The organism is Telluria sp. LT1R51-2 (assembly GCF_059685775.1).
The window spans coordinates 113,585-170,206 of record NZ_JCASIM010000002.1; the positions used below are offsets into that span (position 1 = coordinate 113,585).

52 protein-coding genes (2 of these 52 only partly in view) are annotated in these 56,622 nt (G+C 66.0%); 17 read left to right on the forward strand and 35 right to left on the reverse strand.

The window, feature by feature from the left end; translation table 11 throughout:
* Positions 1-67, forward strand: partial view of an autotransporter assembly complex protein TamA gene (locus tag AC56LH_RS18700; RefSeq protein WP_499648717.1) — the final stretch only. Its footprint begins 1,751 nt before the window's first position; only the last 67 of its 1,818 coding nucleotides appear in the window; its start codon lies off the left edge, out of view; it ends in the stop codon at positions 65-67.
* Positions 67-4,518: a translocation/assembly module TamB domain-containing protein gene (locus AC56LH_RS18705; RefSeq protein ID WP_499648719.1), complete on the forward strand. Its 4,452-nt coding sequence runs from the start codon at positions 67-69 to the stop codon at positions 4,516-4,518. Before AC56LH_RS18700 ends, AC56LH_RS18705 begins: the two co-directional genes overlap by 1 nt.
* Positions 4,519-4,629: 111 nt before the next feature.
* Here AC56LH_RS18705 and AC56LH_RS18710 read toward each other — a convergent pair whose 3' ends face one another.
* Both AC56LH_RS18710 and AC56LH_RS18715 read right to left on the reverse strand, forming a co-directional pair.
* Positions 4,630-5,718 carry a S41 family peptidase gene (locus tag AC56LH_RS18710; RefSeq protein WP_499648721.1) on the reverse strand — a complete coding sequence of 363 codons (1,089 nt, stop codon included), beginning with the start codon at positions 5,716-5,718 and terminating at the stop codon, positions 4,630-4,632.
* Between the two features lie 155 nt (positions 5,719-5,873).
* Positions 5,874-6,389 (reverse strand): DUF6622 family protein, encoded by a 516-nt coding sequence (locus AC56LH_RS18715; RefSeq protein ID WP_499648723.1) that lies wholly within the window; start codon positions 6,387-6,389, stop codon positions 5,874-5,876.
* 145 nt (positions 6,390-6,534) lie between these two features.
* Between AC56LH_RS18715 and AC56LH_RS18720 the strand changes: the two genes are divergently transcribed.
* Positions 6,535-6,855, forward strand: a complete 321-nt coding sequence (locus AC56LH_RS18720) for a hypothetical protein (RefSeq protein ID WP_183553958.1) — start codon at positions 6,535-6,537, stop codon at positions 6,853-6,855.
* A gap of 6 nt (positions 6,856-6,861) precedes the next feature.
* Positions 6,862-7,755: a LysR family transcriptional regulator gene (locus AC56LH_RS18725; RefSeq protein ID WP_499648725.1), complete on the forward strand. Its 894-nt coding sequence runs from the start codon at positions 6,862-6,864 to the stop codon at positions 7,753-7,755.
* Here the strand turns inward: AC56LH_RS18725 and AC56LH_RS18730 are convergent.
* Positions 7,743-8,945, reverse strand: a complete 1,203-nt coding sequence (locus tag AC56LH_RS18730) for an MFS transporter (RefSeq protein WP_499648727.1) — start codon at positions 8,943-8,945, stop codon at positions 7,743-7,745. The two genes, AC56LH_RS18725 and AC56LH_RS18730, sit on opposite strands and share 13 nt — an antisense overlap.
* Before the next feature lie 92 nt (positions 8,946-9,037).
* Positions 9,038-10,087, reverse strand: coding sequence for an NAD(P)-dependent alcohol dehydrogenase (locus AC56LH_RS18735; protein ID WP_183553964.1), 1,050 nt, complete (start codon positions 10,085-10,087; stop codon positions 9,038-9,040).
* A 315-nt stretch (positions 10,088-10,402) separates the two neighbouring features.
* Between AC56LH_RS18735 and AC56LH_RS18740 the strand changes: the two genes are divergently transcribed.
* Positions 10,403-12,016, forward strand: a complete 1,614-nt coding sequence (locus tag AC56LH_RS18740; protein WP_499648729.1) for a GGDEF domain-containing protein — start codon at positions 10,403-10,405, stop codon at positions 12,014-12,016.
* Here AC56LH_RS18740 and AC56LH_RS18745 read toward each other — a convergent pair.
* Positions 11,990-12,691, reverse strand: a complete 702-nt coding sequence (locus tag AC56LH_RS18745) for a YjjG family noncanonical pyrimidine nucleotidase (protein ID WP_499648731.1) — start codon at positions 12,689-12,691, stop codon at positions 11,990-11,992. The genes AC56LH_RS18740 and AC56LH_RS18745 overlap by 27 nt on opposite strands.
* 55 nt (positions 12,692-12,746) lie before the next feature.
* Positions 12,747-12,932 (reverse strand): hypothetical protein, encoded by a 186-nt coding sequence (locus AC56LH_RS18750; RefSeq protein ID WP_499560709.1) that lies wholly within the window; start codon positions 12,930-12,932, stop codon positions 12,747-12,749.
* A 118-nt stretch (positions 12,933-13,050) separates the two neighbouring features.
* Between AC56LH_RS18750 and AC56LH_RS18755 the strand changes: the two genes are divergently transcribed.
* Positions 13,051-13,569 carry a CcdC protein domain-containing protein gene (locus AC56LH_RS18755; protein WP_499648733.1) on the forward strand — a complete coding sequence of 173 codons (519 nt, stop codon included), beginning with the start codon at positions 13,051-13,053 and terminating at the stop codon, positions 13,567-13,569.
* Between the two features lie 33 nt (positions 13,570-13,602).
* Here AC56LH_RS18755 and AC56LH_RS18760 read toward each other — a convergent pair whose 3' ends face one another.
* The 6 genes from AC56LH_RS18760 to AC56LH_RS18785 all read right to left on the reverse strand — a co-directional run bounded on the left by AC56LH_RS18760 (position 13,603) and on the right by AC56LH_RS18785 (position 21,444).
* A complete protein-coding gene (locus AC56LH_RS18760; protein ID WP_499648735.1) occupies positions 13,603-16,425 on the reverse strand; it encodes an ATP-binding protein in 2,823 nt (940 codons plus the stop codon).
* Between the two features lie 8 nt (positions 16,426-16,433).
* Positions 16,434-17,159 (reverse strand): hypothetical protein, encoded by a 726-nt coding sequence (locus AC56LH_RS18765; protein ID WP_183553974.1) that lies wholly within the window; start codon positions 17,157-17,159, stop codon positions 16,434-16,436.
* Entirely contained in the window at positions 17,156-18,535 is a 1,380-nt protein-coding gene (locus AC56LH_RS18770) for a hypothetical protein (RefSeq protein ID WP_258837296.1), read from the reverse strand. Before AC56LH_RS18770 ends, AC56LH_RS18765 begins: the two co-directional genes overlap by 4 nt.
* Positions 18,536-18,704: 169 nt before the next feature.
* The gene (locus tag AC56LH_RS18775; RefSeq protein WP_499648737.1) at positions 18,705-19,451 is read right to left on the reverse strand and encodes a DUF3108 domain-containing protein; all 747 of its coding nucleotides are present in this window, start codon (positions 19,449-19,451) and stop codon (positions 18,705-18,707) included.
* A gap of 7 nt (positions 19,452-19,458) precedes the next feature.
* Entirely contained in the window at positions 19,459-20,586 is a 1,128-nt protein-coding gene (locus AC56LH_RS18780) for a DUF3108 domain-containing protein (protein ID WP_499648739.1), read from the reverse strand.
* 45 nt (positions 20,587-20,631) lie between these two features.
* Positions 20,632-21,444, reverse strand: coding sequence for an IclR family transcriptional regulator domain-containing protein (locus tag AC56LH_RS18785; RefSeq protein WP_499648741.1), 813 nt, complete (start codon positions 21,442-21,444; stop codon positions 20,632-20,634).
* 175 nt (positions 21,445-21,619) lie between these two features.
* On the opposite strand from AC56LH_RS18785, the gene AC56LH_RS18790 reads away from it, so the two are divergent.
* The 6 genes from AC56LH_RS18790 to AC56LH_RS18815 all read left to right on the forward strand — a co-directional run bounded on the left by AC56LH_RS18790 (position 21,620) and on the right by AC56LH_RS18815 (position 28,893).
* Positions 21,620-22,297 (forward strand): 3-oxoacid CoA-transferase subunit A, encoded by a 678-nt coding sequence (locus AC56LH_RS18790; RefSeq protein WP_499648743.1) that lies wholly within the window; start codon positions 21,620-21,622, stop codon positions 22,295-22,297.
* Complete coding sequence (locus AC56LH_RS18795; protein ID WP_499648745.1) at positions 22,285-22,968, forward strand: 3-oxoacid CoA-transferase subunit B; 684 nt, start codon at positions 22,285-22,287, stop codon at positions 22,966-22,968. Before AC56LH_RS18790 ends, AC56LH_RS18795 begins: the two co-directional genes overlap by 13 nt.
* Positions 22,969-23,057: 89 nt before the next feature.
* Complete coding sequence (locus AC56LH_RS18800; protein WP_499648747.1) at positions 23,058-23,786, forward strand: SDR family NAD(P)-dependent oxidoreductase; 729 nt, start codon at positions 23,058-23,060, stop codon at positions 23,784-23,786.
* Between the two features lie 85 nt (positions 23,787-23,871).
* Positions 23,872-24,870 carry a Bug family tripartite tricarboxylate transporter substrate binding protein gene (locus AC56LH_RS18805; RefSeq protein WP_499648749.1) on the forward strand — a complete coding sequence of 333 codons (999 nt, stop codon included), beginning with the start codon at positions 23,872-23,874 and terminating at the stop codon, positions 24,868-24,870.
* Between the two features lie 76 nt (positions 24,871-24,946).
* Entirely contained in the window at positions 24,947-25,630 is a 684-nt protein-coding gene (locus AC56LH_RS18810) for a PhaM family polyhydroxyalkanoate granule multifunctional regulatory protein (protein ID WP_499648751.1), read from the forward strand.
* Positions 25,631-25,740: 110 nt separating this feature from the next.
* A complete protein-coding gene (locus AC56LH_RS18815; RefSeq protein ID WP_499648752.1) occupies positions 25,741-28,893 on the forward strand; it encodes a patatin-like phospholipase family protein in 3,153 nt (1,050 codons plus the stop codon).
* Here AC56LH_RS18815 and AC56LH_RS18820 read toward each other — a convergent pair.
* The 8 genes from AC56LH_RS18820 to pdxR all read right to left on the reverse strand — a co-directional run bounded on the left by AC56LH_RS18820 (position 28,890) and on the right by pdxR (position 36,967).
* Positions 28,890-30,704, reverse strand: a complete 1,815-nt coding sequence (locus AC56LH_RS18820; RefSeq protein WP_499648754.1) for a tetratricopeptide repeat protein — start codon at positions 30,702-30,704, stop codon at positions 28,890-28,892. The two genes, AC56LH_RS18815 and AC56LH_RS18820, sit on opposite strands and share 4 nt — an antisense overlap.
* Positions 30,701-31,402 (reverse strand): sensor histidine kinase, encoded by a 702-nt coding sequence (locus AC56LH_RS18825; protein ID WP_499648756.1) that lies wholly within the window; start codon positions 31,400-31,402, stop codon positions 30,701-30,703. The genes AC56LH_RS18820 and AC56LH_RS18825 overlap by 4 nt, the downstream gene beginning before the upstream one ends.
* Positions 31,403-31,518: 116 nt before the next feature.
* A complete protein-coding gene (gene mnmC1 / locus AC56LH_RS18830) occupies positions 31,519-33,213 on the reverse strand; it encodes an FAD-dependent 5-carboxymethylaminomethyl-2-thiouridine(34) oxidoreductase MnmC1 (RefSeq protein WP_499648758.1) in 1,695 nt (564 codons plus the stop codon).
* Positions 33,179-33,763: a DNA-3-methyladenine glycosylase I gene (locus AC56LH_RS18835; RefSeq protein ID WP_499648760.1), complete on the reverse strand. Its 585-nt coding sequence runs from the start codon at positions 33,761-33,763 to the stop codon at positions 33,179-33,181. The genes mnmC1 and AC56LH_RS18835 overlap by 35 nt, the downstream gene beginning before the upstream one ends.
* A gap of 14 nt (positions 33,764-33,777) precedes the next feature.
* Entirely contained in the window at positions 33,778-34,281 is a 504-nt protein-coding gene (locus AC56LH_RS18840) for a GNAT family N-acetyltransferase (RefSeq protein WP_499648762.1), read from the reverse strand.
* Positions 34,281-34,544 (reverse strand): antitoxin Xre/MbcA/ParS toxin-binding domain-containing protein, encoded by a 264-nt coding sequence (locus tag AC56LH_RS18845; RefSeq protein ID WP_499648764.1) that lies wholly within the window; start codon positions 34,542-34,544, stop codon positions 34,281-34,283. The genes AC56LH_RS18840 and AC56LH_RS18845 overlap by 1 nt, the downstream gene beginning before the upstream one ends.
* Positions 34,545-34,640: 96 nt before the next feature.
* Positions 34,641-35,285 (reverse strand): hypothetical protein, encoded by a 645-nt coding sequence (locus tag AC56LH_RS18850; RefSeq protein ID WP_499648766.1) that lies wholly within the window; start codon positions 35,283-35,285, stop codon positions 34,641-34,643.
* A gap of 182 nt (positions 35,286-35,467) precedes the next feature.
* Positions 35,468-36,967 carry a MocR-like pyridoxine biosynthesis transcription factor PdxR gene (gene pdxR / locus AC56LH_RS18855; protein ID WP_499648768.1) on the reverse strand — a complete coding sequence of 500 codons (1,500 nt, stop codon included), beginning with the start codon at positions 36,965-36,967 and terminating at the stop codon, positions 35,468-35,470.
* Between the two features lie 102 nt (positions 36,968-37,069).
* Between pdxR and AC56LH_RS18860 the strand changes: the two genes are divergently transcribed.
* Positions 37,070-37,639 carry an FMN-binding negative transcriptional regulator gene (locus AC56LH_RS18860; protein WP_499648770.1) on the forward strand — a complete coding sequence of 190 codons (570 nt, stop codon included), beginning with the start codon at positions 37,070-37,072 and terminating at the stop codon, positions 37,637-37,639.
* Here AC56LH_RS18860 and AC56LH_RS18865 read toward each other — a convergent pair.
* The 3 genes from AC56LH_RS18865 to AC56LH_RS18875 form a co-directional block, all read right to left on the reverse strand.
* Positions 37,636-38,265, reverse strand: coding sequence for a DUF4142 domain-containing protein (locus AC56LH_RS18865; RefSeq protein ID WP_499648772.1), 630 nt, complete (start codon positions 38,263-38,265; stop codon positions 37,636-37,638). The two genes, AC56LH_RS18860 and AC56LH_RS18865, sit on opposite strands and share 4 nt — an antisense overlap.
* Positions 38,266-38,460: 195 nt before the next feature.
* A complete protein-coding gene (locus tag AC56LH_RS18870; RefSeq protein WP_499648774.1) occupies positions 38,461-40,131 on the reverse strand; it encodes an acid phosphatase in 1,671 nt (556 codons plus the stop codon).
* Positions 40,132-40,413: 282 nt separating this feature from the next.
* On the reverse strand, positions 40,414-40,884 hold the full coding sequence (locus AC56LH_RS18875; protein WP_499648776.1) for a GyrI-like domain-containing protein: 471 nt from the start codon (positions 40,882-40,884) through the stop codon (positions 40,414-40,416).
* A 106-nt stretch (positions 40,885-40,990) separates the two neighbouring features.
* Between AC56LH_RS18875 and AC56LH_RS18880 the strand changes: the two genes are divergently transcribed.
* Complete coding sequence (locus AC56LH_RS18880; protein ID WP_499648778.1) at positions 40,991-41,575, forward strand: O-methyltransferase; 585 nt, start codon at positions 40,991-40,993, stop codon at positions 41,573-41,575.
* A gap of 110 nt (positions 41,576-41,685) precedes the next feature.
* Positions 41,686-42,315 (forward strand): head GIN domain-containing protein, encoded by a 630-nt coding sequence (locus AC56LH_RS18885; RefSeq protein WP_499648780.1) that lies wholly within the window; start codon positions 41,686-41,688, stop codon positions 42,313-42,315.
* Between the two features lie 3 nt (positions 42,316-42,318).
* Here AC56LH_RS18885 and AC56LH_RS18890 read toward each other — a convergent pair whose 3' ends face one another.
* From AC56LH_RS18890 to cydD, 7 genes are all read right to left on the reverse strand, one after another.
* A complete protein-coding gene (locus AC56LH_RS18890; RefSeq protein ID WP_183554014.1) occupies positions 42,319-42,657 on the reverse strand; it encodes a DUF4326 domain-containing protein in 339 nt (112 codons plus the stop codon).
* Between the two features lie 45 nt (positions 42,658-42,702).
* Positions 42,703-43,023 (reverse strand): ArsR/SmtB family transcription factor, encoded by a 321-nt coding sequence (locus AC56LH_RS18895; protein WP_183554016.1) that lies wholly within the window; start codon positions 43,021-43,023, stop codon positions 42,703-42,705.
* A 138-nt stretch (positions 43,024-43,161) separates the two neighbouring features.
* Complete coding sequence (gene cydX, locus AC56LH_RS18900) at positions 43,162-43,269, reverse strand: cytochrome bd-I oxidase subunit CydX (RefSeq protein ID WP_183554018.1); 108 nt, start codon at positions 43,267-43,269, stop codon at positions 43,162-43,164.
* Between the two features lie 34 nt (positions 43,270-43,303).
* Complete coding sequence (cydB, locus tag AC56LH_RS18905) at positions 43,304-44,461, reverse strand: cytochrome d ubiquinol oxidase subunit II (RefSeq protein ID WP_499648782.1); 1,158 nt, start codon at positions 44,459-44,461, stop codon at positions 43,304-43,306.
* A 6-nt stretch (positions 44,462-44,467) separates the two neighbouring features.
* Complete coding sequence (locus tag AC56LH_RS18910; protein ID WP_499648784.1) at positions 44,468-46,078, reverse strand: cytochrome ubiquinol oxidase subunit I; 1,611 nt, start codon at positions 46,076-46,078, stop codon at positions 44,468-44,470.
* A 42-nt stretch (positions 46,079-46,120) separates the two neighbouring features.
* Positions 46,121-47,929, reverse strand: coding sequence for an ATP-binding cassette domain-containing protein (locus AC56LH_RS18915; RefSeq protein ID WP_499648786.1), 1,809 nt, complete (start codon positions 47,927-47,929; stop codon positions 46,121-46,123).
* Between the two features lie 32 nt (positions 47,930-47,961).
* Positions 47,962-49,647, reverse strand: coding sequence for a thiol reductant ABC exporter subunit CydD (gene cydD, locus AC56LH_RS18920; RefSeq protein WP_499648788.1), 1,686 nt, complete (start codon positions 49,645-49,647; stop codon positions 47,962-47,964).
* Positions 49,648-49,935: 288 nt separating this feature from the next.
* Between cydD and AC56LH_RS18925 the strand changes: the two genes are divergently transcribed.
* Both AC56LH_RS18925 and AC56LH_RS18930 read left to right on the forward strand, forming a co-directional pair.
* On the forward strand, positions 49,936-50,508 hold the full coding sequence (locus AC56LH_RS18925) for a GbsR/MarR family transcriptional regulator (protein ID WP_499648790.1): 573 nt from the start codon (positions 49,936-49,938) through the stop codon (positions 50,506-50,508).
* An 81-nt stretch (positions 50,509-50,589) separates the two neighbouring features.
* The gene (locus AC56LH_RS18930) at positions 50,590-51,162 is read left to right on the forward strand and encodes a hypothetical protein (RefSeq protein WP_499648792.1); all 573 of its coding nucleotides are present in this window, start codon (positions 50,590-50,592) and stop codon (positions 51,160-51,162) included.
* On the opposite strand, the gene AC56LH_RS18935 is transcribed toward AC56LH_RS18930, so the two are convergent.
* The 5 genes from AC56LH_RS18935 to AC56LH_RS18955 form a co-directional block, all read right to left on the reverse strand.
* Entirely contained in the window at positions 51,101-52,129 is a 1,029-nt protein-coding gene (locus AC56LH_RS18935; RefSeq protein WP_499648794.1) for an alpha/beta hydrolase, read from the reverse strand. The two genes, AC56LH_RS18930 and AC56LH_RS18935, sit on opposite strands and share 62 nt — an antisense overlap.
* Positions 52,130-52,153: 24 nt before the next feature.
* Positions 52,154-53,674 (reverse strand): ATP-binding protein, encoded by a 1,521-nt coding sequence (locus AC56LH_RS18940; RefSeq protein ID WP_499648796.1) that lies wholly within the window; start codon positions 53,672-53,674, stop codon positions 52,154-52,156.
* On the reverse strand, positions 53,637-54,344 hold the full coding sequence (locus AC56LH_RS18945) for a response regulator (RefSeq protein ID WP_499648798.1): 708 nt from the start codon (positions 54,342-54,344) through the stop codon (positions 53,637-53,639). The genes AC56LH_RS18940 and AC56LH_RS18945 overlap by 38 nt, the downstream gene beginning before the upstream one ends.
* Positions 54,316-55,716 (reverse strand): ABC transporter substrate-binding protein, encoded by a 1,401-nt coding sequence (locus tag AC56LH_RS18950; protein ID WP_499648800.1) that lies wholly within the window; start codon positions 55,714-55,716, stop codon positions 54,316-54,318. Before AC56LH_RS18950 ends, AC56LH_RS18945 begins: the two co-directional genes overlap by 29 nt.
* Positions 55,717-55,786: 70 nt before the next feature.
* On the reverse strand, positions 55,787-56,622 hold the end of the coding sequence (locus AC56LH_RS18955; protein ID WP_499648802.1) for a family 20 glycosylhydrolase. The gene runs 1,741 nt beyond the window's last position; only the last 836 of its 2,577 coding nucleotides appear in the window; its start codon lies beyond the right edge, outside the window; its stop codon occupies positions 55,787-55,789.

Consider the following 56,622-nt stretch of genomic DNA (forward strand, 5'->3'; position numbering starts at 1 on the left):
CGACCTGGCCTACGGCCACGCGGTGCGCAAGGCGCGCCTGCACTTCTCACTCGGATTCACGTTCTGATGGATACACCTGAAAACACCCCGGCGCCGACGCCTGATCAATCCCAGACCAACCAACGCCGCTGGCCACGCCGCGTCGCAATCGGCCTCGTTGCTACCGGCGTCATCGTCGGCGGCACGCTCTGGTACCTGGGCCGCGAAACCACCCTGCAGATGATTGCCCAGCGCGTTGCCAGCGCCACAGGCGGCAAGCTCACGCTGACGGGCGTGAGCGGCACCTTGTACGGCAAGATGCACATCGAACGCCTGATCTGGCGCACTGACGAGCAGGTCATCACCGCCAACAAGATCGACATCGACTGGTCACCGGGCCAGGTACTGTCGGGCGGTATCCTGATCGACCAGCTGTGGGCCGCCAGCGTGCGCATGCAGACACTGAAGGAAACCGACGAGCCGTCCGTGCTCCCAACCAGCCTGGCCCCGCCGTTCCGCATCGAAGTCGACGACGCTCGCCTCGCCAATATGACGATGGTGAACATCGGCGGCGCTGAAACGCGCATTGACAATATCCGCGTGCGCGCCAAGGGCGACAAGCGCAGCTGGGTCGTGCAGAACGCGACGGCTGCCACGCCATGGGGCCAGGTCGCCGCCAATGCCACCGTCGGCGCGGCGCGGCCCTTCAAGATCGACGCAGCGGGCAGCCTGACGCAATCGCAGGCCAGCGCCGGCGCGCGCGCCGCACAATTGAAGATCAAGGTCGGCGGCGACATTCAAAACGCCACGCAGATCGATGCCACCGGCAGCGCCGGGCGCGCCATCGGTGACGCCCACTTCACGCTCGCGCCGTACGCCGAGATCCCGCTGCGCGCACTGCGCATCAATGGCCGCAACGTCGATCCGGGCTTCTTCAACCCTGCCCTGCCAACGGCCGATCTCACCTTCGCGGTGGCCGGCAAGCTGGACGAACAACGCAATATCAGCGGCAGCGTCGATATCACGAATACGGGGCCGGAAGGCACGATCGACCAGCAACGCCTGCCGCTGCGCGCGGCGCGCGGCCAGCTGGGCGGCAACCTGTCAGCACTGAACGTCTCGAACGTGCTGCTGGACTTCGGCGCGGCCGGCACATTCACCGGCACCGGCGGCGTGCAGCGCACCAAGGACGAAGAAGGCATCGGCACCGCGCGCTTTGCGCTGCACACCGACCGCTTCAACCTGCGCGAAGTGCATTCGGCCATGAAGCCGACGGCGATCAAGGGCGATATCGCGGTCACCAACGAAGCGACGCGCCAGACGCTCGAGGCGAACCTGATCGACGCCGGCCTGCGCCTCACGGCGCTGGCCACACTGGAAAACAATGTGGCCACGCTGCGTGAAGCGACGCTGCGCGCCGGACGCGGCAGCGTCACGGCCAGCGGCACCATGAACCTTGAAGGCGACCAGGCCTTCAAGGCCACGGCCAATGCAAGCCGCTTCGACCCGTCCGAATTCGGCGACCTGCCGGCAGCCGACATCAACGCCACGGTCAATGCCGCCGGCGTTCTCACGCCCGCATGGAAGGTCGACGCCGACTTCGCCGTGCGCCAGAGCCGCCTGATGAACCAGCCGCTCAGCGGCAAAGGCAAACTCACGGCCGACGCCAAGCGCTTTGCCGGCATCGACGCCAACCTGGCGCTGGGCCAGAACACGGTCGACCTGAAAGGCGCGTTCGGCGGCGCGGGCGACCGCCTGCAGTGGCGCCTGGACGGCCGCCAGCTCGCCGCCGTGCGCGCCGACCTGTATGGCGCGGTCGTTGCCAATGGCGTCGTTACCGGCACCATGGCGGCGCCGCGCACGACGTTCGACGTCAACGCGCGCAACCTGGGCTGGGTCGACGCCCAGCGCAAGAACAACAGCGGCATCGTACGTGCCCAGGGCGAAGCCTGGCTGGGCGGGCCAGAAGACGCGCGCGTGGTCGAAGTCAAAGCCACCGGCGCGACCGAACGCTTCAATCCGGCTGCCTTCGGTTCGCCGCTCGCCGGCAATATCAACTCGACCTTTACCGGCAGTGGCCGCGCCGGCGCCGACTGGCGCGGCGCGCTCGACCTCAAGGTGGTGGATTCGACGCTGGCCAATTCGCCGTTCTGGGGCCATGCGCGCCTGGCGGCCGACCGCCGTCACGTGTCCGACGCCAACGTCGATCTGCACGTCGGGCCGAACGTCATCGCTGCTACCGGCAGCTTCGGCGCCGCGCGTGATGCGCTCAACTGGCGTATCGATGCGCCGCAGCTGGCCGCGTTCGGTCCCGAATACGGCGGCGTGCTGCGCGGCTCGGGCGTCCTGTCCGGCACCGCCGACACGCCATCGCTCACGGCAACCATCGCGGGCCAGAACCTGCGCGCCATGGGCACGCACACGGTGCGCTCGCTCAAAGCCAGCGCCAACCTCGGTTCCGGCCGCGGCGCCAGCGACCCGTTGGTGACCGATGTCGAGGTGCTCGACTACGTCAACGGCGACACCCGCGTGGCATCCGTACGCCTGAAAACCGACGGCACCCGCGGCGCACACACGCTGCGCCTGTCGGCGCTGGGCGATGCGTTCGATGCCAATGCCGAACTGCGTGGCGCCTTCTCGAAGGACACCTGGAGCGGCACGCTGGCTGTGCTGCAGAACCGTGGCCGCTATGCGATGAACCTGCAAAAGCCGGTGCCGTTGACCGTCAGCGGCGCACCAGGCGGCGGTCTTGCCGGCCTGGCCAGCCCGGAGCGCATCGCCTTCAACGGCGCCGTGATCGCCCTGCCGAACGGCAGCATCACGGTCGACGCGCTGACCAAGGACGGCCCGCGCTGGGCCAGCCGCGGCCATGCCGACAATGTGCCGCTAACGTACCTGGCCCAATTCTCGCCAGCGCTGGCCGACAATGCGCGTGGCGACCTGACGCTGGGCGCGGCCTGGTCGGTCGACATGCGCGCGCCGCAGGCGCAAGGCGCCGCGCCTTCGCTGGCCGGCAATGTGCGCGTATTCCGCGAAAAAGGCGACGCCATCGTCGGTGGCGACACGCCCGTCCCGCTTGGCCTGCGCCAGCTCGAAGCACGCGCCGAAGTGGTGGGCAGCAGCCTGCGCGTGAACCTGGACCTGGACGGCGCCCGCACCGGCGTGGCCAAGATCGACGCCAACGCGCAGATGATCAACGGCCGCCTGGAGAGCGCCAGCCCGCTGCGCATGACAGCCAATGCCAACATCCCGTCGATCGCCTGGCTCGCAGCACTGGCCGGCCAGCCGGGCCTCGAACTGGACGGCGCGCTGCGCGTGGCGATGACGGGTGGCGGCACCATCGGCAAGCCGAGCCTGAACGGCAATCTCGATGGCGACAAGCTGGGCGTGCGCTGGGCCGAACAAGGCGTGAACCTGCGCAACGGCGAACTGCGCGCACTGCTTGGTGGCGACCAGCTGCGCATCGAGAAGCTGTCGTTCCAGGGCCGTCAGGGCGGCGCCGCCGCCAGCGGCTACGTGCGCTTTGCCGACGGCGCGCCGACGATGGATATTCGCCTGAACATGGACAGGCTCGAAGCCCTGTCGCGCCCGGATCGTACCGTGATCCTGAGCGGCCAGGCATCGCTGGTGCGTGACGCCAGCCGCTTCGCACTGGAAGGCAAATTCCGCGCCGACCGCGCCCTGATCGAATTCGCGCCGCAAGGCACGCCGACGATCTCGGACGACGTCATCGTGCTGGGCCGCGCCACCACCAAGCCAACACCGAAGACGGGCGAGAAGGAAGTGCCGCTGACGGTGGACCTGGCGGCCGACCTGGGCGACGACTTCCACATCCGCGCGATGGGTATCGACGCCTACCTGGCCGGCACCGCCCGTGTGCGCATGACGGGCAGCGGCCAGCCGCGCATCAACGGCACCATCCGCGCGCTGAACGGCACCTACGCCGCGTATGGCCAGAACCTGTCGATCGAACGCGCCGTGATGACCTTCAGCGGCCCGTACGACAACCCGTCGCTCGACATCCTCGCGGTGCGCAAGCGCCCCGAAGGCGAGCAGCTGTCCGAGACCAACGTCGAGGCCGGCGTGCAGGTGCGCGGCACGGCGCAATCGCCAACGGCGCGTCTGGTATCGACGCCGAACGTGTCCGACAGCGACAAGCTGTCGTGGCTCGTGCTGGGCCAGGGCATGGAAGCGGCCAGCGGCGACCAGAAAGGCGTGCTGACAGCCGCTGCCAGCGCCCTGCTGGGCGGCAGCGGCGGCACCGGCGGCATCCAGTCGAAGATCGCCAACTCGCTTGGCGTAGATGAACTGGGCCTGAAACAAGGCGCTAACGGCGGCAGCGGTTCGGGACTGGAAAGCACAGTGGTCACGGTGGGCAAGCGCATCTCGCAGCGCGCTTACCTGAGCTTCGAGCAAGGCACCAGCACCGCATCGAGCCTGGTGCGCCTGCGCTACAAGCTCACGCCACGGATCTCGCTGCAGTTCCAGACCGGCACCAACAGCGCGCTCGATATCCTGTATTCGTGGGCGTTTGATTAAGGCTGACAGCCTGTCACCCGCTTCGAGAAGTGAAAAAGCCAGCTCTTTCGAGCTGGCTTTTCTTTTTCTGTTTCGTCAAAAGCAAATCATTCAGCACCTGGGGAATCAATGCTACTTCCTGAGCGTGTAGACCGGCTTCTCCACTTCCCCGCGCTCCACCATCGCGAGAAGGCCCTCCAGCTTGACGCGCTGGTCGCTGTCCTTCGCGGATGATACGAGTTTGCGAAGGATGTCGACATGCGCTGTCTGCAGTGCCTGCGCTGCGGGCACGGCAATGTGAGGTTTTACGCCGACGTGCTCCCAGTTGGTTTTGGTGACGACATTGGTGGCGCGGGATGTGGGGATCGACACCACGATCCCGTGTCCCACGCTGAACCAGCTCACGGGATTGGAGCCGCCCCCGGTCGTTTCGCCAACGAGCGTCCCGCGTTTCTGCGCCTGGAAGCCATAGGCGCAATCCTCGCCGCCGGAAAACGTGCGGGCCGAGGTCAACACATATACCGGCTTGTCGTAGCGCTGTGTAACCGTGGGCACGAGCCAAACCTGTCGCGTGGTGTCGCTGGGACGATGATAGAAGTCGATCAGGTGACGCCTGTCGCCAAGCGGGAAGAAATGGCTCATCAGGTAGGCGACGCTATCCGGACTCCCGCCGCCATTCAGGCGCAGGTCAAGGATCAGCGCATCCGTCCCCGCCAATAGCGACATCGCGGCCGTGTACGCCGGACCGGTAAACTCCGTTCTCCCGAATGCGCGCAGGTCGATGTAGCCGACGTTGCCGGGAAGACGTTCTATCTTCTCGATGCCATAACCCTGTCGCTCGGTCCATTCGCGCGCTTGGTCCATCTCCGCGCTAGTGGGCACATCGGCGGCGCCGTTGGACTCACGAAAACTCGCATTGACCGAGGCGCCAAAATGTTTGTCGCCGCTTATTTCACGCAGGTCCTTCGCCAGCATCGCACTGAAGCCCTGAACGCTGGTAATGGACGCGTAACCTCCTTCTGCATTTTTCCGGGCGATTGCCTTGCCGACCCGTTTGGCCACAGCAGGCTCGATGTAATTCGCATTCAGTTTCGCATCCAGAGTCTGCAAGATCTCGGTGCGATCCGATACGTTCAACTTGCTGTCTTCCGCCGCGAAAGCGGAAAATGACAACAACGTACTCAATACCGCGCCGGCTACCAACTTCCTTTTGGATGACATATCTGCTTCAGGTTGGGCTACTTGTTATTAATAGAGCGCAATCAGATGTCGTCATCTGTGCGCCCAATCCTGGACTCATGTTTCAATACTAACATTGACATCCAAGTGCCTAACTATTTGTGCGTGGCCTGGATTCTGCGATCGTCTGCTACTGCTCACAATGGACTCGGGCTCGATGTCAACTGGTTACCTCCGAGCGCGCCCGCCATGCGCGCCAGGCGGCCCAGCAGCAAGCCGTTGAACACGCCGAACACCAGGCAAATCGTCGCGGCCACCGCCAGCTGGTGCGCCAGCTGCGGCTGGATCACCAGCACGATCGATGTAATGTACTTGGTCAGAAAGATGGCCAGCATCAGGATCAATGGCATCACGCTGCCACGCACCAGCACAGAGTCCGGCGCCGTACCGGCTGCGATGCGCGTGCGGCCGAACCGCCAGGCCAGCAGCATCGCCGCCGCACAACCGATGACCCAGGCGGCGACCAGAACCATTCCCATGTCGAACTTGAGCGCCATATCGTTCAGCGACAATCCCAGCATCACCAGCGGCAGGATCAGCATCCGGCGCAGCGTCAGTTCGCGATCCCGCATCTCGGCGACGCCGCGCCAGAGCAGGAACGCGAGGATGGCCCAGACATACAGGGGCGTGTGGGTCAGGATCTGGATCAGCATGGCAAACTCCGTGGCAGGTAGAAGGTGCATGCATTGTGCGGACGCGCGGGGCGTCGCGGCATCCCGTGCGACGAAGTGGCGTCGGGCTGGCGCCAACTGCCTGCCGCGCGGCGCGAACTTTTCGCTGGCCGGGTAGAATCTGGCCATGGCAAGCAAACATCCCATCTTTCCCGGCCCACGCACCGCACGCGGCGCGGTACTCGCCGTCCTGTTGTCGAACGCCGACCAGGCCGGCAGCGAACCGCTGCGCGGACGCGTGACGCTGGCCGCGATCGTGCGCGCGCTGAAGCGCAAGTACCACTGGCCGATCGAGACCACCAGCTTCCCGTCCAACGATATCGACGGGCGCGCCACCTGGGCCACCGTCTACAGCCTGCCGCAGGGCGTCATCGATACGGCGCTGGCTGGCAAGGGCAGTGACTGGTTGCGCAGCACCCGCAGCGGCGGCGAGGCCGATCAAGCCTGATCCCGCATGGCCCGCGACAACATCAACGATATCCTCGTCTTTATCGCCGTCGCGCGCGAGCGCAGCTTCACGCGCGCTGCCGCCAAGCTGGGCATGAGCCAATCGGCCCTCAGCCACATCGTGCGCGGGCTGGAGGAACGCCTGGGCGTGCGCCTGCTCACGCGCACGACGCGCAGCGTCTCACCCACCGAAGCGGGCGAGCGCCTGCTGCAGAACGTGGGCCCGCGGCTGGAAGAAATCGATGCGGAAATCACGGCCATCAGCGACCTGGGTGACAAGCCGTCCGGCACCGTGCGCATCACGGCCATTGACCACGTGATCGACACGGTGCTCTGGCCGCGCATCGCACCGCTGCTACCGCAATACCCTGACCTGCACATCGAAATCAGCTCGGACTACCGCCTGGTGGACATCGCGGCCGAGCGCTTCGACATCGGCGTGCGCCATGGCGACCAGGTGGAGAAGGACATGATCGCCGTGCGCCTGACGGCCGACGTGCCGATGCGGATCGTGGGCGCGCCTGCCTACTTCGCGCGCCAGCCGGCGCCGGCCTCGCTGCAGGATCTCATGACGCACAACTGCATCAACCTGCGCCTGGCCAGCAGCGGCGGGCTGTATGCGTGGGAATTGCTGCATGATGGCCAGCCGATCGAGGCGCGCGTGCGCGGCCAGGCGGTGTTCACCAACGTCCATCACATGCTCGCTGCGGCGCTCGACGGCGTGGGCGTGACCTTCCTGCCCGAGAGCCTGGTCGCGCCACACCTGCAGGCCGGGCGCCTGGTCAGCGTGATGGAAGACTGGTGTCCCAGCTTTCCCGGCCTGCACGCCTATTACCCGAGCCGGCGTCATTCATCGCGCGCACTGGGCCTCGTGATCGACGCGCTGCGCTATGCTGGTTGAACCACGCGGCTGGCGCGCGCCGCCAGCAGCGCCAGCAAGCTGGCCGCGACCAGCACGGCGGCGCTGAAGCCGAACGTGGCGCCATGGCCGCTGGCGTCGAACAGCAGACCGCCGCCAGTGGCGCCGAGCATGATGGCCAGCTGCACGACCGCCACCATCAGGCCGCCGCCGGCTTCGGCATCGCGCGGCAGCGTGCGCGCCAGCCAGGTCCACCAGCCCACCGGCGCCGCCGTCGCCACCAGTCCCCAGATCGCCAGCAGCACCGTCGTTGCCGCCACCGAGTGGCCGACAACGAGCAGCGCCGCCGCGATCGCCGCCATGATGAGCGGGATCGCGATCAGGACGGGATACATGCGCTGCTTGAGCACGGACCCGATCAGCGTGGTGCCAATGAACCCGGCCACACCCAGGACCAGCAGCATCAGCGACAGCGTCGATACATCGACGCGGGTGACGGTTTTGAGGAACGGCCGCAGATACGTGAACAGCGCAAACTGCCCCATGAAGAACAGGCTCGCCGCCGCCATGCCCAGGCAGACCGCGGGGCGCTTGAGCAACGCGACCATGCTGACCGGTGCCTGCCGGTTCTCGGGGCGCAGCGCCGGAAGGCTGAACCAGAGCCAGGCCAGCGCCAGCGTCGCCACCGGCACCAGGCAAAAGAAGGCGCCGCGCCAGCCGATCACGCCGCCCAGGTAACTGCCCGCCGGCGCGGCAATCACCGTGGCCAGCGCATTGCCGCCATTGAGGATCGCCAGCGCGCGCGGCACATCGGCCGTGGGCACCAGGCGCATCGCAGTGGCTGCCGACATCGACCAGAAGCCGCCGATGGCCACACCGATCAGCGCGCGGCCCACCATGAACAGCGGATAGTTCGGCGCAAATGCGGCCACGGTGCCGGAGGCGATCATCAGGCCGGTCAGGGCCAGCAGCAGCGTCTTGCGGTCAAGCCGCCCCACGACCGACGTCAGGCACAGACTGGTCAGGAGCGCGAACGCGCCGGAAATGGCGATCGACTGCCCGGCCTGGCCTTCGGTGATGCGCAGGTCGGCCGCCAGGGGTGTGAGCAGGCTGACCGGCATGAATTCGGATGCGACGAGGGCAAAGGCGGCGAGCGACATCGCCAGCACGGCGCCCCATGCCGCGGGCGCGGCCGGCTTGCTGTCGCAAGCGACGGAAATGGTTGGATTCATAGCAAAGACAAGAGTGGAAAACAAACGCTCCTCCTGCACCGGGGGCGCAGGAGGAGCGGAGAGATGCGGCCCGGGACGGGGCCGAAGAAAACTTACGCGGCCAGCGTGGCGCTGTCGATCACGAAGCGGTACTTGACGTCGCCCTTGAGCATGCGCTCATAGGCGCCGTTGATCTCGTCGGCGCGGATCATCTCGATGTCCGACACGATGCCGTGTTCGGCGCAGAAATCGAGCATTTCCTGGGTTTCAGGGATCCCCCCGATCATCGAACCGGCGATCGCGCGGCGCTTCATGATCAAGTTGAACACCTGTGGCGATGGGTGCGGCGAATCCGGCGCGCCAACCAGCACCATGGTGCCGTCGCGCTTGAGGATCTGCAGGAACGCGTCCAGGTCGTGCGGCGCGGCCACCGTGTTGATGATCAGGTCGAGGGTCTTGGCCTGCGCCGCCATGGCGTCGGCATCCTTCGAGATCACGACTTCATCGGCGCCCAGCGCCAGCGCATCGTCGCGCTTGGATGCCGACGTCGTGAACGCCACGACGTGTGCGCCCATGGCGTGGGCCAGCTTGATGCCCATGTGGCCCAGGCCACCGATGCCGACGATGCCGACCTTCTTGCCAGGACCGGCGTTCCAGTGGCGCAGCGGCGACCAGACGGTGATGCCGGCGCACAGCAGCGGCGCCACGGCGGCCAGCTGCTCTTGTGGGTGCGTCACGCGCAGCACGAAGCGCTCGTGCACAACGATCTGCTCGGAGTAGCCGCCCAGCGTATGGCCCGGCGCATCCGGGGTTGGCCCGTTGTAGGTGCCGACCATGTTGTCGCAATAGTTTTCGAGGCCTTCTCCGCAATCGGCGCAGGCCTTGCACGAGTCGACCATGCAGCCGACACCGACCAGGTCACCGACCTTGTGCTGCGTGACGTGGGCGCCGATGGCCGACACGCGGCCAACGATTTCGTGGCCCGGGACGCAGGGAAACTGCGAGCCGGCCCATTCGCCGCGCACGGTGTGCAGGTCGGAGTGGCAGACGCCGCAGAAGTCGATCGCGATCTGCACGTCGTGCGCGCCAGGTGCGCGGCGCGTGATGTCCATCGATTCGAGGGCTTGGTCGGGCGCGTAGGCGCCATAGGCTTTGACAGTCATGGGAATCCTTGTGGTGGTCTTGCTTGTTTACTTGATGTAGCGGGATGGCCGCAGGGTCGCAGGGTCACAGGATCGTGCAGTGGCGCGGCGGCACTGGGTGAATCTACCAGCACTCACTATAGCCTTGCTGGCGCGCGAGAGTAAGGCCGATTCGCGCATGGGGGATATGACGCTCCCTCATGAATGCACCGGCCGGCCTGGCCTGGCACGGCGGCTTGCGCCATACCATCGACTCCGGTGGCACAATATGATCGAGAGAACGTCGCATCACAAGGACGATGCGTAACCCGGTCGCATTCCATGGAGCGCAGCGCATTGACACCATCCAACGACAATCCGGCCCTCGATTTCCTGCGCTTGTCCAGCAAGCGCAGGCCCGTGGTGCGCTTCGTGGTCGCCGCGACGGTACTGGCCTGCATCCTGCTGGTGGCCTTTGCCGCGTGGTTCATCCACGCGACGCGCCAGGCGCAGATCGCGCAGACCACGGTCGCCACCAGCAATGTTGCGCGCATGGTCGGGGCCCAGGTCGAATCGGCCATGAAGACCACGAGCATGGCGCTGGCCAACGTCGCCGAGCGGGTCGAACACGATGGCACGAGCCCCGCAGCGCTGGCGCGGTTGCAGGCGCACCTGGTCGAGCTCACCCACACGACACCCGAGCTGCACGGCATCTTCGTGTATGGCGAAGATGGCGCCTGGCTGGCCACGTCGCTGGACCAGCCGGTCATGGCCAACAACGCCGACCGCGCGTATTTTCAGTATCACCGCGAGCATCCGGGCCGCGACATCCACGTGGCCCATCCGGTGCGCAGCCGCTCGAGCGGCCTCTGGGTCTTGCCGGTCTCGCGCCGCATCGACCGTGCCGACGGCAGCTTTGCCGGCGTCGTGCTGGTCACATTGAAGGTCAACTTCTTCGAACGGATCTACGACGACCTCGATGTTGGCCGCACCGGCACGGTGCTGCTGGCGCTGGACGACGGCACGGTGGTCTACCGGCGCCCGTTCGACGAGAAGATCATCGGCACCAACCTGTCGCATGGCGCCGTATTCCAGGCGATCCGCAACAAGTCGGCCGGCGCCGAGTTCCTGACCGCCACGGTCGACAAGATCGAACGGCTGTACAGCTATCGCCGGGTCGACCGCTTTGCCTTCGTGATCGCTGTCGGGCAGACCAAGGACGAGCTATTGGGCGACTGGAAGCGGTCGAGCCTTCTGATCGGCGCCGTCACGCTGCTGATCGCGGCCCTGTTCACGCTGTTCGGGCGCAAACTGGTGCGGCAGATCGCAATCCGCGACCGGCTCGACCAGACCTTGCGCGCCTATTCCGAAGACCTGCAGCGCGACAACCAGGGGCTGCATGAACTGGCGCACACCGACAAGCTCACGCAACTGGCCAACCGGCGCCGCTTCGACGACATGCTCGACCACGAATGGCGGCGCGCGCAGCGCAGCAATGCGCCGCTGGCGCTGATCCTGCTCGACATCGACTACTTCAAGAAGTACAACGACCATTACGGTCATCCGGCCGGTGACGCCTGTCTGCGCGAGGTAGGCGGCGTGCTGGTGGCCAGCCTGAATCGCACCGGCGACCTGCCCGCCCGCTACGGCGGCGAAGAATTTGCGATCATCCTGCCGGCGACCGATCTGCAGGGCGCGCTGGCGGTTGCCGAACGCATGCGCCAGGACATTCTTGGCCTCTCCATCGCACACGTGGAATCGCCTTTCGAGACCGTCACGGCCAGCCTCGGCGTGGCCTCGTTCGAGCCTGGCGGCAAGGAGTCATTGAGCACCGCCGACCTGGTTGTGCGCGCGGACATGCAGCTCTACCAGGCCAAGGCCGCGGGCCGCAACCGGGTGTCCGGCGCAGCCTTCAGCGCCACCGGCGCCGACGCCGGCGCAAATTCAGGCGAGGGCCAGGCGGCGCAATGAGGCGTCGACGGCGAGCAGGCTGTCGACTTCGCAGGTAGGAATGGCGAGTGATTCGTTGGCCAGACGGCCCGGATTGAACCAGACGCTGTCGATGCCGAAGCGGTTCGCGCCGAGGATGTCGGCGTCCAGGCGGTCGCCCACGATCACCGTATCGGGCTTGGTGAAGGTGCGCGCCATCTTGCTGGTGTATTCGAAGAAGCGGGTGTCCGGCTTGGCGAAGCCGCAGGCTTCGGACGTCGCGACGAACGACAGCGACGGGGCCAGCCCCGAGCTGGCGATGCGCCGGTGCTGGATCGCGTGCGCGCCGTTGGTGATGATGCCCACTTCGCCGATGCCGGCCAGCGTCTCGCACAGCGCTACGGCGCCATCGACCAGCACGACGGTATCGGCAAGGGATTCGCTGTACACATCGCTGGCGACGTGCGGATCGAGATCGATCCCGTTGTCGGCGAAGGTCTTGCGAAAGCGTTCGATGCGCAGGAAGTCTTTCGACACGGCGCCCTGTTCAAAGAGGCGCCACAGCGCAACGTTGGTCATCTGGTACTGCGCGAACAGGACGTCAAGGCCCTCATGCAGATCGAGGTGCGCCATCGTGCGCTGGAAGGAAGCTTGTTCAGAAGCCCGGAAATCGAGCAGGGTGTCGTCGAGGTCAAACAGAAAAAGTCGGTATTTCATTGCGTCCAACAGTAAAGCGGCAATGCTCCATGGTAGCACTGGCCGCCAACCTGCGTCAGCTGGGGTTCGGATCGGGCACCGGCTCGTCATCGTGCGGCAGATGGCCCGGCTGGTGGTGCGGATGCGGATGCGGCGCCTCGAACGGATCGGGCATCGGATCGTCGACGGGCGCCGGATCGGGCGCGCGATGGGCATGGATGGAAAACGGCGGCGCTGATGGCGCGGTATGGCCTGCTTGCATGATGAGGTCCTCCTCGATTGGCTGATTGGCCCACCTTAGCATGCGCTCCTGCGGCGCGGCGCGCGCCGGCAGTGGGCTACAATGCGGTCTTTCCGCACACCGCCTGCTGACCGTCCCCATGGAACTTTCGATCACCACCCTGGCCCTGCTCGTCCTGACCCCGCTGCTGGTCTGGCGCATCTACGCGCGCATCAAGAAGCAGATGCTGCGCCAGCGCTCGATCTATCAGCGCCATTACACGGGCATCCTGGTGTTTGGCGCGATGATCCTGGTGCCGGCAGCGCAGCTGCTGACCAGTCCCTACAACCTGGCGGCGCTGCTGGTGGGCGCCGCCGGCGGCATCGGCTACGGTGTGTGGGGCCTGAAGCTGTCACGCTTCGAGGCCACGCCCGAGGGTTACTTCTTCACGCCGAACGCCCGCCTGGGCCTGGTAATGGCAATGATCCTGGTGGCGCGCATCCTGTACATCGGCGTCGAGATCTACGCCAACCAGGGCAAGGGCCTGCCCACGCCCCAGCTGAGCGACAGCCCGCTGACCATGCTGTGCGTGGGTCTGACCAGTGGCTACTTCGCCTGCTATTCGGTCGGACTGCTGCGCTGGCGGCGGCGGGCTAAGCGCGAGAGTTTGCAAGCATAAAAAAAGGGATCCGGTACCGGATCCCTTTCTCCATCAAGCCGCCTTCGCGTCTTCCTTCCGGCGCTGCAGCACGAAGATCGGCTGCGCCCACTGCTGGTCCTTCTTCTTCTTGCTCGTGATAAGCGTCAGTTCCGACGGGTCGTAGACGTCCGTGTTGTGCGTCAGCGGGGTCGTCATCAGGTACTGGGCGTCGGTGTTCTTCAAAAACTCGCCGACCAGCTGGATGTTGCGGATATCCAGGTGGGCAAACGGTTCGTCGATGAACACGAAGCCGCCCGAGCCTTCCTCGGACTTGAGCAGGCCAATCAACAGCACCAGCGACTTCATGACCTGCTGGCCACCCGACGCTTCGCCATCGTTCATCCCGATCTGGTCCTTGCCGTCGAACTTGAAGCGCACGTGCAGGCCGGCCTGCGACAGTTGCACGTCGTCGTTCTCGAGCCGTACCGGATCGGCCTGCACGTCGATCCCGGCCAGGCCACCCAGTTCACGGATGTTCTTGGTATAGGTCTTGATCGTATAGCGCAGGCGCTCGATGTAGGCACCGCGCGCATTGCCGGTCGCTTCGATCGCGCGGTTGTTCTGGTAGCGGCGCTCTTCGGTCTCCGTCTGGCGGCTTTCGAGCTGGTCGTGCAGGCGCGCATACTGATCGACCACGGTCGGATCGAGTTCCCAGTCGTCGCGCGCCAGCGAACCTTCAAGGGACCCCAGGCGCAGATTGACCTGGTGCGCATTCTGGTGCTTGGCCACCAGGTCGCCGCGCCAGCCCGGATTCTTCCACGCGCCCGGCACGGCGCGCCAGCTGCGGCGCAATTCCAGCAGGGCTTTGGCGTGCTCGGTGCGCTGGTCGATCTGGCGGCGATGGTTCAGGCGCATGCCTGCCTCGGCTTCCGACAGCGCCATGCGCGCGTTCTGCCACACGGTGTCGGCGCGGGTGCGCGCGACGGTCGCGTTCTTGCTCAGCGTTTGCAGCTCGCCCAGGCGCGCGCCCACTTCCATCCGCTCGGCCTTGAGCGGCGCCAGTGCGCGCGCGGCTTCCTCGAATTCTTCCTGACGCGCCGACAGTTCCTTGGCCGCGTCGACGCCGGCGATGCGCGCCTTCAGGCCGCCCACTTCGGCGGCGAGTTTCGAGATCGCCAGCGTCAGCGCGTCTTCCTTCTGTTCCAGCGCCGGCAGCGATTTCTGGATCGCTTCCAGGCGTTGCGTCTTGCCGGCTGCGCCAAAGCGATAACGCGATGCTTCGACGAACAGCGAGCGGCCACCGCGGCGTTCGCGGTGGTAGGCGTCCGGCGTGATCCATTCGTCCGAGCGGCTCTTGAAGCCGTCGTCGACCGAATCGACGCGCACGATGCGTTCCAGCTGGTCGATCAGCCAGCCCGGCGCCTTGCCCGAGAAACTCACCACCGACAGCAGGCTGTCATCCTTGACGACCGGCGCCGTCACGCAGTCGGGCACGATGAAGTGGCGATAGCGTTCCTTCTCGGCCAGACGGTAGGCATTGGCCGCATCCGACGCTTTTTCGAGCAGCACGACCGAGGCGTAACCACCGAGCACACCTTCGACCGCGCCCTGCCATTTCGGGTCCGTCACTTCGACGATGTCCGACAGCATGGCGTGCGCGATGCCTTCGTCGCGCAGCGCGCGGCGCATCAGGCGCTGCGCTTCAGGCTCGGGCATCGCGCTCTTGCCCTGCAACTGGGAGATCGTCGCCAGCTCGCCCGCGATCCTGGTCGACACGGCTTCGCGCGCGCTCTTCTGACGCGCCAGCTCGGCTTCTTTTTCACCCAGCTGCTTGCCTACTTCGGCGATGTCCGCGCCGGCATCCGCCGACAGCTTTTGCAGGCGGTCGCGCTGTTCCAGCAGGCTTTCCAGCGGTTTCAGGCGCGTGTTTACCTCGGTCAGGCGTTTGGCCAGTTCGCCGCCCTCCTGCTCGAGCTGCGTTTCCTGCTTTTGCGCTTCGGTCAGCGCGCGCTGCTGGCTGGCCAGCTGGCTGCGTTTCTCGGCCAGTTGACCGTCGGCCTGCACCAAAGGCTTCTTCGCTTCACGCAGCGTGCGCGAGACCAGGAGCGCTTTCTCGCGTGCTTCGTGGTACTGCAGCGCCGGCAGCACTTCTTCGTGCAGCTCGCGCTTTTCCTTGTGCAGGTCGGACCACTGATGGTGGTTGGCCACGCGCAGGCGCAAGCCTTCGAGGTTGGTGCGCGACGCTTCCAGTTCGGCCTCGAAGCGCTTGAGCTCTGTCTCGGTGTCGCGCTGGTGGCGCTTGGCTTCGTCGTAGGCGTCCAGCACTTCCTTGTCGCCGAAGACCTGGAACACCAGGTCGAGCAACTGGCGCGGCGCGTATTCGCACAGCTTGTCGGTCTCGCCCTGCTCCAGCGCGAGCACTTTCGACATCGCCGGCGACAGGCCGGCCGATGCCAGGCGCTTGCGGTAGTTTTCCACGCCCAGCCAGTCGGTCGCTTCGGTCACTTCCTCGATCTCGACGTTCCCCGGGCGCATCAGGTACTGGCGCTTCCAGTCGCCGCCGTTCTTTTGCACCTGACAAAAGAGCGTGACTTCATCGTCGGCGAAAAAGCCCGAATGACGAAACGGCCGGTTCGACAACTGGCGGCCTACCGGCTTGTTGTCGACGACGGCGCGCAGCCAGGCGCTTTGCTGGCCCGAGTGGCGCGCATAGTGTTTGTACGTGCGGCCCATCGAGCAATCGAGCCCGAACAGCGTGCGCATCGCGTCGAGCAGCGTCGTCTTGCCCGAGCCGTTCTGGCCGGCGATCGTGATGATCTTGGCGTCGAGCGGGATGTTCTTGATCCGCTGCCAGTAATCCCAGTGGACCAGTTCGAGTGATTTAATGTGGAACATCGGCTATCTCAATTCGGGGTGTCAGGGACATCAAGGGCGCCGTCGGGCGCCAGGGCATCGTTGGCGGCGTCGGCATCGACCGGGGCCACGCGGCGCGGCGCGGCGGCCAGCGGGGCGCGCTTGAACACTTCGGACAGCGCGCCGTTGATGATGCGTTCCTTGAGCACGTCGGTGTCCATCATCAGGTCGAGCAGCGGGCCTTCCAGGATCACGTCGCCGCGGCGCTCGATGAAGCCCAGTTTCGACAGCACGCCCAGGTTCATGTCCATGCGCGTCTTCTTGCCCAGCTTGTCGCCGAAGTCCGACAGCAGCGCCGTGTACGAAATGCCGATCGACGTGTCTTCGGCGCGCGGGATCGACAGCTCCTTCTCGAACATGTCGTTCTGGTCGTCGTCGATCGTCGTATGGGTTTCCTGGCGCTCGCGCTTGGGCAGGATGATCTGCGCCCACAGCACGACGAGCAGCGCCACGCCATCGCGCGTCAGGCCGAAGTTATTGTTCTGCCAGATGTCCTTGGCCCCGAAGATCTTCGGCTCGACGTTGCGGTGCAGGGCCACGGTGACATGGTCGGCGTAGACGTTATCGAGCAGCTTCAGGCCCGATTCGAGCAGGCGCTTGTCGACTTCGGCGCGGAACTGGTCGTCCGACAGCGCGCGCTTGACCATCTTGTCGTCGCGGCGCAGGGTCTGGTGCGTCAGCAGGCGCGCGATCAGGATTTGTGCATCGTCATTCATGGGGCAGGCTGTCCATCAGGAGTGGGATCGGCATTCAGTGAAAGGGTCGCGACCGACATGGCCGCCACTTCCGGGTCATTCAGCTGGACCATTTCGTCGAGCGAGACGAACGTGAGCGGCAGGCGCGCCAGTTCGGCGGTCGCGCCCTGCAGGCTCGCTTCGGACGCGTCGCCCAGGAGCGGCAGCAGCGACGCGCGGTACGAGGCCAGCGCAAACGTGGCCGGCAGCAGCGACTCGTGCAGTTGCACCCGGCGCGGGCCGACACTCGAAAATTCCGGGAAGTTGCCCAGGTTGGCGAAGTCGGCCAGCTTGTTGATCCAGTCGTTCAGCTCAAGCTGCATGGCCGGATTGTCGTTGATCGTCAGCGGCGCATCCTGGCCGCTCGGCAGGCCTTTCGGGCCGGTCGAGATGATGCGCTCGGCCAGCAGTTCGGTCTCGGCCACGTCGATCATCTCGGCCGGGGTGCCGAACAGCGGCGTGACCGGCCGGTCGATCGCGCCGGCGGCGAGGCTCGCGAGGTCGTCGTGCGCCAGCAGCCAGCGCTTGACGTCGGTGGTCGACAGCCCCGACTGGCCCAGGTGCACGCGCTGGCGTTCGATCTGGTTCAGCGCACGCGAGAACATGCCCTGCATGTTCAGCAGTGCACTCTGGGCGCGGCCGATCGCCTGCGCCGCGCGGTGCGTGGCGGCGTCGGCCCGCTCGTCGGACGTGATGGCGCGCAGGATGACCGAGCCCTTCTCGACCCAGTCGCAGGCCATGTGCCACTTTGCCTGCGACGTGCGCAGGCGGAATTCGGAGCCGGACGCGATCGCATCGCGAAATTCCTCGGTCAGTTCGACCAGGCGGCCCAGCAGGTGTTTCAGCTGGTCGACCGTGACGCCGCCCACGGCCTGGGCGCCCGCCACCTGCGATAGCAAAAAGCCCATCTCGGCTTCGTCGCCTTCGGGCTTGCCCAGCGCCAGCAGGGTTTCCAGCGCCGACAGGACGTTGCGCGCCAGCGGCGTGATGCGGTAGACAGCCGCCGGGGCGTCCCAGGCCAGCAGGCCATGGCCGCGCAGGCGGTTGAGCACCGTTTCCAGGCTTTCGGGAACCAGATAGGCCAGCTTCTGGTTGATGTCGGCGCGCGAGAAGGCCGACGTGGACGCGTCGCCGGCCAGTTCGCGCAGGACGAGCAGACGCACCAGTACACCGTCCTGCGTGCCGTGGAACAGGGCCGTGAAGGCCGACAGCATTGGCTGGGCACGCTTGAGGTGGAAGACTTGCTCGATTTCATCCGGAGCAATGCCATCCTGAAAGTGTACCTGCAGCGGATCAAGTTCTTGCGCTGTAGTCGAGGCGTCGGCAGCGTGCGCCGCGCCGGCTTGGGGGTCGATCATTTTGTTAATAACCAGTCTCGTGCGCGGCCGAGACGGGTCTGCATTGCATTTGTTACCACAGACCCGGCCAGCTTCGCGGGGGCGTCAGTATAACAGTTAAGACTGGGCAATTCCGGAATGGCTGCCCCCAAAGGCAGCCTGTGCAACACCGCTGCGGTGCATGTCAGACTTACGACTTGGTCACGCTCTTGAGCGTCTGCTCGATGGTTTCGTTGTCGCCTTCGGTAAAGCGAATTTTGACCGGATAATACTCGTGCGCCGGCGCCAGCCAGACGTCCACGCTCTGGTCGCGGCTGCCCCTCAGCGCCGCGCGCGTGACCAGAATCGCATCGACCTCGCCCAGGCCCGTTTTGACTTTTTCGCTCCGCACGACCTTGAAGGTCCAGGTTTCGGCGCTGCTGCGCCCTGCCACGAAGAACGGCCACTCGGAGCCGGGCTTGAACTTGTCGCCGGCGGCGCGCGCCACGGCGGCCAGTTGCCAGGTGATCGACACGCGGTCCTGCTCCCCGCCTTTGAGCGGATAGGTCTTGTCGCCTTCCGAGAAGCGCATCGTCTTGTCGCCTCGGTCGAAGGTGATCGAGGTCGGTTCCTTGCGCTTGCGTTTTTCGGAAAACTCGGTCGGCGCCAGGCCGTAGGCGTCAATGATGCCTTGGCTCTGGTTGTCGAGCAGCGTGCCCAGGATCGCCACACGCGACTCGACGCGCACATCGTACTTGCCGTCGCCGGCGCGCCAGTTGACGGTGGCGTCGCCCTTCAGGGCCAGGCCCTTCTGGCGCGCCGCCAGGTCGTAGGCCAGATCGGCCGATGGCGGCAGTTCGAACGCGCGCTTGACGGCCGGATGGGCGGGCTGGGCGGACGCGCCACCCAGTGCGAAGGTCAGCGCCAGAGCTGCACCGATGTGTCGAATGTTGTTCATAGGCATATCAAGATCCTGAATGGTCCAAGACGATATTATTCACTGTTTGCGTGGTTACTGCTCCGTTCGCCTCGCTATTGCGAATCCGCACCGGATACCAGCCATGCGCAGGGGCCAGCCAGATGTCCAGGCGCGACTTGTACGAGCCCGGTTGCGGCGGGCGCGTCAGGTGCCAGGTTTGCAGTGTACCCAGTTTGGTATCGATCTCTTCCTGCCCCACCACCGTGAAGCGATAGACCACTGCGTCACGGTCTTCGCCGACAAAAATATCAATGGCGCCGGTGAGCTGCTTCGGGTCGCCGCGCGCGATGGCCGCCAGTTGCAGCGGGATGCTGGCCTTGTCCTGGGCGCCGGCAGGCAATTCATACGATGCTTGCGATGCCGAAAACGTGATGCGGCTCTTGCCCCAGTCGAAATGGGTGGCCGTCATGGCGCGGCCGCGCCGCTTTTCGGTCATCGTGATCGGTGCGAAACCGGTTGCGGCCACCGCGCCCTCGCTCTTCAACACCACCAGATTGACCCGCGCGAACACGACGCGGATACCGGCTTCGACCTGGATGCGGTAGCTGTCCGCGTTCAGTTGCCAGGCCAGCAGCGCCTCACCCGACCATTCGGTACCGTCGGCGTCGGTGCGCGCGACGTCGAGCGTGATCTTCGCGGGCGGCGGCATGTCGACGACGTAGCGGCGTGCTTCCGGTGGCGGCGTGGCCGGTGCCGGCGCAGACACCGGTGGGGCCTGCGGGGCCGGTGCGGGCGTGGCGGGTGTGGGCTCGACTGGTGCGGCCGGCGCAGCGCCAGCCCCCTGCGCGGCGGGCGCCGCGCCGGTGACCGGTGTGATGTCCCCTGGCTGGTCGGGTACCGCGATCTCCACGGGCACGGGCGGCACACGGGGCAATGGCGGCGGACTGACTTCCGGCAGCGGCAGCGGCACCGGTTCGGGTGCAGGCACCGGTGCTGCGTCCACCGGCAGCAGCTGGGTCACCAGCGTCACGGGCGCGTCACCGGATGCTGCCCGATGCGGCAGGACCGGGCTGACGCCCTGCAGCACGGTCAGGACGATCCAGTGCAGCAGCACGACCAGCGCCACGGGCAGCAGCCGGCGGCGACGGGAAAGAAGAATCGGTGCGGATGGCATGACGCTAGTGTAGCGCGGACGCCGGGATGGCCACGCGTGCCCGGATCAGGGCAACAGGATCGACAGCTCTTGCGCACCCTCGCGCAGGACAGGCAGGAAGTCTTCTTCCATCTTGCGCCGCGACACCCGCGCTGCGTGCGCCCCGATATTCAGCGCCGCCAGCACATTGCCCGACGCGCCCCGTACCGGCACCGCGATCGAGCGCAGGCCGACCTCCAGCTCTTCTTCCACCACCACGTAACCGGCATCGCGCACGTCCGCCAGGATCGCCCTGAGCCGCTCGGGATTGACCACCGTGCGCCCGGTCATGGCCTTGAGCGGCACGCGCGCCAGGTAAGCGTCCAGATCGGGCGCCGGCAGGTGCGCCAGCAGCATGCGGCCCAGCGCCGTGCAATACGCCGGCAGGCGGCTGCCGGTCGTGAGCGACACCGACATGATGCGCGACGCGGCAGAACGCCCCACATAAAGCACTTCGTCGTCCTGCAGCACAGCGAGCGAGCACGATTCGTTCAGGCTGCGGCTGACCTGGTTCAGGTACGGATGGGCCGAGACCGTGAGCGGTGTCGACGACAGGTACGAGTAACCGAGCGACAGCACCTTCGGCTTGAGCGAAAACTGGTTGCCGTCCGCACTGGCATAGCCCAGCGCGATCAGCGTGTGCAGGCAGCGCCGTACCGAGGCGCGCGGGATCGCCGTGCGGTGGCTGATCTGGGCAATCGTCAGGCTGCGGCGCTGGTCGCTGAACGCCTGCAGCACCGTCAGGCCGCGTGCCAGCGACTGCATGAAATTCGGATCGCTGGCGGCGGCGTCCGCTGTGGCTGACTCAGCGGGCTCAGCAGGCTCGTGCGAGGTGTTCATGGTGCTCCTTGGCAATGAGGTAATAAACCGTTCGGCAATCGAACACATTCCATCGGGGCGGCTTGCGCCATGGGCAGGCACGCTCCTACACTCGATTCACCTGTTCAGTAATCAAACATTAGTGCGATTATCGAACAGCGTCAACGCGCGTCATGCGCTGGAAAGGACCTGCACCTTGATCGACAAGATTTCTCCCTCACTGACAGCAGCGGTGGCCGACATCCCGGATGGCGCCACCATCCTGATCGGGGGCTTCGGCACTGCCGGCATGCCTGCCGCGCTGATCGACGCACTGATCGCCCAAGGGGCACGCGACCTCGTCATCGTCAACAACAATGCCGGCAATGGCGACACGGGCCTGGCGGCGCTGCTCAAGGCGCGCCGCGTGCGCAAGATCATCTGCTCGTTTCCGCGCCAGGCCGATTCGCACGTATTCGACGCGCTGTACCGGGCCGGCGAGATCGAACTCGAACTGACACCGCAAGGCAACCTGGCCGAGCGCATCCGCGCCGCCGGCGCCGGCATCGGCGGCTTCTTTTCGCCCACCGGTTACGGCACCGATCTGGCGGCCGGCAAGGAAACCCGCCTCATCGACGGCCGCCACTATGTGCTCGAGTCGCCGATCCACGCCGACTTCGCGCTGATCAAGGCCTTCCACGGCGACCGCTGGGGCAACCTCGTGTACCGCAAGACCGCGCGCAACTTCGGCCCGATCATGGCGATGGCGGCCCGCTGCACGATCGCTCAGGTCACGCGCGTGGTCGAACTGGGCGACCTCGATCCGGAAGCCATCGTCACGCCCGGCATTTTCGTCCAGCGTGTCGTACTGGGAGAACCCGCATGCAACGCTTGAGCCGCGACCAGATCGCCGCGCGCGTGGCGCGCGACATTCCCGAAGGCGCTTACGTGAACCTGGGGATCGGCCTGCCAACGCTGGTCGGCGTGCACCTGCCGCCGGACCGCGAGATTTTTCTGCACAGCGAAAACGGCCTGCTCGGCATGGGCCCGCCGCCCGCCCCCGGCGACGAGGACGAAGACCTGATCAACGCCGGCAAGCAGCCGGTGACGCTGCTGGCCGGGGGCAGCTACTTCCACCATGCCGATTCGTTCGCGATGATGCGCGGCGGGCACCTCGATATCTGCGTGCTCGGCGCGTTCCAGGTGTCCGTGCAGGGCGATCTGGCCAACTGGCATACCGGTGCGCCGGACGCGATTCCCGCCGTGGGCGGCGCGATGGACCTGGCCATCGGCGCCAAGCGCGTGTTCGTCATGATGGAGCACCAGACGCGCGACGGCGCCAGCAAGATCGTCGAGCGCTGCACCTACCCGCTCACGGGCCTGGCGTGCGTGAGCCGCATCTATACCGACCTGGCCGTGCTCGACGTGACGCCCGCTGGCCTGGTGGTGCGTGACATCGTCGACGGCCTGTCGTTTGCCGAACTCGAACACATCACCGGGCTGGCCTTGACGGATGCGACGCAAGCACGCGCCGACGACCTCCCTCTCATCACCCAACGCGTCTGACCACGAAGGAGAAGCCCGCCCTACCCTGGTTCGTCAAGCAGCCGGCGCCCGACGCCAGGCGCTTTCCTATAAAAATACAAGGAGACACCATGCACCGACAAGACGTGACCCTGGTCACCGGCGGCAGCGCCGGCATTGGCCGGGCCATCTGCGAAACGCTGATTGCAGAAGGCCGCACGGTCGTCAATCTCGACTACCGCCAGCCCGACTGGCGGCACGACCAGCTCGTGTCGTTCCAGGCCGATCTGACGCGCCAGAACGAGACCCGCATGATCGCGCAGCAGATTGCCGCTGCCTACAACGTGACGGCGCTGGTGAACAATGCGGGCGCCACCCGCCCCGGCACCATCGACACGGCCACGATGGAGGATCTCGACCATGTCGTGGACCTGCATCTGAAAGCCGCCATCCTGCTGGTCCAGGCGTTCCTGCCCACGCTGCGCGCATCCGGACACGGCCGCGTCGTCAATATCGCTTCGCGCGCGGCGCTGGGCAAGGCCGAGCGCATCGTCTACGCCGCCACCAAGGCAGGCCTGATCGGCCTGACCCGCACACTGGCGCTCGAACTGGGCGGCGACGGCATCACCGTCAACGCCGTGGCGCCGGGGCCGATCGCGACCGAACTCTTCCACAACAGCAATCCCGAAGGTGCGCCCCAGACCCGGCGCATCATCGACAGCATCGTGGTGGGCCGCCTCGGCACGCCGGCCGACGTCGCGCGCGCCGCCGTTTTTTTCCTGGCGCCCGACAACGGTTTCGTCACCGGCCAGGTGCTGTATGTGTGTGGCGGCACCACGCTGGGCGTGGCCCCGGTCTGATTCGATCTGCAACAAGGCCTGGCTGCCGTCCGCGCGCGTGCCCGGTCCATTTCGCTGCATCCGTTGTCCTTATTGGAGACACATCATGTCACGCACCTTTTTGTCGACCCGCCGTACCCTTACCCTCGCCGCTGCGTCGGCCCTCGGCCTGCTGGCCCTGACGCCGCTGGCGGCGCAGGCCCAGGCTTTCCCCACCAAGGCCATCACGATCATCGTCCCGTTCTCGGCCGGCGGCACGACCGACATCCTGGCGCGCGTGCTGGGACAATTCATGAGCAAGGACCTTGGGCAGCCGGTCGTCATCGACAACCGCGCGGGCGCGGGCGGCAATATCGGCACCCAGCTCGTGGCGCGCGCAGCGCCCGACGGCTACACCATCCTGATGGGCACGGTCGGCACCCACGCCATCAACCAGAGCCTGTATCCGAAACTGGCGTTCGACCCGATCAAGGACTTCGCCCCGCTCACGCGCGTGGCGCTGGTGCCGAACCTGCTGGTGGCCAATCCGGCGCAGCCGTTCAAGACCGTCAAGGAGCTGATGGCGTATGCCAAGGCCAATCCCGGCAAGGTCACGTTCGGCTCGTCGGGCAGCGGCACGTCGATCCACCTGTCCGGCGAATTGTTCAAGCAGATGGCCGGGGTCGACATCCAGCACGTGGCCTACAAGGGCAGCGCGCCAGCCGCCAACGACCTGCTCGGCAACCACATCGCGATCATGTTCGACAATATGCCGTCGGCCATCGGCCACGTCAAAGCCGGCAAGCTGCGTCCCCTGGCCGTCACCACGGCGCAGCGCTCGCCGGCGCTGCCCGACGTGCCGACGATCGCCGAGGCTGGCGTGCCTGGCTACGAAGCCACGTCGTGGTTCGGCCTGCTCGCGCCGGCCGGCACGCCCGCCCCGGTCGTGACCAAACTGAACGCCGCGATCCTCAAGGCGCTGGCCGACCCGGACGTCAAGAAAAAGCTGCTCGAGCAAGGCGCCGAGCCAGCCGGCGAGACACCGGCGCAGTTCGCCGCTTTCATCGCCAGCGAGACGGTCAAGTGGGGCAAGATCGTCAAGCAGTCCGGCGCGACAGCGCAGTAAGCTGCCGTGGTGCGCGGGGCGTGGTCTGCCCCGGCGTTATCTGCTACGCTAGCCGCACCACCACAGGAGACGCCACATGCTTAAGCCGCCCATGCCAGGAATGAACGACACCCTCGATTTCGTCAAGAACCTGTGGGGCGGCATGCAGATTCCCGGCACCGTGCCGGGCATGGCCGGCGTGTCCGGCATGCCAGCCATGCCCGGCGCCGGCATGTCGGTGGAAGACCTGGACAAGAAGATCGCCGACCTGAAGGCGGTTGAAGCCTGGCTCACGCTCAACCAGAACATGCTGCACGGTACGATCCAGGCCCTGGAAATCCAGCGCGGCACGCTGGCCACGCTCAAGGCGATGGGCGACAGCATGGCCCAGGCCATGGGCCAGACGAAGGTCAGCGAATCGTCGGTGGCCCCGTTCGCGCAATTCTTCGCGCAAATGGCGCAGGCGGCCACGCCGGCTGCTGCTGCGCAAACGCCGCCAACACCACCAGCGCCACCAGCGCCATCAGCCCCGCCGCCGCCCGACCCGGCGCAGGCTGCACCGGACGCCGCAGGCGCTGCCATCCCGGCCGCCATGGCCTGGTGGAACTTGTTGCAAGACCAGTTCCGCCACGCCGTGGCCAGCGCCATCCCGGCCGAAGGCGCAGACGGCGCCGACGCGGCCGATGCAGCCGACCCTGCAGCCACCCCGTCCGATGCGCCATCGGCCGAACCGGCAGCGCGTGCCCGGCGCACCAACCGCGGCAAGGCCGACAAGCCCTGACGCCAGCCGCGTCCCATTGACGGGGCTGGTGGCGCACGCGCATAAACCGTGCTGAACTGATCGGGCGGCCCGCCCTTTGCGGCCGCGCTGTCGTCCAGCCGGAGCGCCCCATGCTGCCCAGTGACCTGTCCCACCTGACACCATCGCAGGTCGACGACCTGCGCCGCAAGCTCGCCGCTGCCGGCTGCCATCCCCCACCGCACGCCGGCACCATCAGCGAATTGCACGACGCATTCGCGCGGCTGCGTCGCCGTCACGGCCTGGCGCCGGCAAGCAGCATCGATGCCGACACGTTGCGCTGCCTGGACCTTGGCGCCGGCCTGCTGTTTGGTGAAGTGCTGCGCGACGAACTCGACCTGCTGCGGCCTGAAAGCAGCGAACCACTGGACGCCGGTGTGCCGCCCGACCGCGCACGCTTGTGCGCACGCGCCCACGGCGGCCTGCTTGCCGGTCTGGCCCTGTCCGGCGGCGGCGTGCGCAGCGCCACGTTCGGCCTGGGCGCCCTGCAGGCGCTGGCGCGCCACCGCTTGCTGGGCCGGATCGATTACCTGTCCACCGTGTCGGGCGGCGGTTTTGTCGGGGGCTGGCTGGCGCGCTGCCTGCACGCGCATGGCAACGACATCCGCCAGGTCGAAGCCCTGCTGGCGCCGCCGGCCGGCGCAGGTGCAGGTGAGGCGCCCGAGCTGCGCTTCCTGCGCCAGTACAGCAACTACCTGTCGCCGCAGGGCGGCATGTTCAGCGCCGACACCTGGACCCTGCTCGGCATCTATGTGCGCAACACGGGCCTGAACCTGACCATGCTGGTGGCCTGGCTGTGCGCACTGCTGCTGCTGCCGCGCTTTGCGGTCTGGGGCGTGCACCGGGTCGTGGCGCCGGGCGGGCCGTGGGCGCACCTGGCCGACGTTGCCTGGATCGCGGGCGTGCTGCTGTTCCTGTGCGCCGTGTTCTGCATCGCGCTGTCGGTTTCCAGCAAGCCGGAAAGCTCACGCGGCCGGCGCCGCTTTCCGCTGTCGCAGGGGGCCGTCCTGTGGTGCATCAACCTGCCGCTGCTGCTGGCGGGCTTTCTCGGCAGCCTCGCGTTATGGCGCCACGGTGGCGCCGCGCCCGCCACGCTGCTGCCGCCGCAACTGGCCGGTCGGCCGTACTGGCTGCTCGCGCCGGGCGTCGTCTACTTCATTGTCTGGGCCTGTGGCTGGTACCTGGCGCACGACCGGTCCAGCCCCTACCGGCGCGCCGGCTATACCGTCTGCAGCGCCGGCGCTCTGGCGGTGCTGCTGGTCATGCTGGAGGCCGCACGCACCTTCGCACCGGCGATGGTGGCGTGGCTGCCGGACGGCGGCGCGCAGCTGTCATGGTGGCTGTGCGGCGACGTGGCGCTGCTGCTGATGTGTGCGCTCTGGCTGGTCATGTACACGCGCCTGCGCGCCGATCCGCCGCTGCGCGACCTGACGCGCGCGGAGCTGGGCGAAGGCCTGTCGCACTTTGCCTGCGCGATGGGCGCGCTCACGCTGGGCACCGTGCTGCTGTTATGCGCGCTGGCGCTGTTGCCGGCGCCGGGCGCGCATCCACTGCTCAATAACGCAATCGCACTCGCCACCTTCGGCATGCCATCGATGATGGCGCTGTTTGCCGTCACGATGAACCTGATGATCGGCCTGATCGGCCGCCAGTACAGCGACGCGAGCCGCGAATGGTGGAGCCGCCAGGGCGCCTGGAGCGCGATTTTTGCGCTCGGCTGGCTGGCCGCGTATGGCGTGTGTTTCTTCTTCGCGCCACTGCTGCACTGGGCCTGGCTCACCTATGCGCCGTGGTCGAACCTGGCCACGCTGTTTGGCTGGCTGGCCACGACGGCCTTCGGTCTGAAGGCCGGCAGCGGCGGCGCCACCGGCGCCCGCGTGGCGCGCGACCCGAAACTCGAACTGGTGGCACGCCTGGCGCCGTACGTGTTCACGGTCGGGATCTTCGCACTGCTCGGCAGCCTGGTGCAGCTGACGGTGGCGCGCCCGCGCCTGGACTGCCCACACGCCACGTTCGCATGCGTGTTCCAGGCGCACGCCGATGCCACGCTGGCGACCCGGGGCAGTACGCTGCTGGTGGCGTTTGCCGGCTTTCTCGGGGCCGCGCTGGTGCTCGGCTGGCGCGTCGACATCAACAAGTTTTCGCTGTACATGCTGTACCGGAACCGCGTCGTGCGCGCCTGGTTCGGCGCCGCCCACCGCACGCGCCAGCCGCATCCGTTCACCGGCTTCGATCCGGGCGACGACATGCTGCTCGCCGAGCTCAAAAACGCGCGCCCGTACCCGATCGTCAACACCGCGCTGAACCTGGTCGATGGCGAAGAACTGGCATGGCAGACGCGGCGTACCGCGTCATTTGCATTCACGCCCCGCTGGTGCGGCTATGAACAGGCAGGCCCCGGCGGCGCCGGTTGCTATCGTCCCACTGCCGCCTACGCCGCGCAGGCGGGCGTCGGCCTGGATGACGACGCCGGCGTGCGGCTCGGGATGGCGGTGGCGCTGTCCGGTGCTGCGGCCAGTCCGCACATGGGCGCGCATTGGTCGGCGCCGCTGAATTTCCTGATGACGATGTTCAATGTGCGTCTGGGGCGCTGGTGCCCGAACCCGGCGCGCCCGACCTGGACCAGTTCCTCGCCGCCCATTGGCCTGTTCAGCCTGTTGGCCGAGCTGTTCGGCCAGCTCGATGCCGACGCCGGCTACGTGCACCTGAGCGATGGCGGCCACTTCGACAACCTGGGCATCTACGAACTGGTGCGGCGCCGCTGCCATCTGGTGATCGCGGTGGACGTCGGCAGCGACCGCGAACACGCATTCGAAGACCTGGGCAATGCAATCCGGCGCTGCGCCACCGACCTGCACGTGCGGATCGACCTGGATGTAGCGCGCCTTGCCATCGCGCCGGACACCGGCATGTGCAGCGCCAGCTGCGCCGCCGGGAGCATCCGCTACAGCCAGGCCGACGGCGCTGCCGGCGATGGCATCATCCTGTACGTCAAGCCGGCGATTGTGGGCACCGAAAACGCGGACCTGCTCAATTACCGCAAGCTGCATCCCGACTACCCGCACGAAAGTCTGGCCGACGGCTGGTTCGATGAAGCGCGTTTCGAAAGCTACCGCGCGCTGGGCGAACACGTGCTGGCGGGCGCGCTGGCCGACGCGGCGCAGGCAGCGGCGCAGGCCGATGGCGGCTGCGATCTTGACAAGCTGTGCGCGGCGCTGCTGCGCCAGCACGGGCCGGCGCGCTAAGAGAAACGGTTGCTGTGCATGGGCTTCGGCGCGGGCGTTGATTCGGCCGGCGCCTCCGCCACTTCTTCCTTCTGGTCGGCAGCATCCACCGGCGCAGGCGGCGCCGCCGGATCGGCTTTCGGCTGCAAGCCGCGCAACTGCTCGATCAGCTGCGCAAAGCGCTGCTGCCCCGGCTGTAGCTTGTCGACATGTTCGAGCACCATGCGCGCCTCGACGTCGAGTTCTTCGTCATAGCCTTCCTGCTGCATGTGCGAGATCGAAATCTGCACCGCGTTGAACAGCACGCGTACATTGTCGGGCACCCGTTCGCGCGCCATGCGCATCCACTTGACGGCGTCGGGCAGCTTGCCGCTCTTCCACAGTACGACACCCTGGTTCATCAGGTCCACGGCTTCCTTGCGCGCGGCGCGGATGATGGCCGCGCCCTCTTCGCTCAGGCGCGCCTTGTCGAAGATGGCCTGGACCTCGTCCTGCAGCAGGCTGTTGTCGTGGTTGTTGCGCACCACGTGGGCCAGCACCTCGCCCGGCGTGTCCTTGACGCCCACCGCAAACAGCAGGATCGCCATCTCGATGCAGATCGCGGTGCCGGGGCGCTTGGGGTCGAGCTCCAGCATCGCTTCGAGCTCGTCGCCGGCGCGGCGCGCGTTCCGGTAGTCGCCGCTCTCGTGATGGATCAGGCCTTCGGTGATCTTGGCGCGCAGCGCCATGTCGTCGTAGTCGCCGCCGAAATCGCGCTGGGCCAGTTGCAGCAATTGCAGCGCATCCTTGGTATTGTTTTTCAGGCCGCACACGCGCGCCAGGCCAAGGTAAGCGTCGGGCGTCTTGCGGATCGAGTACTCGCCGATCACCAGGCACTTGCGAAACGCCTTTTCGGCCAGCGCGACATTGCCCAGCTTGAGCGCAGCCTGGCCCAGATTGCGCTGGCGCGGGACCGAGTTGGGCGAGAGCTTGGCCGCGCGCTCCAGGATCGCAGCGGCTTCGTCATGCCGGCCCAGCCCCTGGTAGGCCTGCGCCAGCTGGTCGTAAGCGTCGATGTAATGGCGGTTCTCGGCAATCACGGTCTGGAACATCTGGCGCGCCTGCTCGAAGTCGCCGTCGGCCAGGCGGATCTTGCCCAGGCCCGCGCGGGCCCAGTGGTATTCGCGCTGGCCCAATACCTGCTCGTACACGGCGCGCGCCAGCGCCGGCTGGCCGCTGCGCTCGAGCATGCGCGCCTTCATGCGCAGCAGCTCGATCACGTGCACGCGGTTGGCGGCGATCTGCTCGTCGCACAGGGTCGCGGCGCGCAGGTAATCCTTTTCCATGAAGGCCTGGTCGATCAGGCGGAAGATCTGCTTGCGGCGCCACACGCGGTTCAGGCGCGAGAGCAGCACGCCTTCGGTGATCGGCTTGACCAGGTAGGCGTCGGGCTGGTGCTCGGCCGCGCCCATCACCGACTCGACGCTCTTTTCGGCCGAGACCATCACGAACACGCTCGATGGCAGCAGCAACTGGCGGATGCGCGCTTCTTCCAGCACCTGCTGGCCGTTCTTGCCCTCGCCCAGGTTGTAATCGCACAGCACGACGTCGTAGCGCGTCTTGGTCAACAGGCTCATGGCCTCGCCGCCGCTCGAAGCCTGGTCGATCGTGCGTGCGCCCAGGCTGCGCAGGCTTTCGCGCAGCAGCTGGCGGATACCGGCAAAGTCGTCGACGATGAGGTAATGCTTGCTGGCCCAGTCGATCTGTTCGAGCACCTTGGGCAAGGCGGGTGCAGGCGCCGCAGGGGTGGACGTGGGCACGAGGGAGGCGATGGCAGCGGCAGGCGTGGTCATGGCAGTGTCAGGATGAAGCAGCCGCCGCCCAGCTGGCCGCCGTTCTCGAGCCGCACCGCGCCATGGCGCCCGCGATGCTGGTGCATGCGCGCCACCTCGCTCGAAAAATACAGGCCCAGGCCCGCGCTGTTGGTGGCGAAATTGACACCGATGTCGCCGCTTTCGGGCGTGCCGGCTGCCAGCAGGGCTGGCGGAAAACCCGCGCCATTGTCTTCGACGCGGATCTCGAACTGCCCATCGACCTCGCGCGCGGCCAGCAGGATGCGGTCGCGCGTGTAGTGCAGCGCGTTGTTGACCGCGTGCGAGACGACGCCGACGATCAGGTCTTCGTCGACGTGGGCGATCAGGTCAGAGTCGACATCGAGTTCGAGCCGGATGCCGCGCGATTCGAGCAGCACGCGCGAGAGCGCCACGACCTGCTCGACGACTTGCCCGACTTCGAGCGGCTGCACATCGAACGGGTAACCGGGCTTGCCGACCTGCTTGTACAGCGCGAGCAGCTGCATCAGGTTATCGTTCAGGCGGCGCGTCTGGTACAGCATCTGCCCCATCTGACCATACGCCTTCTCGGTCTCGGGCGTGGCGCCGTCGAGCAGCCGCTCGAGCGTGCTGGACAGCACGCTGATCGAGTTCTTCATGTCGTGCGCAGTCACCGCGAGAAACAGGAACAGCTCGGGCGAATGTGGTGCATCTTCCATCGCGGACCAGCCTCCTTCGGCGGTTAATAGTTGCTACCGGTAAATTATACCGGCTCGACCAGCACAGTCTGGACGCGATTGCCCGGGATGAGCGCACATTTGCGACAACGCAACAGCTAGAGGTCTCCCGTGCTGCTGGCCGGTTGCCGCGCACTGCGCCGCGCACGCAGCACGAAGCGGGCCGGATCGAGCGCATCGACCAGCGTCATTTCCAGTGGCAACGGCTCGCCTTCCAGCTGCGCCGCCAGCAGTTCGGCTGCCAGCGGCGCCCAGATCAGGCCACGCGACGCGTAGCCCAAAAGGCCGTACAGCCCCGGATGGCGCGGCACGTCGCGCAAGCGCTCGGTGCTGCCGGCAGCAGCGATATCGGGCAGGCGGCCGACGAGCGGCAGGCGGTCCGGCGCCACGCAGCGAAAGCCCACGCGCCCCGCCAGTGGTGCCTCGGCGGCCGCCTGCGGATCGGACACCAGCGCGCGCAGGCGCGTCACGTTTTCCAGCTGACTGCTGGCGCGCAGCGCGGGATCGGCGTCGAGGTCATAGGTCGCGCCGGCGCACAGCACGTCCTGCGCGGAAGGCGTCAGGTAGGCTTCGCGGCACAGCACCAGCGGCAACTGCGGCGCCGCGCCCGGCGGCAGATGCGTGACTTGGCCGCGCAGGGCCTGCAGCGGCAGATCGCCGGTCAGCGCCATGCGGCGTGCACCGGCGCCGCTGGCCAGGACGGCCGTCGGGGCCGTGGCCAGGACGGCGCCATCGGGCGCGCGCGCCAGCCAGTTCTCTTCGGTTCGCTCCAGCGTCACGTCACCGGCACCGAAGCGGCGCGTCAGGCGCGCGCCGCACGAGGCCAGCAATGCCTCGCAGACGCTGCCCGGCTGCGCCCATCCGCCTTGCGGGAACAGCCAGCCGCCATCCGGTGCCGGCAGGCCAAGCAATGCCGTGGCCTCCGGGGATTCGAGCCAGCGCGCGAAATCAGGCGGGACGCTGCCATCGTTCGCGATGGCGCGCGAGACTGCGGCATGACCGGCGTCGCGCGCCAGTTGCAGCACGCCACAGGCTGCGCCGTCGAAGGCCTGGCCGACACCGCCCAGCTGCTCCCACAGGCGCAATGCGTACAGATAGGCAGCGCGCGTCAGGCGGGTGGGCACGTTGTCGTCACGCGACAGCAGCGGCATGAAGATGCCGGCCAGGTTGCCCGACGCTTCCATTGCAACCTCTGAATGACGCTCGATCAGCGTGACCTGCCAGCCGCGCGCGCACAGGCGCGCCGCCAGCGCGCAGCCGGCCAGGCCCGCCCCCAGCACCAGCGCGTGGCGGACGGGTTGTGGCGTGACGGGCAGGCGTGGTTTGCGGCTGGCGAAGATCGCGTTGTCATCGTTGTCGAACACGAAGCCTTGCGCCGCCAGGGCTTGTCTCTGCGTGTCATCCAGACCGGATGCACTCAAGCGCGCGCCAAGTGTCGTCAGGCGCGCCAATGGTCGGGCAAAGGCGCTGCCGACAGGGTCGTACAGCCGGATGCAATCGAGGTGCGCATTGAGTTCGGCCAGCGCGCTCTCGAGCGGTGCCGCGAGCAGGTCGAGCGTGATGCCGGCCTCCGGCTGCGGGATGCGGTGAAAGCCCGGCTGCAGATCGGACGCCAGCGCCACGATGTGCAGGTGCTGCGGCCGCTGCGGGTCGGCGCGCCAGGCCGCGATCAGGGCGGCGACACGTGCGCCATCGCCATGATCGCTGTCGAAAATGGTGTAGCGCGCGCGGCCGCGCCAGTGGTCCTGCATCGGCATGTCAGCGCCGCGTGCGACAGATGCAGTCGCGGTCATGATCGTCCACCATGCCGATGCCCTGCATGTAGGCATACACAATGGTCGAGCCGACGAACTTGAAACCGCGCTTGCCCAGGTCTTTCGACAGACGGTCGGACAGGTCGGTGCGCGCCGGGCGGGCGCCGTCCGGCCAATCGTTGACGATCGGCGCGCCGTCGACAAAGCCCCACAGGTAGGCGTCGAGCGTAAGCCCCTGTTCGCGCATGGCCAGGTAGGCGCGCGCATTGGTGATCGCCGCCGCCACCTTCAGGCGGTTGCGCACGATGCCGGGATTGGCCAGCAGCTCGGCCTTCTTCTCGTCGCCGTAGGCCGCGATCTTGTGCGCATCCCAGCCATCGAAGGCGGCGCGGTACGTATCACGCTTGTTCAGGATGGTTTCCCACGACAGGCCGGCCTGCGCGCCTTCGAGATTGAGCATCTCGAACAGCGTGGTTTCATCGTGGCACGGCACGCCCCACTCGTTGTCGTGATAGGCGATGTAGCGCGGGTTGGCCATATTGGCCCAGGAGCAGCGGGTGACGGTATTGGGGGTATTGGCGGTCGACATGGCACGAGTATAGATCAGGCTTGCGTAACCACCGCCGTGTGGTGCTTGAGCGTCAGATCGAGCAGCGCGACCATCTCGCCCTCGTCGTCGATGTCCGTTTCGACGAAGCCGAAGCTGGCGTAAAAACGCGATGCCACCGCGTTGTCGGGGATATAGCTGATCCAGACCTTGGTGGCTGCCGCATCGCGTCGGATCTCGTCCAGCAACATGGTCAGCGCAGCGCGGCCATGTCCCTGGCCCTGATGACGCTGATCGATCATGAAACGCCAGATACCGTATTCGCCATGTTCATCGTCGCCATCCAGTGCCACGAACATTATGAAACCAACGACGTCACGATCGATGCAGATGGCACGCGTGTGGTAGTTCGGATGAAAGCTGGCCTGCGCGATCGAATAAGAATTGGAGGCCAGGAACGCACGCTGATGCGGATGCAGCTCAAGCTCAGCGACGGTCTCGAAGTTATCTTTCGTGACCGGGCATAACGCCACTGCCCGGCTGGAAAATGCGTTCGCCATTACCTCGCGCCGCGTAGCGGCATCGTGCGCAGGCAGGCCAGCACGTCATCGATGCGGCCGGCAGCGACCAGCTGCGCAGGCGTGCTGTTGCCAAGCTCCGGCTGGGGCGTGGTCATCCAGGCGTCGGCGGCGTCGATGCTGCCGAGCACCTGGCGCACCTCGTGCATGACCGCGTAATGGGTCTGGGCCTTGCGGGAATGGTCTTGAAAACGAGCTTGCAAGGCGGCGATGGCGTTAGGTGCAAGAATGTTGGTATTAGCCATGGCGTTATTTCAGATTAAGTCAGCGCATCATACCTGGCCAAGCACATGACCGTAATCTGACAAACGAATCGGCCGTCTTATGGTGAAGTTAATCCCCTACGGTTTTTCGCAACTTCCACTCGCGGCGAACCGAGCCATGCATTCTTTGTAAATTTCCTTACCAGTAAACAGATATTCAACGGTAAGCACAAATTTTTTATCGTCCGAAAGGGTAGCCTGCATCTTCCTGCTCTCCCACTCATTAAACGGTTCCATTGTGTCATCTTTGAAACCTATTTTTGACGGACGGCCAAATTTTTCAATATAGCGTGCTACAGGAATAGGATTATCAGGCACCCATCGCACCCACTCGATGTCGTAGGCTTCGTCGTCAGTCTGCGTTGCAAGAGAATAAAAAATTTTCTCTACTGCTTGCAATTTTGCAATATCCCCATCACGTTCGCTCGATACAGGTATTTGCTGAGCATTAGCTATCGCAATTTTTGTCTCGTTATAGCGTTTTGTATAACTTGGACGATAGTCACGGAATGCCAAATACGTACTTCCGGGCAGCCCAGTCCCTTTCAGAAGGAAAAATCCTTCGCTCTCGGTAACCCATGCAGCCTTAACGCTAATCATCTGTGCGTTCGGGAATTTCTTTTTAATATCGCCAAGAGTGCTATACGGCTTGATTCCCTGATAAATTTCTGCATGAGCAGCAAGTGAAAACAGTAGAGCAAGAACAAAAATAAGGTTGCGCATGAAAGGCTAAATGAACATGTGTGTAAGAGAAGGCTATCGAAATCACTTCTAGAAGGCAACATCTTCTCTTGCAAAACGAACAATTGTTGCAATCAGGTCATATGCGCGCTTCTCGCTTTGCAAAGACGGGTATTTGGCATGCATTAATTAAGGATGAGTTTGCATACGCAAACGTTGCACCATCAATCCTTTAGATTATCGATCACCTTCGCCAGCGCCGCCACGCCGCGCCGGATATCCGCTGGCGGCACTGCCGAAAAACCCAGCAACAGCCCCGGCGCCACCGCGCAGGCCGGCGTGGCCGCGGGGTTCGCAAAATACCCGAGGGGGCGCAGTTCGATGCCGGCATCAAGCGCCGCCTGCGCCACCGCAGCTTCGAGCGGAACGCGACCATGCGCGTCAGGCCGGAAGTGCGTGCACAGGTCGAGCCCCGCATCTGCCGGACCGCAGCGCAGGCGTTCGCCAAGCCGGTCGTCCAGCGCCGTCATCAACGCCGCACGGCGTTCGGCATACGCTTCGCGGGTGTGCCGGATGTGACGCATGAAGTGGCCTTCCCCGATGAAGTCGGCCAGTACCGCCTGCGGCAGGATCGCACCCTGGCGGTCGATCAGCGCTTTTGCGCGCGCCAGCGGTTCGGCCAGCGCCGGCGGCGCGACGACGTAACCGAGCCGCAGCGCCGGGAACAGCACTTTCGAGAACGTGCCCACGTAAATGACGCAGCCGGCGCGGTCGAGACTTTGCAGCGACGCCAGCGGCGGGCCGGTGTAGCGGTACTCGCTGTCGTAATCGTCCTCGATCACCCAGGCGCGGTTGGCCGTGGCCCAGCGCAGCAGTTCGAGCCGGCGCGCGAGGCTCATCGTGACACCCAGCGGCAGCTGATGTGACGGGGTGGCAAACACCATGCGCGCGTCCGGATAATGCAGCGCGCCGTACGCTACATCCATCCCTTCGTCGGTCACCGGCACCGTGCACAGGCGCGCCCCCGCTACCTGCATTGGCGCGCTGGCGCCCTGGTAGCCGGGCGACTCGAGCCAGACACCGTCACCGGGCGCGAGCAGCAGTTGCGACAGCAGGTACAGGGCCTGCTGCGAGCCGGACGTGATCACGATCTGCTCGGGTTCGCACACGACGCCGCGCGAGGCGCGCAGATAAGCGCACAGCAGTTCGCGCAGCGGTGCGTAGCCGTTGGCCATCCCATAGCCGAGGTAAGGATCGGCACGATGTGCGCGCCGCAGCTGGCGCGCTTCGAGCTTGCGCCAAAGGTCGAAGGGAAACAGATCAAGACCCGGCATGCTGGGACGGAAAGCGCGTGGCGCACCGCCATCTGGCGGCGCCCGGCCCATGGCGGTGGCCATGGCCACGCCACGCGCCGGCAGCGCCCGCAGCAGGCCCGCCGTCTGGCGCGGGCGGCGCGCCAGCGGCAAGGCCTCATCGACAAACGTACCCTGCCCCACGCCGCCACGCAAGTAACCCTCGGCAGTCAATTGGTCATACGCCGCCAGCACGGTCTGGCGCGATACGCCCAGCACGGCGCACAGCGTGCGCGTGGCCGGCAGGCGTGCGCCGGGGGCCAGCGCGCCTTGCAGGATCGCGTCCTTGAGCCGTGCATACAACTGGCGAAACAGGGGGATCTCGCCGCGCCGTTCGAGCGGCGTGGCGGTAATCAGGTCGTGGACATGCATGCTGGGCAATCTCGAATTGGTATGCCCATCTTTACCGTAATTGGCTATTTTGGAAAGCCAATTTGTGGCTCAGGATGCAAGCTCACCCTGGAGACACATTGCATGTATTGCCCTGCCCGCTTTACCCAGCCTGACAGCACCAGCCTGCACGACCTGATCGCCGCCCACCCATTGGGTCTGCTGGTCACGCACACCGACGGTGTGCCGGACGCCGATCACCTGCCATTTGATGTGTACGCCAGCGAGCGGGTGTTGCGCACGCATGTCGCGCGCGGCAATCCCGTCTGGCGGCGCGACGGGCAGCAGGTGCTGGTCGTGTTTCGGGGAGCATCGGGGTATGCCACGCCGGATCGCGTGGAAAAAGAAGAGACCGGTGGCCGCGTGGTGCCCACCTGGACCTACAACGTGGTGCATGTCCACGGGCGGCTGCGCACAATCGACGAGCCGGCCTGGCTGCTGGCACAGGTGACGCGCCTGACCGACCGCATGGAACACATGCAAGCTGCGCCATGGGCGGTGCGCGATGCACCGGCCGATTACATCGACGCGATGCTCAATGCCATTGTCGGCATCGAGATCGTGATCGAGCGGATCGAAGGGAAATGGAAAACCGAGCCGGCGCCAAGGGTGCGAACCACCCCTGGCGCCGACCCGGTCAATGCCGGATCTTAGTGGCTGGCGCCGGTATGACCTGCGGCGCCCGAGCTGCCGGTGCTGCCCATCTTGCCGCCAGCAACTTGCTCGGCGTGCTTCAGGTGCTCTTGCACGACCGGGATCGTCTTGTCGACCTGACCCTTGACGTCAGCATCCTTGGTCGCTTTCGACGCTTTTTGCAGCTTGGCCAGCGTCTCTTTGTGTGCTGCCACGCCGCCCTGCTTCGTGTAGGCCTTGTCGAACGCGTCGCCGTTTGCCTTTTCCAGCTTGGCCGCCAGTGCCTTGTGCTTGGCGTCGAGCTCGGTTGGCAGGGTCACGCCTTTCGATTGTGCCAGGGTCTGCACTTCCGTGAGCGCCTTGCCATGGTCGTCCACCATTTTCTGAGCGAACGCTTTCACATCGGCATTCTGGCTCTTGCTTTGCGCCATTTTGCCCATTTCGACTTCAGCCATGTTCGACATTGCCATGTCCATGATGGCTTTGCGATCCGCTGCAGTCAGCTTGGCGGTGCCACTGGCGGTAGCGGCAGTCGCGCTGGCGCCCATCTGGGTGGAGGCGGTTTGCGCCTGCGCGCCAACCGAACCGAACATGGCTGCTGCAACTGACACGGCCAACAGGCGCTTGATGAATTGGGTTTTTTGCATGGTGTATCTCCTGGTTCTTGACATTGTGTATGTTTGGTCGATTCAACACTGCTTGTCGAACCCGCCGTGATGACGGTTATCAACGAAACAACATCGAGTGCGACGACTGTATACCTGAGTCATTGTTACCAGCGCGCGATAGCCAATAGGAAACTCTTAATCCAAAAAAAACCAGCCTGGACGGCTGGCTTCGTATCACCGGAACTGCAATGTCGCCGTCAGATCGCCCGGCGGACGGGCACCGCGTCCTTCGAATGCGGCGTTGCGCACGGCCAGGCCCTCCAGCAATGGCAAACCATGCAGGCGCGTGATGAAGCGCAGCACCGAGGTCGTGTCATAGAAATTGTGGTCGACCGCGCCGCGCTTGGCATGCGGCGACACCACGATCGCCGGAATGCGCGAGCCCGGGCCCCAGCGGTCGCCCTTCGGCGGGGCCACGTGGTCCCACCAGCCGCCGTTCTCGTCGAAGGTGATCACGACCACCATGTCTTTCCACTGCGGTGACTTTTTCAGGTGCTCGATGACATTGGCAACATGGGCATCGCCCGACTCGATGTCCGAGTACCCGGCATGCAGGTTCAGGTTGCCTTGCGGCTTGTAGAACGCGACCGCCGGCAGCTTGCCGGCAATCACGTCGGCAATGAACCGGTTCGAGATCGGACTGTCGCCCAGGCCGCCGTCGCGCAGGTGGTCGGCGCGCGCCTTGGTGCCCGGGGCGAACTGCCTGAAGTAATTGAGTGGCTGATGGTGGTACTGGAAGTTCGGCTTCTGGCCGGCGCCGCGGCCATCGAGCGCCGCTTGCTGCCCGCCACCATACCAGGCCCAGCTCACGCCCCGCCGGGACAGCAGGTCGCCGATCGTGTCGTAGGTTTGCGGCGGCAGTACGTTGGCGTCCTGCGGATCGGCGTGCAGCGGGTCGCCATCAACGGCCGGACGGACCCAGCTCGGCTGGTACGGCGGCGCCATCGTGTTGACGGCGTAACCGTCCGGCGTCATCGCGCCATTGCGCACGACCTTTGGCGGGCCGTCCAGCGCCGAGGCCGGCGAATCGGGGTCCAACGCCAGGCGCACGCCCTGCGGGCCATCGGCCAGCACCGCGATCTTCGATCTGGCCGCTGTCTGCGCGGCATCGAAGTATTCTGGCACCCGGCCGCTGATCAGGAACTGGTGGTTCAGGTACGAGCCGCCAAACGCCGCCATGAAGAAGTTGTCGCACAGCGTGAAGTCGCGTGCGATCTGCCACAGGCCGAGGTTTTTTGACGTCTCGCCGTAGTAACCCATCACCATGCCGCCGGCGTCGGACCAGGCGGCAAAGCCGTCGTTGCGCCCGCCATTGATCTGCATCTGGTTGTGATAGAACTGGTGCACCAGATCGCGCGTGACGATCCCTTCCGGCAGCGGCTTGCCGTCGCCGTCGGTCAGCTTGAACGGCGCGTTCGGCAGTAGGGCCAGTTGCTTTTCGTCGATCAGGTAATCCTTGCCACCAATATTCTGGCGGCCCGGCACCATGCCGCCCCAGATTTTGGGCAGGGTCGGCAGGACCGAACCATCCCGGTCGCGCTGCTGCAGGCGCTCCGCAGGCACGCTCGCCAGCGGCTCGGCCAGGCCGGGGAAGTCGGCAAAGAGGTTGTTGAAGCTGCGGTTTTCCAGATAGATCACGACCACGTTCTTGACGTGGGCACGCAGCTTGGCGTCGAGCGAACTCCTGGCTGGTGCCTTCGCCGAGGTGGGCGCTGCGCTTGCCACGCCGGGCAGCGTGCCGGCGCCGGCCACCATGCCGGCGGCCGCGGCGGCCTGGAAGATGCGCCTGCGCGCGGGGTTGCCTGGCTGGGTGGACGCGTCCGGTCCGGAATCTTGCTCGTGCACGTGCTGCTCCTGTCGCTGGCGGTCAAGGCGACCGCAAAGGAGGCATTATCCGTGAGCTTTACAAAGGGGAACAAGCAAGAGAAAACGAATTCGTCCGGATCGTCAAACGGTTGTCACATTTAAGCAGCACAATGCAAGTGCTCCTTGGGAAGGGAACGCGGCAGCGCAAGCTGCCCTACCGGCGCCGGCGGTCGGGAAATATACCGGCACCAATTTATAGAGATGCACCCCACGACACGGCCCAGACGCGGGCCGTGTCCTTTATCTGTCCTTCAAATCAGTTCAACCGTACAGCGGCACCAGGATGTCGTACGCATTGTCCGGTCGCGCGCCATCATCGATGGTCGGCGTGTAGCGGCGATCATACCGTTCCAGGCGAATGCCCTCTTCATCGGCTTCCATGCCCAGCTGCTCCATCGCTGCCGTGCCGGTCACGCGCGAAGCTTGCGCATGCACCATTGGCCCACGGTGCGTCATCAGCGCGTAACGGCGCGCCGGCACCTGGATGCCGATCATGCCGGGCGGGAGCTGGTCCAGGTCAGCGACCTCGACGGCCACGCATTCGACCTGCTCACCATTGTCCTGCCGCAGCGTCACGCCATAGCGCACGCCATTGTGCTCGCCCAGCTCGCCTTCACGGGCGAGAAATGCTTTCCAGATCTCTGGCAAATCCGTTTCCGGCACTGAAATTGGCGCAACTGCTGGTAGCCCGGCGAGCTTCATTTCAGGTAGTGTGATGGTCGAGATGTGCATGATGTGGACTTCTAAAGGGACGAAAAGATTATAGGCTTATCGCTTCGGCAATATTAGCAACGTCGCAATCGTGCGCTTCGATTCCCGGACAAAATGGAGACAACCGTTGACTACCTCACTTAAAGCCCTGCTGAAAGAGCTGGAAACCTTCGGCGCCAGTCATGATGCGGCCCACGAGAACCGTGCCAGCCGCATGCTCAACATCACCCACGATACCGGCGAGTTCCTGGCCGTTCTGGTGCGGGCGATGGGCGCACGCCGCATTCTCGAGATCGGCACATCCAACGGCTACTCGACGCTGTGGCTGGCCGATGCGGCCGCAGCGCACGATGGTCTCGTCACGACGGTCGAACTGTCGCCCGCGAAGGTTGCCATGGCGCGCGCCAACTTTGTCCGCGTCAGACTGGGGGACCGGGTGCATCAGGTCGAAGGTGACGCAGGCGACGTGCTGGCCGGCAGCGCCGATGCGGCGTTCGACCTCGTCTTCCTGGATTCCGAGCGCACCGCTTACCTCGCCTGGCTGCCGCAGATCGAACGCGTCCTGCGACCGGGCGGGCTGATCGTGGTGGACAACGCCACCTCGCACGCACAGGAACTGGCGCCGTTCATGCAGGCGCTGCGCTGCGCCCCGGGCTGGAGCACCAGCCTGGTCGCGGTCGGCAAAGGCCAGTTTCTCGCCACAAAGCACTGATTCCGGCGCCTGTGCAGTTCAGCCCCCGTTTCTTGCAATCCATCGCAAGGGCGGGGCTGCGGATGGATGCCGTGCCTAGAATGGGCTCCATCAACTCACTGGAGAACATCATGAAACGTGCCGTCATCGTCGCCCTTCTGTCACTCGCATCCCTCTCGCTCCAGGCCGCCGAACAGGTGCGCAGCGTGACGCCGTTCAAGACCATCGATTCACAAGGCCCGGTGAGCCTGGTGGTCGAGGTGGGCAAGGCGTACTCGGTGCGGGTCGAGGGCAACCAGAAATTCATCGACCGTGTGAAGACCGAGGTCGTGAATGGCGAATTGCGCCTGTCGTTCGCGGACAAGAACAGCAAGAACATCAATATCGACGATGCCGAACGGGTGGTCGTCACCATGCCCGAGCTCACCAGCTTCCGCGGCGAAGGCGCGGGCCTGATGATCCTGAATAATGTGCGCACCGAGCGCTTCGACGTCAACTACCGGGGCGCCGGCAGCTTGCAAATGAACGGCAAGGTCGGCCAGTTGCGCCTGAATGCCGAAGGCGTGGGCGAAGTCGATGCCAAAGCCCTGATCGCGCAGGATGCCGATGTGACCTTCCGCGGCATCGGCGACGTGAGCGTGCACGCCACCAACAAGCTCAACGCCAGCGTTCAGGGACTGGGCAACCTGACGTATTACGGCAAGCCGGCATCGGTGAGCAAGTCGGTCTCGGGCATCGGCAACGTCACCGCTGCCAAATAACCGTCATGCATTGACCAGATCGATCAGCACCTGCGCATGACACGGTGTGCCCGGCCTGCACCAGCAGGCCAGGTCATGGCCACGCAGCGACGCATGTGCCTGTTGGGCCACTTGCTGCCCGGCCGGATCGATCTGCAGCCACAGGCGATACGCGGCCACCGCTTCTTCGACCGTCGGCATCGCGATATAGCGCCCTGCCGGTGTGCCGGGCGCCAGCTCGGGCAGCACCGAAAACGGATTGCCCCACTTGCCAGGCCGCGCCACGGAGATCGTGTTGGGCGGCATGCGCCAGCCTTTCTTGCGGCTCAGTTGCACCCGTTGCGGCGTGGTGGTTGACGTCATGGCGATCCTCGTCGATGGCAGCACCGGCAATTCCGGCATCGACGATCATACCGTGGCCAGGCGCTCCTGCATCGACTGTGCACCTGCGTTGCCGCAGGTGGCGGACAGGAACTCCATCAGGCCCTGCAAGGTCTCCACGCGCGCGCGATAGAAGATGAAACGGCCTTGCTGACGCGGCGCGACCAGGCCCGCGTGCGTGAGTTCCTTCAGATGGAATGACAGGGACGATGCCGGCATATCGAGGGTTGCTGCAATATGGCTTGCGGACTGGCCCTGGGGGCCGGCCTGCACCAGCAGCCGAAACGCGGCGAAACGAGATTCCTGGGCAAGCGCGGAGAGTGCAACGATGGCGAGATTGGTTTGCATGCGGTCATTCAAGGTTCGATTCAACGGTCCCGGTCGCTTACACCGCCGGGCCACGGTTCGAATACTGTCGAATGACTTTGACAGGGTGATGACATGGGCGCTTGCCGGCGCAAATCCGTCGCGCCGGCAAGCCTGTCATCACGCCTGCTGGCGCTGCGCGTCGTCCATCAGCTCGTACCACATTGCATTGAGGACGGCGAAGGCAGCCGCGAGCGGCAGGCCGAGTAGCCAGGCGAAATACCACATGATGAAGTCCTTTCTGGTTGCGTTATTCGTTCAGTTAATACGCGTGGCTCGTGCCGCCGCTGATATCGCCTGGCACCACCTTGCCCCACAAGACCTTGTAGACCCAGCTCGTGTAGAGAAGGATCAGAGGCAGGAAGATGCAGGTTGCAACCAGCATGATGAACAGCGTCAGGTGGCTCGACGACGCGTCCCACACCGTCAGGCTGGCCTGCGGCTGGATCGACGATGGCAAAATAAACGGGAACATCGATGCCCCCACGCTGAGCACGATGCCGGCGATCGACAGGCTCGACGTGAGCATGGCCACGCCTTCCCGGCGCCGCACCAGGGCCATCAGGGTCAGCAGCGCACCGACGATGCCGGCTGCCGGCGCCAGCTGTGTCCATGGATGCGCGGCGTAATTGGCGAACCAGCTGCCGGCCACGCCCGCCTCGACCGTCTTGAACAGCGGATTCGACGGGCCTGCCGTCACCACCGCACTCGTGATGCGGTAGCCATCGACAAAGCCCCACAGCAGCACGCCGGCCACGGCGTACAGCACCACGGTGGCAACCGCGGCGCGGATGCCCCAGGCACGCGCACGGCTGGCCACCAGGCCATCGGTCTTGAGCACCAGCCAGGCTGCGCCGTGCATCACGAGCATGGCCACCGACACCAGGCCGCACAGCACGGCAAACGGATTGAGCAGCGCAAAGAAGCCGCCCTCGTAAAAGATCTGCTGATCGGGCGCGAGGCGGAACGGCACGCCCTGCAGCACGTTGCCCATCGCGACGCCGAAGATCAGCGCCGGCACGAAGCCGCCGACGAACAGGGCCCAGTCCCAGGTCGCGCGCCAGGCGAGGCTGTCACGCTTGCTGCGGTATTTAAAGGCGACCGGCCGCAGGATCAGCGCCAGCAGCACGGCCGCCATCGCCAGGTAAAAACCCGAGAACGAAACCGCATACAGCTGCGGCCAGGCCGCAAAGATGGCGCCACCGCCCAGCACGAGCCAGACCTGGTTGCCTTCCCACACGGGGCCGACGGCATTGATGACGACCCGGCGTTCCAGGTCGGTGTTGGCAACAAACGGCAGCAGCGTGCCGGTACCCAGGTCAAAGCCGTCGGTGACGGCAAAGCCCACCAGCAGGATGCCCAGCAGCAGCCACCAGATGATGCGCAGCGTGTCGTACTCGAGAAGCGTATGAAGAATCATGGTGGTTTACTCCGCAGTGATCATGGGCGCAGTGCGCATTGCCGGCGTGGTGCCGACCAGTGGGCTGTGGGTGCCCGGCGCGTGGGCAAGTTCGTCGTCCGGCCCCTTGCGAATGGCCTTGAGCATCAGCTTCATTTCCACGACGAGCAGGATCGTATACAGCACGACAAAACCAGTCAGGGTCGTCAGCACGGTCTGGATGCCAAGGTTCGACACCGCCACGGCGGTGGGCAGCACGCCTTCGATGGCCCACGGCTGGCGCCCCAGTTCGGCAACGATCCAGCCGGCTTCGGCGGCGATCCATGGCAGCGGGATCGACCACACGGCCACTTTCAGCAGCCACGGATACGCATCCAGGCGGCGCCGCGCCGACAGCCAGAAAAACACCGCCGTGAGCACGATGAAGAACATGCCCAGGCCCACCATGATGCGGAACGACCAGAACAGCGGCGCGACCTGCGGCACCGTATCCAGCGCGGCCTGCCGGATCTGCGCGTCGCTGGCCTGGCGCGGATCGTCCACATAACGCTTGAGCAGCAGCGCGTAGCCGAGCACTGCGCTATGTTCTTCGAAGCGCGCCTGCAGTGCCGGCGGCACCGGTGCGCGGCCGCCGAGCGCGCGAATCTCTTCCAGCGCGCCATAGGCCACGATGCCCTGGCGCACGCGCACCTCGGCCAGCTTGACCAGATCAGTAATGCCGGGGATCTGGTTCGACAGCGAACGCGTGCCGATCAGGCCCATCGCCCACGGGATGTGGATCGCATAGTGCGTCTCGCGCGCGTTCTGGTCGGGAAAGCCAAAGGCGGTAAACGCGGCTGGCGCTGGCTGCGTCTCCCACATGCCTTCGATCGCAGCGAGCTTCATGTGCTGGTGCTCGGTCGCCAGGTAGCCGCTTTCGTCACCCAGCACCACCACCGACAGCGAGGCGGCCAGGCCGAACGACGCAGCCACCGTCATCGACCGCTTGGCCAGTTCGACATGGCGGCCCTTGAGCAGGTACCAGGCCGCAATGCCGAGCACGAACAGCGCCGCAATCACATAACCGGCAGACACGGTGTGCACGAACTTGGCCTGCGCCACCGGATTGGCCAGCACCGCGCCGAAGTCCGTCACTTCCATGCGCATCGTCTGCGGGTTGAGCGTGGCGCCGATCGGGTTCTGCATCCAGCCATTGGCGATCAGGATCCACAGCGCCGAAAAGTTGGTGCCAATGGCTACCAGCCAGGTCACGGCCAGGTGCTGCACCTTCGACAGGCGATCCCAGCCAAAGAAGAACAGGCCGACAAAGGTCGCCTCGAGAAAGAACGCCATCAGGCCTTCGATCGCCAGCGGTGCGCCGAACACGTCGCCCACGTAATGGCTGTAATAGCTCCAGTTCATCCCGAACTGGAATTCCATCACGAGGCCCGTCGAGACGCCAATGGCAAAGTTGATCCCGAACAGCACGCCCCAGAACTTGGTCATCTGGCGCCAGATGGGGCGCCCGGTCATCACATACACGGTTTCCATGATGGCGATAAGCATCGACAACCCCAGGGTCAGGGGGACAAACAGAAAATGGTACAGCGCCGTCAAGGCAAACTGCAGTCGGGAGAGCCCGACAACGTCGAGATCCATGGTGAATCCTTTCTTCTTGAATACGTCAGTGGTTGGTTGTTTTTAGTGTTGGCGCAGCGCGTCCAGTGCCGCATCGAATGCAGGGGTGCCACGCCGCAGGTCGGCATCGATCCGCCCGTTCTTCATCACGAGCAGGCGGTCGGCCAGCGCGGCTTCGCGCCGCAGATGCGTGGCCACCAGCAGCGTGCGGCCGCCCGCGTGCCGCGCCAGGCGGGCCAGCACATCGGCTGCGGTGGCGCCGTCCAGCGCCTCGGTCGGCTCGTCCAGCAGCCAGAAATCAGCCCGCCGCAACAGCAAGCGCGCCAGCGCCAGGCGCCGCGCCTGACCGCCCGACAGGCCAAGGCCGCCCTCGCCCAGCAAGGTATCGAGGCCCTGCGCGAAGCCGCGCACGTCCTGTTCCAGGCCGGCGGCCTGCAGCGCGGCCCACAATTGCGCATCGGTGGCGGCGGGATCGGCCAGGCGCAGGTTGTCGCGCAAACTGTCGCAAAACAGCTCGGTGCGCTGGGTCAGCCAGGTAGCAGGCCGCGCCCAAACCTGGCCCGCCTGAGGGGCCAGTTCGCCGGCCGCCAGCGCCAGCAGCGTCGATTTGCCGACGCCGCTGTTGCCCACTACCGCAACCCGCTCGCCCACGGCGATGCGCAGGTCGACCGCATGCAGGGCCGCGCCGGTGCGGCCCGGATGGACCACGGTGGCGCCATACAGCAGCAATGCCGTGCCGGTGCCGGTGCCGGTGCCGGTGCCGGTGCCGGTGCCGGTGCCGGTGCCAGTGTTGGTACCAATGCCGGTGCTGGTGTCGGGCGGCGCTGGCACGGCGGCGTCATCCTGCTGGCGCAGGCGCGGCGCCACGCGGCGCATGGCCAGCCAGCTGCGGCCGGCCTCGATTGCGCCGCGCCGCAGCGCGGCAAACGGTTCCAGCGCGGCCAGCGCGATCAGCAGCGCCAGCGCCGCGGCGGGTGCGCCCAACTGCTGCACCTGCGTCTGTATTTGTTGTCCCTGCTGCTGCGCCGGATGCGATGCCACTTGCTGCGCCAGCGCCCCCACTGCCAGCAGGACGGCGGCGACGGTGACATGGCCACCGACCGCATACAGCCAGCCGGCGCCGGTTTCCAGCCGGTGCAGCGCGGCGTCATGGCGCGCCAGGGTCGTGTCAAGGCGCGCCAGCTGCGCGCACTGCGCCGGCAGCCGGCCGGCCAGCGCCAGGTCGGTCTGGCCGGCGACCAGGTCGATCGCCTGGGCACGCAATCGCTCCAGCGCCCGGACACGGCGCAGCGCCACCGGCCGCGCCAGGCGCGCCACGTACAGGGTCACGCCCCAGCCGACCACCAGCAGCCAGACGAACATCGCCAGACCAAGACGCCAGTCGAGGTTCGCCAGCACCAGGCCGGCCAGCAGCGCTGCGCCGCAGGCGGCGACGGCCGGCACGATCAGGCGCAGGTAGATCGATTCGAGCGCATCGATGTCGCCCGTCAGGCGAAACAGCAGGCGCGATGGCCGGCGCAGCAGTGCGCGCGCCGCATGCGGCGTGGCCCAGCCACGAAACAGCCGCTCCCGCAGCGCGGCCAGTACGCCAAGCGTGGCGTCGTGCGTCACCGTTCGCTCGGCATAACGACCGAAAGTGCGGCCCAGGGCCAGCAGGCGAATTGCCGCGCTCGGCACGAACACATTGAACATGACGGCGCTGCCAGCCAGGCCGGCCAGGGCCGCCGAGGTGATGAACCAGCCCGAGGTACCCAGCAGTGCCATCCCTGCCAGCACCACCAGCGTCGACAACACCGCACCCAGCAACAGGCGGCTGCCGCCGGTCCGGATGAACAGGGACAGCACCGTCTGCATGTCGTTATTGCGTTTCATATCGTTACTGCGTTTCATGTCGCTGTCGCGTCTCATGCTGCACTCCGCTGGATCAGTGGTTCCCCGATGCGCACGACGCGGCCCAGGCGCGCGGCCAGTGCCAGGTCGTGGGTGGCGACAATCATGGTGCGGCCCTGCGCCAGCTGCAGCAGCGCGTCGATGACGCCGGCGGCCGTGTCGCGGTCGAGGTGGGCGGTGGGTTCGTCGACCAGCAGCAGGCCGGCATGCGGCGCGCACATTGCGCGGGCCAGTGCAAGGCGCACCAGCTCGCCGCCCGACAGGCCAAGGCCGCCCTCGCCCAGGCTCTCGCCCGGCGTGGCATGCTCGATCCGGCCAAGGCCCGCGCGCGCCACGGCGCGGCTGACGGCATCGACCGTCACGCCATCGCGGTCGAGCGCCACATTGGCGCGCACCGAGCCGGCAAACACGTGCGGCTTCTGGCCGATCCAGGCCATGCGCGCGCGCAGGCCGGCCGCCGATGCAGCGTCCAGCGGCACGCCACCGATGCGCACGCTGCCGCCGTCGCTGGGCGCGAGACCCGCAATGATCGACAACAGCGTGGTCTTGCCGCTGCCGCTGGGGCCGACCAGCGCCACGTGCTCGCCGACGCGCACATACAGATCCTGGTGATCGAACAGCGGCGCTTCACCCGGGTGCGCAAAGCACAGGCCCTCGATATCGACCGATGGCGCGCGGCCAATGCGCAACGCTGCGTCCTGCCCTTGCAGCGCACCCGGCAATGGCAAGCCGGCCGACTGCAGCTTGTCCAGCGCCTCGAGCGCGGCTTCGCCGGCAGCCTTGTCGTGCCATACCGCAGCCAGTTCGCGCAGCGGTTCGAAAAACGCCGGCGCCAGCAGCAGCACGAACAGGCCCTCGGTCAGCGTGAGCTGTCTGCCCCAGCTGCCCGGCCCGATTTCACCGAGCAGGTGGAAACCCACGTACACCGCCACCAGCGCCACGCCCAGCGCCGAAAACAATTCGAGCGCGGTCGACGACAAGAAAGCAATGCGCAGCACGCGCATGGTGCTGGCACGGACCGCTTCGCCCGAAGCTCTTACCTGGCGAGCAGTGGCATCGACGGCGCCCAGCGCACGCAGCGTCGACAGGCCGCGCAGCCGGTCGAGCAGAAAGCCGCTCATGCCGCCGACCAGCTGCAATTGCGCTTCGCTGGCAGCCTTGGCGCGCCAGCCGATAACGGCCATGAACAGCGGAATCAGGGGCGCGGCCAGCACCAGGATCAGTGCGGCAAGCCACGAAAAGTTACAAACGACGAGTGCAATGACAGGCGGCGCCAGCATCACACGCATGCGCGCTGGCCCGTAGCGCAGCAGCCATGGCAGCACGGCATCGGCCTGTTCGGCCACGATGCTGGCGGCCTGACCGGATGGCAGGCGCGCACGGTCCAGCGGCGAGCGCGCGGCCAGCGCTTGCACGGCTGCATGGCGCATGGCGGCGAGCTGGCCGCGTGACACGGCGAACAAACGGCGTGCGCCCCACGCTTCGCTGCTGGCGCGCAGCACGCCAAGGATGAGAAACCCCAGTGCCGGCAGCAGCATGTCGGCCAGCCCGGCGCCCTGGGCCAGGCGCCCCACGGCATGCGCCAGCAGCGCCGCCTGCGGAATCCACAGCAGCGCCGCACCGCTCATTGCCAGCGTGGCGCCACGCGCAGGGCCAGGGCCTGTAAGCAGTGCCGGGTGGCGGGGTTGGCTGCGGTGCATGGTGGTTCTCCAAACGTTGTTGCAAGAAAGCGGCAGACGTGCGGGGGCCATGGCCATCAACGCTGGACGCGCCCCGGAATAAACTTTTTGTATTTTCTGGAACTTCAGAATTTTTGGAAGGTGAATGGATTATGCGCTGAAACTTTTGGTTTGTGTGCAATGGGTGACCAGGTTAGTCGGGAATTACGAACGTATTAACAACAATGGCGGCAAAAACGTGCATGCGTGGTACGTGTCCGGGTGACGTGGGATAATTCACCTTTCACAAGCATCGAAAAGTTCGCAACCATGACGCCACTTGTCCAAACGTTTGTCAGTCACTTCGGCGAGATGGGCAGCCGCTGGGGCATCAACCGCACGGTGGGGCAAATCTATGCCCTGCTCTTCGTTTCCGAAGAACAGCTGCATGCCGACGACATCGGCGAAAAACTCGGCATTTCGCGCTCGAACGTAAGCATCGGCCTGAAAGAATTGCAGTCGTGGGGCCTGGTGCGCCTGTCGCGCATTCCGGGCGACCGCCGCGAATACTTCACGTCGCTGGGCGACGTCTGGGAAATCTTCCGCGTGGTCGCGGCCGAGCGGCGCCGGCGCGAAGTCGCCCCGACACTGTCGGTGCTGCGCGAATCGCTGCTGGCCAATGCCAACCACCCCGAAGACAAGTTCGCACAGGAGCGCATGCGCGAGATGCACGAGCTGGTCGACCTGGCCAACAACTGGTTCGACGACCTGCAGCGCCTGTCGCCCGAGTCGATGGCGCAATTGATGAAGATGGGTTCCAAAGTCCAGAAGCTGCTCTCGGCCAAGGATCGCCTGTTCGCTGCCAAAGACGGCAAGGCGCCGAAGGGAACGCCGGAAGAATAAGGCGGTCGGAAGAGCCGTGCTCGCCTCTTTCGGCCGACCGGCTAGACTGGACTTTTCCTTTTACACTGAACAGTCCAGTCCATGAATATCGCTTGTATCGCCTGGGGCTCGCTGCTCTGGAAACCCCAGGGCCTGAAGCTCGCCTCCGGATGGCATCCGGGCGGCCCCGCCATGCCCATCGAATTTGCCCGCCAGAGCGACGACAGTCCCGAACTGGCCCTCGTGCTGTGCGAAGGCGCGCGCCTCATGCCCACTTACTGGGCCTACATCGCCACCGATAACCTGGATACCGCCCGCGCCATGCTGTGCGCGCGCGAAAAGATCAGGGCTGCATTCCCCGAATGGATCGGCAGCGTGCCGGCGCAGGACGGCGCAGAAGACAATCCACGCGTGGCCGCCTGGCTGCGCGCGAAGGGCATCGACGCCGCCATCTGGACCGCGATCCCGCCCAAATTCGATGGCGTGAGCGGCCGCGTGCCGACGGTCGACGAAGCCGTGGCATGGCTGGACAGCTGCAGCGGCGCGCAGCGCGACGCCGCCGAGGATTACATCCGCCGCACGCCGGCCCATATCGACACAGCCTACCGGCGCATCATCGCAGCGCGCCTGGGCTGGCACCCGCTGCGCGAGGCGCATGTGACGCAGATGCGCTGAACGCCTCCTGCGGCATCGCTGCAATGCGTTGCCGCACCCAGTCCTGCGCATGCGCCAGCGTCACGCTCGCCATCGCGGTCGGAAAATGAATGAAACCATGTGGCGCTTCAGGCGCCACGTTCAATTCGACGTCGGCCACCTGCTGCCAGCGCTGTGCCATGCGCAGCGCGTCGTCGAGCAGCGGATCGCCGCTGCCAACGATCATCAACGCCGGTGGCATGCCGGTCAATTCGCCGAACAGCGGTGACAGCGGTGGCTGGCGGCGCCCGGCGTCGTCCAGGTCGGGCGTGAGCCTGCGCAGTCCGGCCAGCATGCGCGGCCCGTCGAGCACCAGCGTTTCGGGCCCTGCCCTGCGCACGCTGTCGGTACCGGCCATATCGTAGACGCCGTAGTACAGGACGGCCCCGGCGATGCGCGCCAGCAGCGCCGGCCAGGCTCGCAGCCCTTGCAGCGTAGCGGCAGCCAGGTGCGCGCCCGCCGATTCTCCGACCACGATGACCGGCAGGCTCACATATTCGGGCAAGCCGTCCTGCAACAGCCAGCGTGCTGCAGCCAGGCATTCCTCCATCTGCTCCTGCACGGAGGCGCGCGGGACCAGGCGGTAATCGACCGACACCACGGCCAGGCCACAGCGACTGGTGAAGGCCGCATTGAAGGCATCGTTCATGGGCGCATTGCCAATCACCCAGCCGCCGCCATGGATATCGAGCACGATGCCGGCCACCGGCCCGCGCGGGCGGATGATCCGGACCTGCACCTCTACTCCACTCATCTCCACCATGCGCGTCTCGACCTGCAGGCCAGCGCGGCGCAGCTTGCGATCAGCGCCGACCTGGGACAAGCGCAGCAGGCCCTGCACAAGCGGCGGCATGAAGCGGTGGCGCGAGCCGAAGCGCGGCGCGCGCGTGAGCTTAGCGTTGAAGCGTTTCGCTTCGTCCAGCGTGGCGTCGTCAAAGGTCAATGGCATCGGCGTTCCTGAAACATGAAAGAGTCACACGGCCGGCAAGCGTACCACCGCATTCAAACCGCCCTCGGGATGATTCGACAGTACCAGCCGGCCGCCATGCGCTTCGATCACGCCACGCGCAATACCGAGGCCTAGCCCCATGCCGCCGTCATTCTGCTCGCGCCCATGCGCCAGCCGTACATATGGATCGAACAGGCTGGCAAACGCTTCATCGGGCACGCCGGGCCCGTGGTCGCGCAGGCAGATCAGCACCCAGCCAGGCTCCTGGCGCACGCTGATCTCGGCGCGCGCCCCGTAGAACAGCGCGTTGTCGAGCAGGTTGCCAAGCGCGCGCTTGAGCGCCAGCGGCTTGCCGCGCACCGTCACGCCGGACGGCTGCCAGGCCACCGCGTGCCCTGCCAGTTCGGCGCTGCGCACCATGCGGCCCAACATCGTATCGAGCTTGATCTCGGTCGGATTTTCGTGGATGTCGCTGTCCTTCACGCATTGCAGCGCGCCCTTGACCATCATGTCGAGTTCATCGAGGTCTTCCTCGAATTCGTCGCGCAGTGCTTCGTCGTCCAGCAGTTCGGCGCGCAGCTTGAGGCGCGTGATCGGCGTGCGCAGGTCGTGCGAAATCGAGATGAACAGGCGCTCGCGGTCGTCGATATAGCGCCCGATGCGCTCGCGCATCGCGCTGAAGGCGCGCGCGGTGTTGATGAATTCGCGGCTGCCGGTTTCGGGCAGCGGGCGCGCTTCGTCGTCGTGGCCCTGCCCCAGCGCCGACGCGGCATCGGACAATGCCGCCAGCGGCCGCGTGATCGAGCGCACGACGAGCAGGCACAGCAGCAGCACCACGGCCAGCGACAGGATCTGCGGCATCAGGCGATCCCACGCGAACGGATCGCTGCTGTCGAGGAAATACGGGTTCGGCATCAGCGCCGCCATGTACAGCCAGTTACCGGGCTCGATCTCGGTCTGGATCACGAGGATCGGGGCCGGGTCGGGCTTGAGCAGCAGCACGTGCTGGACCCAGGCATTGGGCAGGTCGTCCAGGCGCACATCGTGTTCGGCCACCACCAGCCGGTCAGGCCGGGCAAACGCGAGACGGAAACCCGGCGAATGCGGCAGGTCGCTCCTGAGCGTGGCGTCGACCGTGGCAATCACGCTTTGCGCCAGCGGGTGCGGTGCGATCTGCTCGATCGGCACGTAGGCATGATTGAGGTTGACGAAAAAGCGCGTGCCGCCCATCTCACGCAACTGCTGGATGATCAGCAGGCGATAAGCCGGCGGCAGGCTGCGAAAGAAGCGGATCGCGCCGGCCGCGCTGTGCGCCACGTACTGGGCCGACGACTGCGCCTCGACCTGCGATTTGGCGCGCAGCTGGCTGGCCCAGATCGCACTGGCCGCCAGCTGCGTCACCAGCACCCCGGCCACCATCACGAGCGTCAGGCGGCCAAGCAGCGACGCCGGCAACCAGCGCTGCAGCGGCTGGTGCAGCATGCGCGCGAGCGGGTTGCTGCTACGGCTAGACACTGGACACGCTGACGTCGGCCGAGAACACATAGCCGGCCCCGCGCACGGTCTTGATCAGCGCCGGCTGCTTGCCGTCGTCGTTCAGCCGCAGGCGCAGGCGGCTGATCTGCACGTCCAGCGAGCGGTCGAGCGGGCCGGCGTCGCGCCCGCGCGTTTCTTCGCACAGCAGGCCGCGATCGAGGATCTTGCCGGGGTGTTCGGTGAAGTATTTGAGCAGCTGGAAATCGAGTCCCGTGAGCGCCACCGGATTGCCGGCGCTGTCGGTCACCGTGCGCTCCATCAGATCGAGCGTGAAGCCGACAAACCGGTGGTAGCGCACCGACGGCGTCTCGGGCGCAGCGCGGCGCAGGATCGCCTTGATGCGCGCCAGCAGCTCGCGCGGGCTGTAGGGCTTGGCGATGTAGTCGTCGGCGCCCAGCTCCAGGCCCACGATGCGGTCGGTTTCGTCCGAGCTGGCCGTGAGCATGATGATCGGCACGTTCGAGCGCTGGCGCACCTGCTTGCACAGCGCGAAGCCGTCGGTATCGGGCAGCATCACGTCCAGGATCACCATCGACAGCGTCTCGAGGTGCGCCTGGAATTCGGCCAGGAAGCTCTCGCCGTTGTGCGACAGGATCACGTCGTACTGGTTTTTCTCCAGATACGTCTTGAGCAGCACGCAGGTTTTTTTGTCATCGTCTACGATCAGTATCTTGCGCACCCGGCGTCCCCTGGCTGGTTAGATTGAATAGTCTGAACAAAGCGGCGAGGCGGCGCTGCGCCACCGCCACCGGTACGGCGTCGTCGAGCAGATAGCGATGCACCTCGGCGATGATGGCATCGCGGCTGGCTTCGTCGGTCGCCATGCGGTGCACGAGGCTGGGCGCCTGCACGGCCTCGCCGCCGGCGAACGTCGTCCACGACGCCCGCGCGCAACTGTCCATGCGCGCCGGATCGGCATCGCGCCGCACCGGCACCGCGCCCTTGAGCAGATTGAAGTCGGCCTGGATCGATGGCGACAGCAGCAGGCGCGCCATCTTTTCCTGGGCCTCCCGGTGCCGGTAGTCGCCGGCGAACATCGACAGCGTATCGACACTGTACAGGTGATATGCGCCGGTGCCCGGTGCGCCGACGCAGCCATAGTCCTGGTCGAGCACCATCCGGTGTTCGGCCAGTTCGGGCTTGGCCCAGTCGCCCATGATCATCATGCCGGCCTGGCCGGCGGCGAAGCGGCGCACGACCTCGGTCCAGGGCCGCTCGGCCAGCTGGCTGCCGGCCCAACCCTTGATCGTGCGCAGGCGCTGCAGCGCGTGCGCGGTGCGCGCATCAAAAGCAGCGGCCGGACTGCGGCGCACGAACAGCGCGCGATAGAAGGCCGGCCCGCTCTCGGCCAGCACGAGGTTTTCGAACAGCGCCGCCACCTGCCAGGCTTCGCTGCTTTGCGCCAGCGGTTGCACGCCCGCGGCCAGCAGGCGCGCAGCGACGGCGTCGAATTCGGTCCAGGTGGTGGGCGGCGTGAGCTTGAGCCGGGCGAACAGGGCGCGGTTGTAGAACAGCGTATTGACGCGATGGATGCCGAGCGGCGCGGCCATCGTGTGCTTGCGGTACTGGATCAGGTTCTGGACCGTGGGGAACAGCACGCCTCGCCAGTTGTCGGCGACGGCCACGTTGTCCAGTTCGAGCAGCAGGCCCATCTCGGCCCATTCGGCCACCGACACGCCGATGATCTGCGTGACTTCGGGCGCGTCGCCGGCCAGCACCCTGCCCTTGAGGACTTTGCCGGCGCCGATGCCGGCGCCGCCGGGAATGGCAGCATCCTCCCACTGCACGCCTTCCTTGCCCAGGCGCTGCGCCAGCAGGTCGGCCGCGCGGCGTTCGCTGGCCGAGGTCCACCAGTGCAGCACCTGCAGGCCGGACGATGGCGCCGCGGACGACGTTGCAGACGACATCGCGGGCGCCGGTGGCACGATCGCCAGCATCGGCGCCGCCGCCTGCACGGCGCCGTGGAAGGCGCCTGCGGCCAGGATGGCGCCAAGCCGCAGGCGTCGCCAGTCGCACCAACACCCTGCCACTTTTCCGATCGACGCTCTCACCCGGTATCCCGCAGAAAACGCTGATTATAGCCCCGTGCCTCGTTACCCAGCAGGCATTTCGGCCACGCCGTCAGCGCCGGTCGATGCGCGCCACGAGTCCCGGCCTGCCATTGCTGTCGAAGGCCGCGACCTGCACCAGCCCACGCTCGGTGATCGGCCCGGTCACCGGCCGGCTGCTGGCGGTCGGCGTGCTGCCATCCACGGTATAGCGCAGTGCGATCCCCGGCAGCACATGGTTGACCAGGACCTTGTCGCCGTCGAGCAGCAGGCCCGGTGGCGCAATGCGGTACGCCACGCCAGTGCGATCCAGATCGAGCCGCGGCAGCACGCGCTGGCCCAGCGCATTGACGAAGCCCGACCAGGCCGTGCGATGCAGCGCCGCCGCCTTCGTGGCATCGGGCTCGGTGGCCCAGGCCGGATCCGGCGCCCAGGCCCGTTCTGCCACGGCCAGCAGGCGCGGCATGACCAGGTAATCGATGCGGGCCGGGTCGCGCACCGTTTCGGTAAACAAGGTCGCTTCCAGGCCACGCACGCGGCGCTTGCCGAAATCGGTCAGGCCGTCCTTGCCCACGCGCGCAGCCTCGGTCGCGTTCTTCAGGTAGTCGAACGGGATGAAGTCATACGGGGTGTCGAGTTCAATGTAGTCGCCCCAGTTCACGCCCGGTTCTTCCGGGTTGGCGTTGTGGGCCATGTCCATGTACATCTTGGTCACGGGCGCCAGCACGATGTCGTAGCCGGCATTGGCCAGCCGATAGGCCAGGTCTTCGGCGCCTTCGGTATTGTTCCAGACCCAGGCGAGAAAACCCTTCTGCGTGAAACGGGGATTGGGGATCAGCTTATTCCTGCCATGCAGCGTGGTCTTGCGCGCCGCTAGCTCTTCCCAGCCGGACGTGTACAGGCCATGCT

Excerpts from the sequence above, each read along its gene's own strand:
- AC56LH_RS18800 (WP_499648747.1), top strand. The coding sequence starts at position 23,058 with ATGCACCGACAAGACGTGACCCTGGTCACCGGCGGCAGCGCCGGCATT.
- AC56LH_RS18875 (WP_499648776.1), bottom strand. The coding sequence starts at position 40,884 with ATGCACATCTCGACCATCACACTACCTGAAATGAAGCTCGCCGGGCTA.
- AC56LH_RS18910 (WP_499648784.1), bottom strand. The coding sequence starts at position 46,078 with ATGGATCTCGACGTTGTCGGGCTCTCCCGACTGCAGTTTGCCTTGACG.
- AC56LH_RS18730 (WP_499648727.1), bottom strand. The coding sequence starts at position 8,945 with ATGAATCCAACCATTTCCGTCGCTTGCGACAGCAAGCCGGCCGCGCCC.
- AC56LH_RS18935 (WP_499648794.1), bottom strand. The coding sequence starts at position 52,129 with ATGCCATTGACCTTTGACGACGCCACGCTGGACGAAGCGAAACGCTTC.
- AC56LH_RS18810 (WP_499648751.1), top strand. The coding sequence starts at position 24,947 with ATGCTTAAGCCGCCCATGCCAGGAATGAACGACACCCTCGATTTCGTC.
- AC56LH_RS18845 (WP_499648764.1), bottom strand. The coding sequence starts at position 34,544 with ATGGCTAATACCAACATTCTTGCACCTAACGCCATCGCCGCCTTGCAA.
- AC56LH_RS18795 (WP_499648745.1), top strand. The coding sequence starts at position 22,285 with ATGCAACGCTTGAGCCGCGACCAGATCGCCGCGCGCGTGGCGCGCGAC.
- AC56LH_RS18940 (WP_499648796.1), bottom strand. The coding sequence starts at position 53,674 with ATGTGTTCTCGGCCGACGTCAGCGTGTCCAGTGTCTAGCCGTAGCAGC.
- AC56LH_RS18890 (WP_183554014.1), bottom strand. The coding sequence starts at position 42,657 with ATGACGTCAACCACCACGCCGCAACGGGTGCAACTGAGCCGCAAGAAA.
- AC56LH_RS18705 (WP_499648719.1), top strand. The coding sequence starts at position 67 with ATGGATACACCTGAAAACACCCCGGCGCCGACGCCTGATCAATCCCAG.
- AC56LH_RS18780 (WP_499648739.1), bottom strand. The coding sequence starts at position 20,586 with ATGCCATCCGCACCGATTCTTCTTTCCCGTCGCCGCCGGCTGCTGCCC.
- AC56LH_RS18850 (WP_499648766.1), bottom strand. The coding sequence starts at position 35,285 with ATGCGCAACCTTATTTTTGTTCTTGCTCTACTGTTTTCACTTGCTGCT.
- cydD (WP_499648788.1), bottom strand. The coding sequence starts at position 49,647 with ATGCACCGCAGCCAACCCCGCCACCCGGCACTGCTTACAGGCCCTGGC.
- AC56LH_RS18820 (WP_499648754.1), bottom strand. The coding sequence starts at position 30,704 with ATGACCACGCCTGCCGCTGCCATCGCCTCCCTCGTGCCCACGTCCACC.
- AC56LH_RS18715 (WP_499648723.1), bottom strand. The coding sequence starts at position 6,389 with ATGCTGATCCAGATCCTGACCCACACGCCCCTGTATGTCTGGGCCATC.
- pdxR (WP_499648768.1), bottom strand. The coding sequence starts at position 36,967 with ATGCATGTCCACGACCTGATTACCGCCACGCCGCTCGAACGGCGCGGC.
- AC56LH_RS18915 (WP_499648786.1), bottom strand. The coding sequence starts at position 47,929 with ATGAAACGCAATAACGACATGCAGACGGTGCTGTCCCTGTTCATCCGG.
- AC56LH_RS18765 (WP_183553974.1), bottom strand. The coding sequence starts at position 17,159 with ATGAATGACGATGCACAAATCCTGATCGCGCGCCTGCTGACGCACCAG.
- AC56LH_RS18760 (WP_499648735.1), bottom strand. The coding sequence starts at position 16,425 with ATGTTCCACATTAAATCACTCGAACTGGTCCACTGGGATTACTGGCAG.
- AC56LH_RS18930 (WP_499648792.1), top strand. The coding sequence starts at position 50,590 with ATGAATATCGCTTGTATCGCCTGGGGCTCGCTGCTCTGGAAACCCCAG.
- AC56LH_RS18815 (WP_499648752.1), top strand. The coding sequence starts at position 25,741 with ATGCTGCCCAGTGACCTGTCCCACCTGACACCATCGCAGGTCGACGAC.
- AC56LH_RS18725 (WP_499648725.1), top strand. The coding sequence starts at position 6,862 with ATGGCCCGCGACAACATCAACGATATCCTCGTCTTTATCGCCGTCGCG.
- AC56LH_RS18895 (WP_183554016.1), bottom strand. The coding sequence starts at position 43,023 with ATGCAAACCAATCTCGCCATCGTTGCACTCTCCGCGCTTGCCCAGGAA.
- AC56LH_RS18720 (WP_183553958.1), top strand. The coding sequence starts at position 6,535 with ATGGCAAGCAAACATCCCATCTTTCCCGGCCCACGCACCGCACGCGGC.
- AC56LH_RS18805 (WP_499648749.1), top strand. The coding sequence starts at position 23,872 with ATGTCACGCACCTTTTTGTCGACCCGCCGTACCCTTACCCTCGCCGCT.
- AC56LH_RS18925 (WP_499648790.1), top strand. The coding sequence starts at position 49,936 with ATGACGCCACTTGTCCAAACGTTTGTCAGTCACTTCGGCGAGATGGGC.
- AC56LH_RS18865 (WP_499648772.1), bottom strand. The coding sequence starts at position 38,265 with ATGCAAAAAACCCAATTCATCAAGCGCCTGTTGGCCGTGTCAGTTGCA.
- AC56LH_RS18755 (WP_499648733.1), top strand. The coding sequence starts at position 13,051 with ATGGAACTTTCGATCACCACCCTGGCCCTGCTCGTCCTGACCCCGCTG.
- AC56LH_RS18840 (WP_499648762.1), bottom strand. The coding sequence starts at position 34,281 with ATGGCGAACGCATTTTCCAGCCGGGCAGTGGCGTTATGCCCGGTCACG.
- cydX (WP_183554018.1), bottom strand. The coding sequence starts at position 43,269 with ATGTGGTATTTCGCCTGGCTACTCGGCCTGCCGCTCGCGGCTGCCTTC.
- AC56LH_RS18770 (WP_258837296.1), bottom strand. The coding sequence starts at position 18,535 with ATGATCGACCCCCAAGCCGGCGCGGCGCACGCTGCCGACGCCTCGACT.
- AC56LH_RS18785 (WP_499648741.1), bottom strand. The coding sequence starts at position 21,444 with ATGAACACCTCGCACGAGCCTGCTGAGCCCGCTGAGTCAGCCACAGCG.
- AC56LH_RS18825 (WP_499648756.1), bottom strand. The coding sequence starts at position 31,402 with ATGGAAGATGCACCACATTCGCCCGAGCTGTTCCTGTTTCTCGCGGTG.
- AC56LH_RS18710 (WP_499648721.1), bottom strand. The coding sequence starts at position 5,718 with ATGTCATCCAAAAGGAAGTTGGTAGCCGGCGCGGTATTGAGTACGTTG.
- AC56LH_RS18735 (WP_183553964.1), bottom strand. The coding sequence starts at position 10,087 with ATGACTGTCAAAGCCTATGGCGCCTACGCGCCCGACCAAGCCCTCGAA.
- AC56LH_RS18750 (WP_499560709.1), bottom strand. The coding sequence starts at position 12,932 with ATGCAAGCAGGCCATACCGCGCCATCAGCGCCGCCGTTTTCCATCCAT.
- AC56LH_RS18745 (WP_499648731.1), bottom strand. The coding sequence starts at position 12,691 with ATGAAATACCGACTTTTTCTGTTTGACCTCGACGACACCCTGCTCGAT.
- cydB (WP_499648782.1), bottom strand. The coding sequence starts at position 44,461 with ATGATTCTTCATACGCTTCTCGAGTACGACACGCTGCGCATCATCTGG.
- AC56LH_RS18860 (WP_499648770.1), top strand. The coding sequence starts at position 37,070 with ATGTATTGCCCTGCCCGCTTTACCCAGCCTGACAGCACCAGCCTGCAC.
- AC56LH_RS18885 (WP_499648780.1), top strand. The coding sequence starts at position 41,686 with ATGAAACGTGCCGTCATCGTCGCCCTTCTGTCACTCGCATCCCTCTCG.
- mnmC1 (WP_499648758.1), bottom strand. The coding sequence starts at position 33,213 with ATGACCGCGACTGCATCTGTCGCACGCGGCGCTGACATGCCGATGCAG.
- AC56LH_RS18775 (WP_499648737.1), bottom strand. The coding sequence starts at position 19,451 with ATGAACAACATTCGACACATCGGTGCAGCTCTGGCGCTGACCTTCGCA.
- AC56LH_RS18835 (WP_499648760.1), bottom strand. The coding sequence starts at position 33,763 with ATGTCGACCGCCAATACCCCCAATACCGTCACCCGCTGCTCCTGGGCC.